The organism is Nocardioides sp. Iso805N (assembly GCF_000364605.1).
GTDB lineage: Bacteria > Actinomycetota > Actinomycetes > Propionibacteriales > Nocardioidaceae > Nocardioides.
In genome coordinates, this window is sequence record NZ_KB822576.1 from 226,463 (window position 1) to 281,685 (window position 55,223).

Consider the following 55,223-nt stretch of genomic DNA (forward strand, 5'->3'; position numbering starts at 1 on the left):
GCCCCCGGGGCCAGGAAGAGCCAGGTCAGTCGGGTGCACAGCGAGACGATCTGACGGTTCTCGTGCCACTCCAGCGGATCGCCGGCGACGCTGCCGACCATGAAACCGATCGCGGGCCATCGCACCAGGCAGCTCAGCACCAGGCCCACGGTGTAGACACCGGTGATCACGACCCCCGGAACGAAGAACGCGAGTGCCTGATCCTCCTGGCTGCCACCCATCCCCCGGGCGATGTGGACCACCAGCCAGCCGATCGCGATCCCGACGATGGCGTTCGCGACGTACTGGATCGTGGAGCGCTGCACCAGCCGCAGCACCAGCGCGATGCCCGCGAGGGCGGCGCCGGCGATCAGCGCGACCCGGATGTCCTTGACGATCAGCCAGGCGGCGGTGAACGCGAGCCCGGGCAGGCCGGCCTCCAGCATGCCGCGACGGCCGCCGAGCGATGCCGACATCTGGCGGCGCACCACCGCCTCGACGGTCTCGACGTCGACGTGGTGGTCGGGGTGATCGGCGTCGGCGCCCGGCTGCGGGGCGGGATCGGTCATCGCGTCAGTCCCAGGATCGGCCGCGGCGTCACTCACGGGATGAGCTCGTAGCGGGGGTTGTAGATCGTGCGCATGCCGTCGTGCCGACCGATCCGGCCCTGCACCTGCAGCGAGCGCCCCGGCGTGATCCCGGCGATGCGACGCCGGCCCAGCCAGACCACCGTCACCACGTCAGTGCCGTCGAACAGCTCGGCCTCCAGTGCAGGTACGCCGCCGCGAGGCCGCAGGGTGACGGTCCGCAGCGTGCCGCGCAGGCGCAGCAGCTCCCGGTCGGGCGCCTCGGCGATCGGCGTGACCCCGGCGTCGGCGTACTCCTCCTGGAGGTCGCGCGCATGCTGGTCCTCGTTGTTCGCCCAGTTGCTCAGCGTCTGCCGCAGCCGCCCCTTGCTCATGCCAGCTCCTCGCTGGAAGCGGAGTGCAGCGAGCAGCTGAAGGGGGTGTTCACGCCTCCACCACCTGCTGCGCCTCGGGCGGGATGACGATCGGCAGGGCCTCGCCCTTGGGCATGGCGATCTTGCCGCGGCTGACGACGACGTGGTGCAGCACCTGCTCCCAGGCCTCGCCGACCTCCGGCTCGACCGCCGGGCGACCGAGGAACGTCACCCGCAGCAGCCAGCGCGGGCCGTTGATGCCGAGGATCCGGGAGGGCTGCACACCCTCCTGGCCATCGGGCATGGTCACGCTGAGCTGGCAGACCAGCTCGGGACCGAAGTTGCCGTCGCGCTGGACGACCTGGCCGCCGCGCTGCTGCACGTCGGCGACAAGTTGCGGCAGCACCTCGCCCCACAGGTCGCCGTTGCGAGGCGCGGCGAACGCACGCAGCTCGATGGCCCCCTCCTCACCGGTGAGCAGGACGGCCGCGATCTGGCCCGTGCTCTCGTCGACCTGGAGGCGCAGCTCGAGACCCTCGACCGCCGGGATGTGAAGGGAGCCGAGGTCGACCCGGTTCATCGCAGTGGCATCGGCGGGGATCTCGTCGACGTCGTAGGGACCGCGCGGGCCGCTCGACGCCTGGACGCTCTCGATGGTCGCCGCGTTGTCGCCCGCGGCCTCCCCGGCGGTCTCGGCAGTGGTCTCGGCGACCTCGGTCTGACCCTCGGTCCTGGACTTGCGGCGGAACTTCAACGGACTGCTCTCTCTGACGACTTCTCCCGCAGGCTCAGCCCTGCGAGAACCCTCCGGTAGAACCGTAGCCTCCCGCGCCCCGGACCGAGTCAGGAAGGACCTCGACCTCCACGAAGCGGGCGGTCTCCACGCGCTGGATGACCAGCTGGGCGACCCTGTCGCCGCGGCGGAGCGCGATGGTCTCCTGCGGGTCGAGGTTGATCAGCAGGACCTTGATCTCGCCACGGTAGCCCGCGTCCACCGTGCCCGGGGTGTTGACGATCGAGAGGCCGTGTCGAGCGGCCAGGCCGGAGCGCGGGTGGACGAGCGCGACGAAGCCGTGCGGCAGCGCGATCGCGATCCCGGTGGGCACCAGTGCTCGCTCCCCCGGGGCCAGCGTGATGTCGACCGTGGTGACCAGGTCTGCACCCGCATCCCCGGGGTGCGCATAGGCTGGCACCGCCAGATCGGCATCAAGGCGGAGGAGAGCTATGTCCACGGTCGGACCAGGGCTAGCGTCAGGCACGGGGCGGACCCTATCTCGCACCGGCGAGGGCGGGATGAAAAACTCTCCCCTCGTGAGCATCCCTGGATACGACGAGCGCCTGAGCGTGCCGCTGCGCTGGTGGGTCCAGGGCATCATGTTCGAGGCCACGCTAGCGCTGGCCATGATCGTCTCGATGCCGTTCGCGCTCGCGTGCGGCCTGACCGCGGCGATCCTCGTGCTACTGGTGCTGGCCTTCTACGCCTACGGGGCGAGCCGGATCGTGGTCTCGGACGGGACGCTTCGTGCCGGTCGGGCCCGGATCGAGGCGCGCTACCTCGGCGCCGTCGAGCCACTCGACCCGGAGGCTGCCCGCCGGATCGCCGGCGTGGAGGCCGACGCGCGCGCCTACCTGCTGCTGCGGCCCTACCTGAGCCGAGCCGTCAAGGTGGAGATCGACGACCCGGCCGACCCGGCGCCGTACTGGCTGATCTGCACCCGCCACCCCAACCGGTTGGCTGCGGCGATCGAGGCGCTCTCCGCCGGCTCGCGCTGACCGGTCGCTGAGCCCTCAGGCCGCGCCGGTCTCCTCGTCACCGACGTCAGGTACGCCGGAGGTGTCGCGGTCCTCGCGCCATTCCGAGCGTGCGCTCCAGCGGCCGCGCTCCCGCTCGACTCGGATCGGGTGCTCGAATGCCTGACTGATCGTGCGGGTGTTGACCGCCCCGGATACTGGGCCGGAAGCGACCGTGCGGCCGTGCGAGATCACCAGGGCGTGACTCGTGCTGACCGGCAGCTCCTCGAGGTGGTGGGTGACCAGCACCGAGGCGAGGCCCGGCTCGGAGCGGGCGAGCGCCCCGATGGTCTCCAGCAGCTGCTCACGGGCGGCGACGTCCAGGCCTGTGGTCGGCTCGTCCAGGAGCAGCAGTCGCGGCCGGGAGACGAGGGCGCGCGCGATCAGGGTCCGGCCGCGCTCGCCCTGCGACATGGTCATCCAGGAGGCGTTCACGCGCCCGGCGAGTCCGACATCTGCGAGCAGCGAGCGAGCCAGCTCCTGCTGCTCCGCGCTCGGCGCCCAGCGCAGCGGCTGCTCGACCGTGCCGGTGAGGCCGGTGAGGACCACCTCGACGGCGGTGAGCGGTGAGCGCAGCGCGTGCCGCGGGTTCACGTGCCCGATCACCCGGCGCAGCTCCTGCAGGTCCACCCGGCCGAGCCGGCGCCCGAGCACGTCGACGGTGCCCGAGGTGGGATGGGACTGCGCGCCACAGAAGCCGAGGATCGTGCTCTTCCCGGCGCCATTGGGTCCGAGCAGCGCCCAGTGCTCGCCGGCCCGCACCGTCAGATCGATGCCGTGCAGGATCTGGTTGCCCTGGCGGCGGAAGGTGACCTTGCGCAGCTCGAGGACGGGGTGACTCATCGAAGACTCTCCTTCATGGACAGCAGGTGGGCGCGGCTCAGCTCGGCGGCGGCGTCGGCGTCGCGGGCCGCGATCGCCTCGAACAACAGGACGTGGGCGGTGTGGTCGGCCGGGTCGAGGTGGTCGTCGCGGTCGCGTGCCGGATTCGGCCGCAACCGCAGCATCTCCACCATCGCCTGGCGCAGCCGCGGCACGAAGCCGTCGAAGAGCTCGATCAGAATCGCGTTGTGCGCCGCACTGACGATGCTGCGGTGGAAGGCGGTATCGGAGTCGACGTGATGCTCGAGAGACGGACTGGGCGCTCCGCGGGTGTCCAGGGCGCGACGGATCGCGCGCAGCTCGGCCGGCGTACGCCGCCGTGCAGCCAGCGCCGCGGCCTCGGACTCGATCGCGACCCTGGCCTCGATCACCGAGACGATGTCGACCCGGCGCAGCACCGCGTCCCAGTCCTCCGGCACGTCCAGCGCTGTCACGAAGACCCCGGCGCCCTGACGTGAGGTCAGCACCCCTCGCCCGGCGAGCTGTCGGATCGCTTCGCGCACCGTCGAGCGACCCACCCCCAGCTGCACGGCCAGGGTGGTCTCACCTGGCAGGCGCTCGCCCAGCTGCCACTCCCCGGCCCGCACGCGACCGAGCAGAAGCTCTGCGGCCTGCTCGGCCAGCGGCTCGCGCCGTACGATCACCATCGAGCGCTCCCCTCCGCAACTTGTCTGAGGACCGAGCCTAACCAATCGTCCGGGAAAGCTGACAGCGGACAGCGGTCGGTATCGGGCCACCGTGGATGCCCTAGGGTGAGGCCATGGGGAAGAAGAAGTCGGCCGTCGCGCCCAACTCCAAGGCCTGGTCCGCCATGGCCCTGCTCTCCGGCCTGGTCGCCGCCCGGGGCGCCAGCGTGCTGCTCAACAAGTTCTGGAAGTCGAGCACCAAGCGCAACCCGCCGATCAACCCCGCCGATCCCGATGTCGAGCTCTGGGAGGCCGTCGCCTGGTCGGCCCTGACCGGTGCGACGGTGGCGATGATCAAGATGTTCGCGCAGCGCCGGGCCGCCCACTACTACGTGAAGTCCACCGGGCACCTGCCGCCGCAGCTCGCCGAGGACGGCCGATAAGGTCGAGCTCGCCGCGCGCTCACGGCGTTCTCGTGACAGCGAAATGACGTAGGGCCCCACCTCGGTGGGGCCCAGTGTCGTTGGTGGCGCTATGCCTCAGGCACAGTCCTTGCAGATCATCCGCTTCGCGTCTGCCAGCTGGCTGCGGTGGTGCACCAGGAAGCAGCTCATGCAGGTGAACTCGTCCTCCTGCTTCGGCTTCACCTCGACGGCAAGCTCCTCGTGCGACAGATCGGCGCCCGGGAGCTCGAAGGACTCAGCGGCCTCCGCCTCGTCCTCGTCGACCTTGCCGGAGTTCTTGTCGTGACGGCGCGCCTTGAGCTCTTCGATGCTCTCCTCGGACTGCTCTTCCTCGTTCTTCCGCGGTGCGTCGTAGTCAGTCGCCATGCGTCACTCCCCTTCGTGGTCCTACCCAGCATCGTCTGCCCGGCCAGCTGTCCCCATCGGCCCCAGTGAGGCCGTGATTGTGCCCTATGGGTGCCGGTTCATGCACGCTGGTACCGGGATCGACGCGTGAACATCTGGTGACGCACCGCTATTCCCCTCTCAGGGGGAAGGACTCGGGTTCCGCACACGCTGTCGTCGGACCCGTCCGAGCGGCCGACGGTACGCCGAGAACGCCGCCGGGGCCATCACTCCTCAGCGAAGTAGCCCGACCCCAGAGCGGCGGCCCGCAGCTCGTCGAACCCGTGCTCCGGCGCGACCAAGAGCAGTCGTCCTCCGCCCAGGCCGGTGGCAACCTCGAGCCGGGCGCCGGCGCCCTCGGCGATCAGACCGGCGGCGGCGTGGTCCCACAGGTGCACGCCCTCTTCCAGGTAGCCGTCGAAGATGCCCTGAGCGACATCGCAGACGTCCAAGGCGCATGATCCGGCCCGGCGGATGTCCCGCACCTGCGGCAGCAGCCGCACCAGGCACTGTGCCTGGAGCCGGCGCAGGGCGGCGGCGTACCCGAAGCCGGTGGCGATCAGGCGCTTGCCGAGGGGAGCCGGCTCAGCCACGCCGATCGGCTTGCCGTCACGGCGGGAGACGATCGCCCCGTCCGCGTCGCGGTAGCCGGTGAACTCGATCCGGCGCGGTACGTCGATGACCACGCCGGCGACGACGCTGCGCTCACCGTCGGGACCCTCCCGCTCGGCCGCGATCGAGACGGCGTAGCGCGGGACGCCGTAGAGGAAGTTGACGGTGCCGTCGATCGGGTCGACGATCCAGCGCACCCCGGAGCTGCCCTCGACGTCGTCGCCCTCCTCGCCGAGGAACGCGTCGTCGGGCCGCTTGGCCGCCACGATGCGGCGGATCAGGTCCTCGCTGGCCCGGTCGGCCTCGGTGACCACGTCGGTGTCGGTGGACTTGGTCGCCGCCACCTCGACGGTGCGGGCGGCGCGCTCACGGACCAGGTCGGCGGCAGCACGGGCGGCCTCCTGGGCCAGCGCGAGCAGCTCGGTGCCGGACGGGTTGCTGGATGCGGCGCTCATGCGGGGTCTCCGATCCCGGTCAGGGTCGGCTTCTCCGCGCGCTGGTTGGCGCAGCAACCCACCGGGCAGCGGTCCCACAGCGCACCGATGTCGCCGAGCGCGGTGCGGGCAACGGCCTCGCCGCGTTCGACTGCGGCCCGCTCCAGCAGCAAGTCGCGCACCGCCGCCACGAACCGCGGGTCGTTCCCCGCCGTGGCGCTGCGCGCCGCCGGCAGACCGAGTCGTTCGCAGGTGGCCAGAGCCTCGGTGTCCAGGTCGTAGACGACCTCCATGTGGTCGGAGACGAAGCCGACCGGACACAGCACCACCGCCGGGACGCCATCAGCAGCCAGCTCCTCGAGCCGGTCGTTGATGTCAGGCTCCAGCCACGGGATGTGGGGGGCACCGGAGCGCGAGCAGAAGGCCAGCTCGTGCTGATGGGCGGTCCCCGTCTCCGCCGCGACCCGATCGATGACCACGCGTGCCACGTCGAGGTGCTGGGCGACGTACGCGCCTCCACCCTGGTCCGGCGGTCCGGACGCGACGTTCATCGCGGTCGGGATGGAGTGGGTGACGAAGACGACTCGCGCCCGGTCGCGCACCTGCTCGGGCAGCGTCTGCAGCGCCTCGAGGACGCCGTCGACGACGGGCTCGGTGAAGCCCGGGTGGTTGAAGTAGTGCCGCAGCTTGTCCAGCACGATCCCGCCGCCGATGGCCTCGCGGGCCTCGAACAGGTTCTCCCGGTACTGGCGGCAGGAGGAGTAGGACGCGTACGCGCTGGTGGTGAAGACCGCCGCCCGGCGTACGCCATCCCTCTTCATCAGCGCCATCGCGTCGGTCAGGTAGGGATCCCAGTTGCGGTTGCCCCAGTAGACCGGGATGTCGATGCCGTGCTCGGCCAGGTCGGCGCGCAGAGCCTCGAGGAAGCCTCGGTTCTGGTCGTTGATCGGCGAGCGACCGCCGCGATCGAAGTAGTGCTTCCCGACCTCCTCGAGCCGTTCGCGCGGGATACCGCGGCCGCGGGTGACGTTCTCCAGGAACGGCACCACGTCCTCCGGCTTCTCGGGGCCGCCGAAGGAAACGAAGAGCACAGCGTCATACGGGCTGGGGTCGCACGGCGAGACGTCCATGCCGCTCATCGTATTTGGCTACCGCTAACCTGCGGCACATGGGCTGGAGCAACTGGTCAGGACTTGAGCACGCCACACCGTCACGGGTGGTCACACCGACGTCGGTCGATGAGGTGGTGGCGGAGGTCGTCGCGGCTCGCACGGGCGGCACGACGCTGAAGGCCGCGGGCACCGGTCACAGCTTCACCGCGATCGCCTCGCCGGGCCATGGCGTGCACCTGCTCCCCGGCGGCATGACCGGGATCCTCGCCGTGGATCGCGAGGCGCTGACCGTCACGGCACGCGCCGGGATGCAGCTCAAGGCGTTCAACGCCGCGCTGGAGCACCTCGGCCTCTCGCTGCACAACATGGGCGACATCGCCGAGCAGACCCTGTCGGGCGCTGTCTCCACCGGCACCCACGGCACGGGCGGCGTCGCCTCGGGGCTGGCCGCCCAGCTGGCCGGATTCACCCTGGTCACGGGGACCGGCGAGGTGCTCCCCTGCAGCGCCACCGAGAATCCGGAGGTCTTCGAGCTGGGCCGCGTCGGCCTGGGCGCCCTCGGCGTGCTGGTGGACGTGACGTTCCGGGTGGAGCCGCTGTTCGCGCTGGAGGCGACCGAGCAGCCGATGTCGTGGACGGAGTTCCACGGCTCGTTCGACGCGATGGCCCAGCAGGCCAACCACGTCGACGCCTACTGGTTCCCGCACACCGATCGGCTGCTGACCAAGCAGAACAGTCGACTCGCCTCGCTCGATGAGATCGAGCCGCTCCCCCGCGCCAGGGCGTGGTTCGACGACGACTTCCTGCAGAACACCGCCTTCGGCGCCCTCACCGCCGCAGCCAACCTCGCCCCCGGCGTGATCCCGCGGATGAACCGGATGAACGCCTCGCTCCTCTCGGCACGCACCTACTCCGACATCTCCCACCGCGTCTTCACCACCGAGCGTCGGGTCGTCTTCCGCGAGATGGAGTACGCCGTCCCGCGCGCCGACGGGCTGGAGGTGCTGCGCGAGTGCCGGCGCGTCATCGACGCCTCCGACCTGCGGATCTCGTTCCCGGTCGAGCTGCGGGTCGCGCCCGCCGACGACGTACCGCTGTCGACCGCGTCCGAGCGCGACTCGTTCTACCTGGCGTTCCACACCCACAAGGCGGCCGAGCACCGCGCCTACTTCGGGCTGGTGGAGCCGATCCTCAAGGCGGCCGACGGCCGGCCGCACTGGGGCAAGGTGCACACCCGGAGCGCCGCGGATCTGGCGCCGGCCTACCCGCGCTTCGGGGAGTTCGTGGCGCTGCGCGACCGGCTGGACCCGGACCGCGTCTTCGCCAACGACTACCTGCGGCGCGTGCTGGGGGCCTGAGCCACTCGCCGGTCGCCGAGCCACCGTCCGCCGAGCTTGTCGAGGCGCCTCGCCGAGCTCGGCGGGCGAACTCTGCGGGCGTGCTCGGCCAACGGTCAGACCGACGCCGGACCCTGCGGCATCGGCGCCTGCCAGTTGCGCCAGATCGCCAGCAGCCGCCAGATCGCCACGACGAGCGCACCGACCGCCGTGGGTGCGGCGTCGTGCAACCCCATCTTGAGACCGAGCACCGCGACCGCGGATCCGGCCAGCGCGGGGATCGCGTAGAGGACCCCGGGCTTGAGCACCAGCGGCACCCGCCCGGCCAGGATGTCGCGCAGCATGCCGCCGCCGATGCCGGTGACCATGCCGAGCAGGGTCGCCGGCAGGAAACCGAGGCCGAAGTCGACCGCCTTGAGCGCTCCGGCAGGCGCGAACAGCGCCAGGCCGAGTGCATCGACCACCAGCATCGAGCGCTCCATCTTGCCCAGCGTGGGGTGGAACCAGAACGTCAGCAGACCGGCCACGACCGGCGCCATCAGGTAGCGCCAGTCGTTCAGCGCGGCGGGCGGGGTCGCACCGATCAGGACGTCGCGCATGAATCCGCCACCCAGGCCGGTGCAGGAGGCCAGCACCACGACGCCGAAGACGTCCAACTCCTTGCGCACCGCCACCAGCGCCCCTGAGATGCCGAAGATGAAGATGCCCAACAGGTCGAGGACCACGAGGGTGGTGGAGTGCTCAGGTGCCACGGCGTCATGGTTCCAGCACGGGCGTCGTAGAAAGGCGCAGGCACGCCGGTGTGCCACGTCGGATCGCCGTACCCGGTGCCGTAGGCTGACTCGCATCATGCCGGCTGAAGAACTGCCCCTGACGCCTCCGGCCTCCCAGCCGGAGCTGGACGCGGATACGCGTCCGGTCGCTGTCACGCTCGCTTCAGTCACCCGCGACGGGCGGCGCGCCATCCTGGTCGATGAGCAGGGTCGCGAGTTCACCCTCGAGCTCGACCCGAGCCTGCGTCCCGCCGCACCCCAGGAGCAGTCCCGCCGAACGGAGGTCCCGATGGAAAGCGCCCTGCGCCCCCGCGACATCCAGGCTCGGATCCGCGCGGGAGAGAGCCCCGAGCAGGTCGCCGAGGCGGCCCGCAGCACGGTCGAGAAGATCATGCCCTTCGCCGCACCGGTCCTCGCCGAGCGCGAGCACACCGCACAGCGCGCGCAGAAGGCATCCGTACGCCGCCGACCCGGCGAAGCGTCAGCTGTCCGCACACTCGGCGATGCCGTCGCCGCACACCTGCGCGGCTTCGAGCTGGAGCCCGACGCGATCGCCGGTGCGGTCACATGGGACTCCTACCGCCGCCACGACGGTCGCTGGAAGCTGATCGGCGCCTACGAGTTGCCGGCTCGTGCCGGCACCGCCGAGCTGACCTTCGACATCCCGGGGAACTACGTCTCGCTGGACAACGACGACGCCCGCTGGCTTGTCGGCGAGCAGATCGCCGAGGCGCCGGCGCCGGCAGTGCGCGACGACCTCGAGGCGGCGCGTCTGCGTCGGCTGCAGCCGGTCGAGGCGTTCGAGCCCGCGCCGATCGAGCCGATGCATGAGATCGAGCCGGCCGCCCCGGCAGAGCCCGCTGCACACGTCGAGGAGGTCAGTGCGACCGAGCCGACGGTGGAAACGCCGCTGATCGACATGCCGGTCGAGGCCTACCTGTTCGACACCCCGTCGAGCAAGCCCAGTGCGCCCGCACCGAAGTCCGACGAGCCGACCGAGCCGCAGCCCGCGGCCGAGCCAGTCGCGGAGACCCTCTCGGAGCAGCCCGAAGCCGAGTCGGCTCCCACGGAGACGACCGAGGCGCCGGTGCGGCGTACGAAGCGCAAGGGTCGGGCGTCTGTCCCCAGCTGGGACGAGATCATGTTCGGCGGCGGCCCCACCAAGTAGGGCGGTGCTCGGCGCCGACGGCGCTGCGTGAGCGTCAGCTCAAGCCGCCGACGAACTTGCCCGGGGTGACACCGGCGAGCGCAGGCTTGGCGCGTGCTTCCGCAATGTTCTGTCGCACCTGAGCCCTCAGTTCCTCGAGGGTGAAGGACGGCGGCGCCGACTTATCGACGTCGGGATCCAACTCCTCGACGGTGGCCACCTCGAGGCCATCCACGTCGAAGCGCTCGATCGGGAGGAACATGCTGCCCGGACGGAACACGATCTCCCGCTCGGCGGGATGGCGGCTCAGGCTCGTCAGCTCGCGGCCGCGGTTCCCGATGATCGCGTAGACGCCCGGCGTGGTGAAGCCGCCGGTCGCGACGCGCGGGTCCTTGGACGTCGCCACCAGGACGGTGCTGACGCTGGCCCGCTGGGGACGAGACGGCAGCTGTTCGACGAATCCGCGGTAGCTCAGTCCCCGGTAGGGCGGAAGCTTGTCGAGGGCCGCGAGCAGCGTCTCCGCCTGCTCCTCCATCTGACTCATCGAGGCTCCTAGAGGTAGATGTCCCAGCACCCTTCGGGTTTCACACCCTGCTCACCACAGTTGCCGTTCCCGCGCAATCCCTGGCGACGTGCGCAGTCGCGGCTTCAGTCGACGACCTCGACCAGATGTCCCTGGTCGATGTACCAACGAATCGGTCGACCCAACACGACCATCGCGCCGCTTCCTGGCTGGGCGAACCATGGGGCGGCGAGGCCCTCCTGGGCCTCGGGAAGCGGGGAGAGCACCAGATAGCGGTGGTAGGGAGCATCCACGTCGGTCGGCGGCTGCGAACGCTCGGCGAAGGGCGTGCCCAGGGCGTAGAGATGGTGCGTCGTCTCGGCGCCGAAGGTGTCAAGCGCCTCACCGGCGGCGACAGCCGCAGGACCAGCTGCTCCTTCACGAGCACTCGTGCGCTGCCTGATGCCTTCGGCGGTGACCTCGCCGCGACGCTCCAGCGCGTCGACCTGCGCCGTCGGCAGGGTCCGCGGCCGCGTCAGGACGAGCCGCGAGACGATCACCGCGGCGCCGTCGAGGTCCGCTGCGGTCCCGTAGGTCGCGAACCGTCCGCGAGCCACCGCGCCGACCACGAAGCCATCGCCGTACGGGACGACGGCCCAGACGCCCTCGGGCGGTGGCGGCGTGCCAGGGGTGGGAGGGTCGGTCAGGATCGCAGAGGTGAGGGGAACGCCGCTCGCTCGAAGCCGGTCTCCGAACGCCTCTTGCCGGCCTGCGGTCACTGCGCCCCGCCGTGTCGAGCGCGCAACCGTGCCAGGACGTCCTGCGCTCGGTGTTGCATCCGCTGGGCATCCCGAGCGTCCTCGTCGGCCCCGCGCGCGGGCGGCACCGGCTGCAGGAGCACGCGTGCCAGCTCCTGGACCGCCGCCATCTCGCTGGGAAATGCCTCGATGTGGTCATCATTCTCGCCACGGCCGAACGTCACGATCTCCGCGCGTCCGTCCGGGAGCGTCCGGATGGCACTGGATCCCTCGGCGCGGGAAAGGCCTCGGTCACCGACGCGCCCGACGTTCTCGGGATGGCGACGAGCCCGGGCGAGCGCATCCTTGAGGTCCTCGACCGTTCGGATCGCTGATAGCTCACTCATCTGACCACCTTCAGGTATCCGTGGTCGACGTACCACTGGATCGGCTTGTCGAACTTGTACTGGACCCCACCGCCGGGCTGCTCGAACCACGGCGCGATCTCGCCTTGGGTGACGTCCGAGGGCAACGGTTTCTCCACACGGTACTGGTGGTAGGGCTGGCTCGCGCTGTCCGGCGGGATCGCGCGCTGGTCGTACGGCGTCGCGTCGGGTGAAGCGTATCTTCCGCGCGGCTCGCCGAACCTGTCGATCGTGTCACCGGGGCTCAGCGCGTTGGGCTCCAGCATCGGTTCACCATCCGAACCGACCTTGAAGCCCTCCTCCGGCGGGTAGTCCCAGCCACCCGTCCCGTCCCGGGCCGCCGGATCCCAGTACTTCTCGTAGAACTCCTTCTCCGTCAGTCCACCGAAGGGCTCGAAGTCGCCGAAGAGCTTCGACGCCGGCCCGAAGCGCGGTACGGCGACACCGTCGATCGTCTTCGGCAGCGCCTCCCCCGCTGATTCCAGTGCCTTGACCAGCTTCGCGTTGACGAACTTCCCGAGTTTGAGCACGAGCTCACCAAGCGACTTGATCGCCGTCTCGACGGCGACCTTGACCGTGCGGGCCAGCTCGATGAGCTCGTTGAGGATCCGGATCACCTTCGAGGCGGCATTGGCGATCTCCGCGCCCTCGGCGGCCTGCGCGGCGGCCTCGCTGATGCCGACGGTGACGACGCTGAGGATGCCCCCTGCAGCCTCGATGGCGACGGTCCACTCCAGGAAGCTGACCAGCTCGTCCTGGATCTCCTGATGCTTGTCATCCACGTGCTGGGCATAGTCGTTGCAGGCATTGCCCACCGCGACGTACATCGCGCCCAAGTCGCTGAGATGCGTGGCCAGGTCCGCGCAGGCGCCGTGCACGTCCTCCATCTCCGGGGATGTGATCGCGTAGAGGGCCGAGTCGGCCGCGTACACGTCGTACTGCGTGTTCGCGATCGCCGTGCCCGCCGCGTTCCAGGCGGCACCCGCCTTGCGGAGCCGTCCGGTGTCGGCATCGGGCCACAGCAGCCCGCCGACGTGGCTCGCGATCCAGTGCCACCAGTCCGGCTGGTCGCCGGTGCCGCCGGCCGCCGACGGCGGTGCGGGCGGGCTCAGGCTCATCGTCCCGTGATCGGGGTCCGTGTCGCCGCTGGCGGCGGCCGGCATGCCCGGATACATCATCGCGCCGTGCTCGGCACCGTCGTGGTTGGCCAGCGAGCCGTTGAGCAGATTGGCCACGTTGGCCAGGGCGTCGCCCATCGTGCAGCCCGCCTGCACGAGCTGCGCCGCCGCCGGGTCGTACTGCTGGGCCCACTCCGTCCCACCGGTGTCGCTGCCAGCCATGGCGCCGCAGCCGTAGAGCACGTCGGTGAGCTGGTCGACGGCATTCACCACCGCGCGGTTGGCACCGGCGAGCTCACCGACGGCGTCGACATAGGAGGTGCTGTCGACGTCGATCACCGCGTAGTTCATCAGCGCACCTGTCGCCAGATCGCAACGTTGGCCGCGGCCGCTCCACTGTAGGAGCTGTGCGCCTTGCGGGCGGCCGCGTGCAACTCGACGACGGCGGCGTGCATCTCCTTGGCCCCCGCCGCGATCCGCCGGTGGACCTCGGACTGCGCATCGGCGGCGTCGCCCAGCCAGTCCTTTTGCAGTGCCGAGATCGCCGTTTCGAGATCGCCGAGCTGGGTGGCGAAGGTGGCGCCGAAGGCATCCAGACTCCTCACCACGCTGTCGAGCTCGGCAAGGTCGACCTTGAATCTCGTCATCGTCGGCCCCTAGCCAAGCCGGTCCGAGAGCCGCTGGTGCAACGTCCGGGCCGCGTCGGCGCGGTCCTGGTCGGTGCCGCTCAGCTCGGACCGGGTCAGCGCGATCGCAGCACTCTCCAGTCCCAGCCCGGACAGGACGTCGGACATGCCCTGGCACCACTGCGCCCACGCCGTGCGGAACTGGTCGGCGGCCTCCCCCGACCAGCGGGCGTCGAGCAGATCCTCGACCTGCGTCGTGAGCTTCGCGTGCTCGTCGAGGAGTCCATCGCGGATCTGACCGACCTGTTGACTGGCCTGGTCGAGAGCGGCCAACTCGGCCTGGAGGGTCATGGGGGCGGTCCTTCCCGAGGGATCGCCTGTCTTCTACCGCGCTCGATGCCCCGCGAAACCTCTCAGTCGAACGGCAGCGGCTCGGCACCCAGCGAGACGGCTCGCGCCCGGCCCGCCGTCATCCGGCGCCGGTGGTGCTGGCGGCAGAGCACCTCGTAGGAGACGATGCCGGGCTCGTCGAGTGCGAGCGGCGCCTCGTCGGTGTCGCCCACGACGATCACCTCGCCCTCGGTGACCATGATCCCGTCCTCGACGCGCGCGTTGTGGGTGGCCCGCTTCCCGCACCAGCACAGCGCCTCCACCTGGAGCACCTGGGTGGAGTCGGCCAGCTCGACCAGTCGCGCCGAGCCCGGGAACAGCCGGGTGCGGAAGTCGGTGAGGATGCCGAAGCAGAAGACGTCGATCTGCAGCTCGTCCACGATCTTGGCGAGCGCGTCGATCTGCTCGGGGCTGTAGAACTGCGCCTCGTCGCAGATGAAGTAGTCGATCCGCCGACCGTGCGTGAGCTCGTCCACGGTGTATCGCCAGAAGTCGAACTCCGGGCCCACCTCGATGGCGTCATGGGTCAGGCCCAGCCGCGAGGAGACCATCGCCGAGCCCGCCCGGTCGTGTGCGGTGAAGATCAGCCCGGCCAAGCCGCGGGCGGCCCGGTTGTGGTTCGTCTGCAGGGCGAGGGTGCTCTTTCCCGAGTCCATCGGGCCGGTGAAGAAGGTCAGCGAGGCCACGACGGAGGATCCTCCCACGAACCGTCAGCTGATCAGGATCGGGATCAACATCTCGTCGGCGGTCAGCGAGCCGTGCAGCCCCACCAGCGTCGTCTCGTAGGGGAAGTCGACGCTGGAGACCACCGCGTGATCGCCTCGGGAGGCCACGATGACGTCCCCGAGTCGCGGCAGTACGCCGGCGACGACCGGTCCGAACCAGCCCTTCGCGATGGCATCCTCGCGGGTCAGCACCTCGGCGCGCTCGCCGAGCACCTCGCGCCAGGTGGCCTCCACGTCGAGGACAGCGCCGCGGGCGCAGTAAAGATGACGGAACCGCGCCTCGCCGCCCAGCAGCGCCACCCCGTCGCGCAGCTCGAGGTGTTCATCGACGTCGATGCGCCGCTCGGGTGCGGAGTCGATCATGCCGTGGTCGGCCACCACCAGCAGCCGGGTGCTGTGGGGCAGTGCCTCGCGCAGCTGCTCCGCCTCCGCGTCGATCATGGAGAGCTGCTGCAGCCAGGCTGCGGAGGCGACGCCGTACCGATGTCCCGTCCAGTCGAGATCGCCGTCGTAGAGGTAGGTCAGCGAGCACCGGTGACGCGATGCCTCGACCACCGCAGCGATCCGCTCCCCGACCTTGTCGGCACCGACGAAGTCAGCGCCTCGATGTGCTGCCACGGTGAGACCCGATCCCTCGAACTCGCGCTTGTTCACCACCGTCACGCTCGCCCCACCCTCGACGAGCCGTTGGAAGGCGGTCTTGTTCGGTTGCCACTCGACCGGGTCGATCTCCTTGCGCCACTGCAGGGCGTTGAGCAGGTGGTCGGTCCCCGGAATGCGCGAGGTGTAGCCGACCAGCCCGTGCGAACCCGGGGTCAGGCCGGTCCCGAAGGACGTCAGGCTGGTGACGGTCGTCGACGGCACCCCGGCGGTCCCGGGCTCGGAGTGCGCGAGCAGCGAGGACAGGAACGGCGCCGCGTGCGCATAGCGCTCCAGCAGCCGCGCCCCCAGCCCGTCGATGAGCATCACTACGTACGCCGCGGCGTTCGGCAGGGCCAGCCCCGCGGGAGCACCCTCACAGCCCAGCGCGGCGGCGATCGCCGGGACGACGTCGCCCAGCGAGCGATCGGCGTACGCCGGGGCGACGAAGGTCGGATCGGGCTCGGTCCGCACGCGGCGACGCTCGCTCACGCGCGCCCGGTGCGCGCCGAGAGCGCCTCGGCGAAGTCCAGCATCTTGGAGACGGCGGAGACGCCATCGGCCGCGGCCGAGACCCGCAGCGAGAAGTCGTCGGAGGTCAGCGAGCCGGTGTAGCCGTGGTCGGCCTCGCAGTTGGGATCGGCACAGGCCGCCGGCTCCAGGTCGAGCCGGCCGACGGCGCCCCACCCGATGGTGAGCACCGCCTCCGCCGCGCGACCGGCACCCTTGGCCGGGTTGGTCACCATCCGGGTCACCACCACCGACTTCACCGCCGATAGCGCCACCGCCTCGGTCGAGGTGGAGGTGTAGGGCTCGGGCAGCAGGTCGTCGCCGGCGTGCTCGTCGGTATGCGCCAGGATCAGCCGGCTCGGCGTGAGCACCAGCACGCTGAGGTGCCGGCGTACCTCGTCGTGCTCGAAGGTCGGCTCGTGGTGCACGAAGTAGGCGGTGACCTGCTCGCCCGCGACGGCGGTGCGCACGCCGTCGAAGACGACGTCGGGGTAGTAGCCGGTGCGCTCGATCTCCGCGCGCAGCTCACGGCTCTGGTCAACCTCGGTGAAGCTCATGCCGTCAGTCTCTCACCTGTCAGAACCAGGCTCTAGGAAGGCAGCGTGTCAGCGGCCGGTGCGGTCAGACGACGGACGAACCAGTCCGAGCGCGGGTCGTCGACGGGGTCGATCCGCGCCGACGCGGTGAGGACGGCGGCGCCCTCCAGACCGACCAGCACGAGACCGAGCTCGAGCACGCTGACCTGCGGGAGATCGTTCTGCAGCTGCGCCACCTGTCGGATGAGCCGCTCGACCTCCTCGACGTCGACCACGTCGGCGCCGCGGTAGCCGAACAACAGCGGTGCCGCCTTGACCTCACGCACCATCGCAGCCGCATCGCGGTTGGTCAGCGGTGGGATCCGGTAGGACCGGTCCCCCACCAGCTCGGAGAGAGGGCCCGCCATGCCGAAGGAGACCACCGGCCCGAACAGCGAGTCCTCGCTGGTGCGGATCGTCACCGGCACGCCCGGTCGCGCGTTGGGCTGGACCACGAACCCTGTTCCGCGGGTCAGGTCGGGCTCGCCCACGGCCTCGACCAGGAACCGCCAGGCCTCGCTCATCTCGCCGGGGCCGAGGATGTGCTGCACCACGTGCGCCTGGTCGGGGCGTTCGCGCAGGTGGTCGGCCGTGGCCTTGAGCACGACGTCCCAACCGAACGCTTCAGCCGCAGCGACCGCCTCCTCGGGTGTCGCGACCGGACGGACCGGCCAGAGCTCCACGCCGTACGCCGCCAGCAGTCCGGCGATCTCATCACGGTCGAGCTCTCCCCCGGCGGGTCGCCGGCGCAGGATGTCCTGCACGAGCCGTCGCGCGGCCACCACATCGGCTGCGTCGGACGTGATGAGCTCGGCGGGGCCGTCGTTGCGCAGCCAGACGGCGTACTCGACGACCTTGGCCAACGCCCGGACCGCGCTCTCCACACTGGAGTAGGACGGCACCGAACCGCGGCCGGCCGTCGAGCCGGCGACGTCGGGAACGCGCAGCAGCTCGGGCACGCCCTCGGCCCCGAGGAAGGAGGTGACCAGCGGCTTGTCGGACTGTTCCCCGACGGCGGCGAGCACGTTGGCGATCTCGTCGCCGGAGACGTTGAGCGGCGGGATGTAGACCGCCACCACGGCGTCCACGTCCGGGTCGTCGATGGCGGCGTCCAGCGCGTCCTCGAAGTCCTCCGGCGAGGGCTCGGCGGGCAGCGCCACCTGCTTGTTGACCGCCAGGCCGACCCCGGCCGCGGCGTCGGCGGCAAGCAGCCCCAGTGCGTCGGAGTTCCCGACGATGGCGACCCGCCGACCGCGCGGCAGTGGCTGGTGGGCCAGCAGCTGGGCCACGTCGAACATGTCCTCCAGCGTGTCGACCTGGATGACGCCGGCCTGCTTGAACATCGCGTCCACGGCCTGCGGCGGAGCCGCGATCCGACGGACCATCTGACCCATCGGCACACCCTGGGTCGTGCGGCCGGAGCGCACAGCGACGACCGGCTTGCGCAGCGAGACCCGGCGAGCGATGCGGGAGAACTTGCGCGGGTTGCCGATCGACTCGAGGTACATCATCACGACCTCGGTCGACTCGTCCTCCTCCCAGTACTGGAGCAGGTCGTTGCCGGAGACGTCGGCGCGGTTGCCTGCCGAGACGAAGGTGGTCAGGCCGAGGCCACGGTTGTTGACCTTCTCCAGGATCGCGCTGCCCAGCGCGCCGGACTGGCAGAAGAACCCGGCGCGGCCGCGCGGCGGCATGATCGGAGCCAGGGAAGCGTTGATCGAGACCTGCGGGTCGGTGTTGATGATGCCGAGCGCGTTGGGGCCGATCAGGCGCAGGCCGTAGGAGCGGGAGAGCCCGACCAGCCGACGCTGCCGGCGACGGCCGTCCTCGCCGGTCTCGGCGAAGCCGCTGGAGATGACGACCAGGCCGTGCACGCCCTTGGCCGCGCAGTCCAGCACCACCTCCTGCACCGCCTCGGCGGGCACCGCGACGATGGCGACGTCGACGTCGCCGGGGATCTCGGCCACGGACTTGTAGGCCGGCATGCCGCTGACCGCCGAGGTGTTCGGATTGACGACGTAGACCCGTCCGGTGAAGTCGCCGGTGACCAGGTTGCGCACGATCAGCTGTCCGACAGTCTCCTGACGGCGGGAGGCACCGATGATGGCCACGCTGCGGGGGTTGAAGAACCGGTGGATCGAGGCGGACTCGGCCTCGTGCTCACGCGCCGCGAGTACGCCGATGGCCGTGTCGGTGACCTCGATCGGGAACTCCAGCGAGATCACGCCGTCCTCGTAGCCGCTGGCCACCTTGTAGCCAGCGTCACGGAACGTCTGGATCATCCGGTGGTTGTCGGGCAGCACCTCGGCCACGAACTTCTGCACACCGCGCTCCCGGGCCGCCTGGGCGAGGTGCTCGAGGAGCAGCTGGCCGATGCCGCGTCCCTGGTAGGCGTCCTCCACCAGGAAGGCCACCTCGGCCTCGCCCGGCTTGACCACGTCGTAGCGTCCGATGGCGATCATCCGGCCGCGCAAGGTCAGCACGAAGGCGACCCGGTTCACGTAGTCCACCTCGGTGAAGCGGTCCACGTCCTTGTCCGAGAGGACCGGCATCGGGGAGAAGAACCGGTAGTACTTCGACTCGTCGGAGACCCGTGCGTAGAACTCGACCAGCAGTTCCTTGTCGTCCGGCGTCACGGGACGGATGTGGGCGGTGCGGCCGTCGCGCAGCAGCACGTCGGCGGTCCAGTGCACCGGAAAGGTCGGAGCGTGCTGCGAGGTCACAGCGCAAATCTAGCGGGGCGTGGGCGCGGTACGGCGTGGCCTGCTGACGAACTGTCGGTGTCACCGGGGAGAATGCGCCCCATGGCACGCAGCAAGACCCAGCAGGAACTCCCCGACGATGACTTCGAGGAGCACATCCTCGACACCGACATCAAGGACGAGATGCAGTCCTCCTTCCTGGAGTACGCCTACTCGGTCATCTACTCGCGCGCCCTGCCCGACGCCCGCGACGGGCTGAAGCCTGTCCAGCGCCGGATCCTCTACACGATGAACGACATGCGGCTGCTGCCCGACCGCGGCCACGTGAAGTCGGCCCGTGTGGTCGGCGAGGTGATGGGTCGCCTGCACCCGCACGGCGACAGCGCCATCTATGACGCGCTGGTGCGGCTGGTCCAGGCCTGGATGATGCGCCTGCCGATGGTCGACGGGCACGGCAACTTCGGCTCCCCTGACGGCGTCTCGGGTGCCGCGGCGATGCGCTACACCGAGTGTCGGATGGCTGCTCCGGCCGTCGCCATGACCGCCAGCATCGACGAGAACACCGTCGACTTCCGGCCCAACTACGACTCCCGCGAGCTGGAGCCGACCGTGCTCCCGGCCGCGATCCCCAACCTCCTGGTCAACGGCGCCTCCGGCATCGCGGTCGGCATGGCGACCAACATGGCCCCGCACAACCTGATCGAGGTGGTCGCGGCCTGCCGCCACCTGATCACCCGTCCGCAGGCCGACCTCGACGAGCTGATGCGGTTCATCCCCGGCCCCGACCTGCCGACCGGTGGGACCATCGTCGGTCTGGACGGCATCCGGGACGCCTACGAGTCCGGGCGAGGCACCTTCAAGATCCGCGCCACCGCCCGGGTCGAGACGATCGGCCGCCGCAAGGGCATCGTGGTGACCGAGCTGCCCTACGGCGTCGGTACCGAGAAGGTGATGGAGCGGATCAAGCAGCTGGTCCAGGCCAAGAAGCTGCAGGGCGTCAGCGACCTCATCGACCTGACCGACAAGTCCAACGGCACCCGGCTGGTCATCGAGGTGAAGAACGGCTTCGTCCCCGAGGCGCTGCTCGAGCAGCTCTACAAGCAGACGCCGCTGGAGGACTCCTTCGGCATCAACAACGTGGCCTTGGTCGACGGCCAGCCCCGCACGCTGGGCCTCAAGCCGCTGCTCGAGGTCTTCCTCGCCCACCGCTACGACGTGGTGCGCAGGCGCTCGCAGTTCCGCCGCGACAAGGCCGCAGCCCGGCTGCACCTGGTCGAGGGCCTGCTCCTGGCGATCCTCGACATCGACGAGGTCATCCAGCTGATCCGCTCCAGCGACAACGCGCCGGCCGCCAAGGAGCGGCTGATGAGCGTCTTCGAGCTCTCCGAGCTCCAGGCCGAGTACATCTTGGACATGGCGCTGCGCCGGCTGACCAAGTTCTCCCGGATCGAGCTGGAGAAGGAGCAGACCGAGCTCCAGACCACCATCGAGGAGCTCGACGCGATCCTCAACGACGACACCCTGCTGCGCAAGGTTGTCTCCGATGAGCTCGCCGATGTCGCCAAGACCTACGGCACGCCCCGTCGCACCGTGCTGCTCTCCTCCGCCGGTACGGCGGCGGCCGCCGCCGCGTCGACTCCGCTCGAGGTCCCCGACGACCCCTGCTACGCGCTGCTCAGCTCGACCGGGCTGCTCGCTCGCACCCGGAGCACCGAGCCCATCGGCACCGGCGGCGCCCGGACCAACCACGACGTGATCGTCTCCCTGGTCGCTACGACGGCCCGCGCCGACATCGGCGTGCTGACCTCGCAGGGCCGGCTGCTCCGCCTCGGCGTGCTGGACCTGCCGGTGATCCCACCGACGGCCGGTGACCCCAACCTCCAGGGCGGCCTGCCGCTGAGCGCGCTGCTCTCGCTGGACCCGGGCGAGCGAGCACTGGGCCTGTGCACGCTGGCCGCCGACGGACCGGGGCTCGCGCTCGGCACCCGACTCGGCACGGTCAAGCGGGTCAACCCCGAGGTGCTCAACAAGGACGAGTGGGAGGTGATCCGGCTGGCCGACGGCGACGAGGTCGTGGGCGCGGTCCAGCTGACCACCGGTGAGGAGACGCTCTGCTTCGTCACCTCGGATGCCCAGCTGCTGCACTTCGGTGCCGACCAGGTCCGGCCGCAGGGCCGCTCCGGCGGCGGCATCTCCGGCGTGCGGGTGGCCCACGGATCGCGGGTGGTCTTCTTCGGTGCCTTCGATCCCAACGGCCCCGAAGGCGCCACCGTCGTCACCGTGGCGGGCACCTCGACCGCATTGCCCGGCACCGAGACCGGCTCGGTCAAGGTGACACCCTTCAGCGAGTATCCGGGCAAGGGCCGCGCCACCGGCGGAGTGCGTTGCCAGCGCTACCTCAAGGGCGAGGACGGCCTGGTCTTCGCCTGGGTGGGCCCCGCCCCCGCGCGCGCCGCGGCGAGCAGCGGCGCCCCGATCGAGCTCCCGGCGGCCGACGGTCGACGCGACGGTTCGGGTGTGCCGCTGGCGCAGCCGATCGACGCCTGCAGCGGCCCCGTAGGCTCGCCGCAGTCGGCCGCGCACGCGGACTGAGTGTGGAAGGCTGACGCGCGTGCGCATGCTCCGACGTACTGCCCTGCCCGTGGTGGTGACCGTGGTCGCTGCCCTGACCCTCGCTGGGTGCGGCGGCGGGAGCAGCACGGCCACGCTCTCGCCTGACAAGGAGATGGCGCTGGCCAAGACCGCCTTCGACCAGACCTCGGGGGTGCACGTGCAGCTCGCCGGCAAGGACCTGCCCAGCGGCAACGTCCTGGTCGGCGCAGACGGCACCCTGACCCGCGCGCCGGCCTTCGATGGCACGATCGCGGTCAAGATTCTCGGTGCCACCGCCCAGGTGCCGGTGGTCTCGGTCGACGACAAGGTCTACGCCAAGCTGCCGTTGACCGTGACCTGGCAGACGATCGACCCGGCCCAGTACGGCGTGCCCGACCCTGCGACCCTGATCGCGCCCGACACCGGCATCTCCCACCTTCTCACCGCGACCACCGGCCTGAAGTCAGCCGGCACCGTGCGCGGCGGCAAGGACAACAAGGAGATCCTGACCACCTACACCGGCACCCTGCCCGGGTCCGCGGTCGCCGCCATCATTTCCGGCGCGTCGGGCACCTTCGGCGTCTCCTACACGATCGGTGACAAGCACCAGCTGCAGCAGGCCGTGATCACCGGCCGGTTCTACGGCGCCGACGAGCAGAAGTCGACCTACACCGTCACGCTCGACGACTACGGCGTGACCAAGACGATCACCAAGCCGTGAGGCCGGGCGTGGGCTCGCCGTCGACCGGAGTACCTACCGGTGCCGGAGCCACGCCCCAACAGCGCCGGCTGCTCGCGCTGGCGGCGATAGCGGTCGCGTTCGCCGCAGCCGACACGTACGTCGTGGTGCTCGCGCTGCCCGAGATGATGGCCGGCGTCGGCCTGTCGGTGGAGCAGCTGCAGGAGGCGGCCCCGATCGTGTCGGCCTTCCTGCTCGGGTACGTCGCCATGCTTCCCCTGATCGGTTCCGTCGCCGACCAGCGGGGCCGTCGCCCGGTGCTGGTCGCGGGCTTGGTCGTCTTCGCCTTCGGCTCGCTGCTGACCGCCTTGGCCTACGGCCTCGGGCCGATGATCGTCGGGCGCTTCCTGCAGGGCCTCGGCGGCGGCGCGCTGGTGCCCGCGACGCTGGCCCTGGTCGCCGACCTCTATCCGGCCGAACGCCGGGGCGTGCCGCTCGGCATCGTCTCCGCCATCCAGGAGGCAGGCTCGCTGCTGGGCCCGCTGGCCGGTGCCGTGGTGCTGGCCGTCTCGGACTGGCGGGCCATCTTCGTGGTCAACCTGCTGGTCGGTGTCGTGCTCGCCGTGGCGGTGGGAGCGCACGCCAACGCTGCCCCGGACACCGAGGACGCCGATCCCATCCCGCCCGCGGAGCTTGTCGAGGCCGTCCCGCCCGCCGAGCTTGTCGAGGCGCCTCGACAAGCTCCGCGGACGTCGGCTCGGCGGATGTGGCCCGACCCGGTCGGGCTGCTACTCCTGCTCGTGGTGGCTGCTGCCGGCGGGCTCGTCTTCATCGAGCCGACCGCGATGATGCGCGACCTCACCTGGGGCCAGCTCTACATCCCGGTCACCGGCGACAGCCGCTGGGCGACCCCGCTCGGTCTGGTCTGCATCGGCGCGGCGGTGCTGTTCGCACTGCGCTGCACCCTCGCTCGCCGGCCCGCCTGGCCGCTGGTCGACGTGCGCGGCTGGGCAGCCAGCCTCGGCGAGGTCGACCTGCCCGGCGCGCTGCTCCTGGCGCTCGCGCTGGCGGGCGTCATCCTCACCTTCGCCACCGCCGACCCCGCCGTGCAGGCGGTCGCTCCGCGAGGCTGGTGGTACCTGCTGGGAGCCGTCCTCGCCCTGGCCGCGTTCGTGGTCCGGCAGCGCACCGCCGAGGCCCCGCTGCTCCCCCGCGCCGCGCTGCGCGCCCGGCCCGCCTGGGGTGCCGTGCTGGTCAGCCTGCTCGTCGGTGCGGCGCTGGTGGCGGCTCTCGTCGACGTACCGCTCTTCGCCCGCACCACGGTCTATCCCGACAGTCAGCTGAAGGCGGCGCTGGTGCTGGTGCGCTTCCTGGTGGCGCTGCCGATCGGGGCGATCGTCGGCGGCTGGCTCATCCGCCGACTACCCGCGGAGTGGATCGCAGCCGCCGGACTGGTGCTGGCCGCTGCAGGGCTGGCTTGGATGGCGCGCTGGGACGTGGACGCCCTGCGGCACGTCATGGCGACGGCGCCGCTGCTGCTCTGCGGGCTGGGCTTCGGACTGGTGCTGGCACCGGTCAACGCGACCGTCCTCGCCACCACCTACGCCACGATCCACGGCCTGGCCAGCTCGCTGGTCGTGGTGGCCCGGATGGTCGGCATGCTGATCGGCATCTCCACGCTCACCACGCTCGGGCTGCGGCACTACTACGCGGCCCAGGACGACCTGCCGCCCATGAGCACGGTCTGCGGCACGCACGGCTTGTGCGACACGTACAAGACGATGCTGCAACAGGCCGGGGTCGCCCAGGAGCACACCGTCTTCGGCTGGGCGGCCGTGCTGGCGCTGGCCGGCGCCGTACTCGCCCTGGTGCTGCTGCGTGGCGCGGCGACTCGTGGGGTGGACACCCGTGAGGCGCTGAGCGGCCTCGGCTAACCTGCGGGTCATGGCTGACTCCACTGACTTCGCCGATCTCCTCGCCGCCAACGCCGAGTTCGCCGCCGACTTCCAGTACGGCGGCTTCGACGGCATCGCCCGCGCGGGCGTCGCGCTCGTGACGTGCATGGACTCCCGGATCGACCCGCTCCGCATGATCGGCCTCAAGCCCGGCGACGCGAAGATCTTCCGCAACCCGGGCGGCCGGGTCACGCCGCAGGCGATGGAGGCACTGGTCCTCGGCGTCCACCTGCTCAACGTCTCGCGCATCCTCATCGTCCCGCACACCCGCTGTGCGATGGCGTCGGGCACCGAGGCCGAGATCCAGGCCCGGATCGCCGCCTCGGCCGGCGTGGACGCCTCGTGGCAGCCGATCGGCGTCATCACCGACCAGGCCCGCGCGCTCGCCGAGGACGTGCACAAGGTCAAGGCACACCCGCTCATCCCCGACAGCGTCAAGATCGGCGGATTCATCTACGACGTGGACAGCGGGCTGCTCAAGCAGGAGGCCTGAGATGGCGCTCTCCCTCCAGGAGACGCTGTACCCGGAGCTGAACTGCTTCGGCTGCGGGCAGGCCAACGCCAAAGGATTGCGGCTGCGCAGCTTCGCCGAGGGAGAGCGGTACGTCGCGGAGTTCCTGCCCTGGCCCGAGCACGACAACGGCACCGGGTTCCTCAACGGCGGGATCATCGGCACCCTGCTCGACTGCCACAGCGCGGCGGCGGTCGTCGACACCGCCTACCAGCACGGATGGCGCCCGCTCGGCGACGCGCTGCTGCCCTACTTGACGGCCGGCCTCGACGTCCGCTACCGCCGCCCCGCACCGCTGCACGAGCCGGTCACGCTCGGGGCCGAGGTGACGGCGGTCGCGGAGGGTGAGATCACCGCGCACGTCTGGCTGGAGCACGACGGCAAGGTCCGTGCCGAGGCCGACGCACTGTGGAAGCGCTGGCGCCCGCGGCCGTGATGGCGTCGTGACGCCTCAGTCGACCAGGTCCTCGCCTGCGTAGACGTTGAGGTGTCCGCCGCGCACCATGCCGGCCAGCAGCAGCCCGTGCTCCCGAGCCAGGTCGACCGCGAGCGAGGATGGCGCGGAGACCGCGACGATGCCGGCGACGCTGGCGGCGACGGCCTTCTGCACGATCTCGAACGAGACCCGGCCACTGACCACCAGCAGCTCGCCGGTGGCCGGCAGCAGACCGTCGAGCAGCGCCCGTCCGATGACCTTGTCGACGGCGTTGTGCCGGCCGACGTCCTCGAAGGCGTGCCGCAGCGTTCCGTCGGCCGCGGCCAACGCAGCGGCGTGCACTCCCCCCGTCTTGTCGAACGCCCGCTGCCGGGTCCGCAAGGCGTCGGGCAGTGCCACCAGCACCTGGCCGTCGACGCGCCACCCCTCCTCGTGCGGTACGGCGCGGCGCAGCGGGGCGAGATCGAGCACGTCGGCACTGCACACCCCGCACGCCGCCGAGGTGACGAACGCCCGCGGACGCGGCGGCCGCACACCGGCCGCGAGGGTGATGTGGACCCGGTCGGTGTCGTCCTCGCGGCAGGAGCGCAGCTGCACGATGTCGGTCGGGCGCTCGACGCCGGACTCGACGGTGAGCCAGCCTGCAGCTAGCTCGAGATCGTGGCCAGGCGTCCGCATCAGCGTCGCGATCGCCTCGCCGGGTTGTCCTGAGCCCGTCGAGGAGTCGAGGCCCAGGACGAGCGGGGACTCGACCGCGAGATCGTCGGGGGCGCGCACGCCGCGGCGTACGATCGCGCGCCTGGTCGTCATCACTGCCACGGTGCCAGCGTAGGCGACCCACGATGCCGCCGGCCTCCTGCACGCGAAACGAGTGGAGGCCGTTGCGGACGTTGGTGGCTGGGCCACCGGGAATGGGATACCGGCTTCGGTATGACGGATCAGCGCAGCGATTCCGATCCGGAGGTCGGGGAGCCCGAGCACGCGGCTGTGGGCCTGCCCGCGATCTACTGGTCGATGAAGTACGCGATGAACGAGATGGGCCCCAAGCGCTCGCTCCAGACGCTGTCGAAGATGAACCACATCGACGGCTTCGACTGTCCCTCCTGCGCCTGGCCCGATCCGGACCGACGCAAGGCGGCGGAGTTCTGCGAGAACGGCGCCAAGGCGGTGGCCTGGGAAGCGACCCGCAAGCGGGTGGATGCGGCGTTCTTCGCAGAGCACTCGATCGCCGACCTGCTCTCCCACGACGATCACTGGCTCGAGCACCAGGGCAGGCTGACCGAGCCGATGCACCTGCCTGCGGGCGGCACGCACTACCAGCCGATCAGCTGGGATGCCGCCTTCCGCCTCGTCGCCGACCGGATGCGTGGGATGGCCTCGCCGGACCGCGCGATCTTCTACACGTCGGGACGCGCCTCCAACGAGGCGGCTTTCCTCTATCAGCTGCTGGCCCGCCGACTCGGCACCAACAACCTGCCCGACTGCTCCAACATGTGCCACGAGTCCAGCGGCACCGCTCTGACCCAGACGCTCGGTGTCGGCAAGGGCACCGTGACCTACGACGACATCGCGTTCGAGTCGAAGCTGATCCTGATCGCCGGCCAGAATCCGGGGACCAACCACCCGCGGATGCTGACCGCCCTGGAGGAGGCGAAGCAGCGCGGCGCGAGGATCGTCGCCATCAACCCGCTGCCCGAAGCGGGGCTGGTGAGGTTCCGCAACCCGCAGACGCCGCGCGGCATCTCGGGCGTCGGCACGAAGATCGCCGACGAGCACCTCTCGGTCCGCCTGGGTGGTGACCAGGCCCTCTTTGCCGGCCTCAACAAGGTGCTGGTCGAGCGTGGCGCGATCGACACGGACTTCATCGAGCGCTACACCGACGGGATCGCCGTCGCCGCCGAGGCCTGGGCTGCACTGGACTGGGCCCGGATCGAGTCGATCAGTGGCATCACCCGTGCACAGATCGAGGCGCTCGCCGACGACGTGATCGCCAACGATCGGGTGATCGTCTGCTGGGCGATGGGCCTGACCCAGCACAAGAACTCCGTGCCCACGATCCGTGAGATCGCCAGCTTCCTGCTGCTGCGCGGCAACATCGGTCGACCCGGCGCAGGAGCGGCGCCGATCCGTGGCCACAGCAACGTCCAGGGCGACCGCACCATGGGCATCTGGGAGAAGATGCCCGACGCCTTCCTGGACGCGCTCCGCGACGAGTTCGGCTTCGAGCCGCCGCGCGAGCACGGACACGACGCGGTGGCCTCGGTGCGGGCGATGCGCGACGGTGAGGCCGACGTGTTCGTCGCCCTCGGCGGCAACTTCCCGGTGGCCATCTCCGACACCGAGGTGGCCACCGAGGCGATGACCCGGGTCGGGCTGACGGTCGGCATCCAGACCAAGCTCAACCGCTCGCACCTGCACACCGGCCGCGAGGCGCTGATCCTGCCGTGCCTGGGCCGCACGGAGCGCGACGTCACCTCGGCCGGCGCCCAGTTCGTCACTGTCGAGGACTCGATGAGCATGGTGCACTCCTCCCGCGGGCGGCTGCTGCCCGGCTCACCGCACCTACGCAGCGAGGTCCAGATCATCTGCGGCATCGCAGACGCGCTCTTCGGGTCCGACGATGCGCTCGACTGGCGCGCGATGGCCGAGGACTACGGGCTGATCCGGCGCCACATCGCGCACGTGGTGCCGGGCTTCCACGCCTTCGACGAGCGCGTGCTGCACCCTGGCGGCTTCCAGCTGCCCAACGGCGCCCGCGACTCGCTGAAGTTCGACACCGAGACCGGCAAGGGCCGGATCACCACCAGCCCGTTGGAGACGCTCGAGGTGCCGCCGGGGCACCTGCTGCTGCAGACGCTGCGCTCGCACGACCAGTTCAACACCACCATCTACGGGTACGATGACCGCTACCGCGGCATCAAGAAGGGCCGCAACGTCGTCTTCGTGAACCCCGCCGACATCACCGCGCTGGGGCTGAACGACGGGCAGCAGGTGGACCTGGTCTCGATCGCCGACGACGGTCGCGAGCGGCGGCTGCCCGGGCTGCGGGTCGTGTCCTACTCGACCACCGCGGGGTGCGCCGCGACGTACTATCCCGAGGCCAATGTGCTGGTCCCGCTCGATTCGGTCGCGGCCGAGTCGAACACCCCGACCTCCAAGTCGATCGTGGTCCGGCTGGAGCCCGCGTGATGCCCTCGACGGACTGGGGTGGGGGCCAATTCTGGTGAATTTCGCGCGGTTGTCTGTTGCGCACCCGGCAGGCGGGCCTAGGTTCCGGACATGCCGCTCTACATGGATGTCCACCACGTCGGCGAGGTCAGCCTCGATGACGTCGCAAAGGCGCACGCCGCCGATCTGGCGACCCAGGACGAGTACAACGTCAACTACATGAGCTACTGGGTGGACGAGGCGAACGGGACGATCTTCTGCCTCGTCAACGCCCCGGACGCCGACGCGGCCACCGAGGTGCACCGCAAGGCGCACGGCCTGGTCGCCGACGAGATCCACGAGGTCCGCGCCGGCAGCTGATCGGAGAAGACCGACCGCCGCTCGCTCAGCCTTCCTCAAGCACCGCGCGCAGGCTCTGATCGACCAGCGCGCCGGTGAGCGCGCCCTGCTGGATGAAGGCGCGCAGCGCTGTCACGTCGGTGACCGGTGAGAGCAGCGCGAGCAGCTCGGCGGCTGCCTCGGTCACATCCTCCCCGACCCGTACGTCGGCCAGGAGCGGGCAGTCGATCGCGCCGCCCTCCGGCTCCGGGCTCACGGCCGGCAGCCACCCGCCCACCTCGAAGACCAGCGCGGCCGTCGGCGCGGGCGAGTCGGCACGCACGTCGACGTACCAGAACAGGTCACCGGTCTGCAGTCGCAGATGGCCCTTGCGCGGCTTGGCGCCGCCGGCCTTGAGGGCCTTGGTGATGGCCGCCCGCCGGGACTTCTGGTCAGCGGTCATCGTCACGTCCGTCTCGGGCTGGCATGGGCCAAGTCTCGCCCATCATGCTGATCGTGCGGACTGCGACCCCACCGTGTTCCGCGCAAGGGCAACTCGACGGAGCCGACGCAGATCGGACCCGAACGAACGATCGTTCGGCACGCCGACGTAAGCCGCTCGCACCGAACGGTTGTTCAGTGGGTATGCCGCCTCAGGCGTCGATCGCGTCCGCGTCGACCTCGTAGGCCCCCGCGATCACGAACTCCTTGCGCGGCGCCACGTCCGAGCCCATCAGCAGCTCGAAGACGTCCGAGGCGGCCTCGGCGTCGTCGACGGTCAGCCGTCGCAGCGTGCGATGACGCGGGTCCATGGTGGTCTCGGCCAGCTGGTCGGCATCCATCTCGCCCAGACCCTTGTAGCGCTGCACCGGGTCCTTCCAGTTGACGTTGCGCTTCTTGAGGTCGGCAAGCTTGCGCTGCAGCTCGTCGTCGGAATAGGTGTAGACGTACTTGTCCATCCCCTTCTTGGGGTTGGACAGCTCGATGCGGTGCAGCGGCGGTACGGCGGAGTAGACCCGGCCGTCGTTGATGAGATCCGGCATGTACTTCATGAACAGCGTCGCCAGCAGCGTGCGGATGTGAGCGCCGTCGGCGTCAGCGTCGGCCATGAAGATGATCCGGCCGTAACGCCGCGCCTCCAGGTCGAAGGTGCGGCCCGAGCCCGCGCCGACCACCTGGATGATCGAGGCGCACTCGGTGTTCTTGAGCATGTCGCCGACCGAGGCCTTCTGCACGTTCAGGATCTTGCCGCGGATCGGCAGCAGCGCCTGGAACTCGGAGTTGCGAGCCATCTTCGCCGTCCCGAGTGCCGAGTCGCCCTCGACGATGAACAGCTCGGTGCGGTCGTTGTCGTTGGATCGGCAGTCGGCGAGCTTGGCCGGCAGCGAGGACGACTCGAGAGCGTTCTTGCGGCGCTGGGTCTCCTTCTGCTGGCGCAAGGTCAGACGCGTCCTGGCGGCGCCGTAGACCTTCTCCATGACGCGCTTGGCGACGGCCTTGTCGGCGGCCTTGGTCGAGGTCAGGAACTTCTTCAGCTCCGCAGCGACCACCTTGCGCACGACCGTGCGCGCCGCGGGCGTGCCGAGGATCTCCTTGGTCTGGCCCTCGAACTGCGGCTCGGCCAGACGCACGGTCACGACAGCTGTCAGACCCTCGAGGACGTCGTCCTTGATGACGTCGTCGTCGTTTGCCTTGAGCACCCTGGCCGCCTTCATCGACTCGTTGAAGGTGCGGGTCAGCGCCTGCTCGAAGCCGCTGACGTGAGTGCCTCCCTTGGGCGTGGCGATCACGTTGACGAACGAGCGCACCTCCGGCTCGTAGCCCATCCCCCAGCGGCACGCGACGTCGACGGTGAGCTCACGCTCGACGTCCTGCGGAGTCATGTGTCCCTGCTCGTCGAGCATCGGCACGGTCTCGGTGAAGGTGTCGGCACCCTGCAGGCGCAGGATCGGCGTCACACCTTCGTCGTGCGCCAGGAAGTCGACGAACTCCGCGATGCCGCCGTCGTGGCGGAACTTCTCCTCGACCGGGACCTCTCCGCGCAGGTCGCGGATGACCAGCTCCAGACCGGGAACGATGAAGGAGGTCTGCCGTGCCCGCGTGACCAGGTCCTCGTAGAGGAAGTGGGCGTCCTTGGTGAAGATCTGCCGATCCGGCCAGAACCGCACCAGCGTGCCGGAGCGGTTCTTCGCGACCTTCCCGCCCTTACGGGTCAGCCCGCTCTGCGCGGTGAAGCCCGCCTTCTCCCCCGCAGTGTCGAAGATCCCGGGTACGCCGCGGCGGAAGCTCATCCCCTGCCGAGCCGGCGACCGGTCGACGTCGATGTCCATCCGGGACGAGAGCGCGTTGACGACCGAGAGGCCGACGCCGTGCAGACCGCCGGTGGCGGCGTAGGAGGAGCCGCCGAACTTGCCGCCCGCGTGCAGCTTGGTCGCGACCACCTCGACGCCGGGCAGCCCGGTCTTGGGCTCCTTGTCGGTGGGGATGCCGCGCCCGTCGTCGTACACCTCGACCGAGCCGTCGGCGTGCAGGGTCACCTCGACCCGGTTGGCGAAGCCAGCGAGGGCCTCGTCGACGCCGTTGTCGATGATCTCCCACACGCAGTGCATGAGACCCCGGGTGTCGGTGGAACCGATGTACATGCCCGGACGCTTGCGCACCGCCTCCAACCCCTCGAGGACGAGGAGGTGTGCGGCGTTGTACGTGTTGTTGCCAGCGTGCTCGGCGATGACGTGCTCCCGGTGGTGCGAGGGGTCCTACTGTGGGTCTTGAATCTACCCGCGACACGCCCGCGCGCACGCCTCGCCACGCTCACTTGGGTGCCAGGACTACGGTGAGCGCAGATCAAGATCGACTGATACCGCAACTCGGGTACAGGAAAGCCGATGTGGAGAACGACTCTTCATGGTGAGATGGAGTGGCCGGTGACACATGAGCTGGGGAATCTTCGTGACCCCGACTACGTTGCAACAGTTGCCGAACGATCGAGAAATGAGGCCGATGTGAACACTGCCGTTGCTCCCAGCTCTCCGCTGACCGCTGCGGACCGCTGCGACCGTTGCGGAGCGCAGGCCTACCTCCGCGTGGAACTCCAGACGGGCGGCGAGCTGCTCTTCTGCGCCCACCACGCCCGTGAGCATGGCGACAAGATCAAGCAGATCGCCGCCGCCGTGACCGACGATACGCACAAGCTCTCGGAACGCTGATGCGCTGACCCAGACGATCCAGCGGCCCCGGACGGATGTCCGGGGCCGCTGGCTTTTCCACTCCATCAACGCCCGGAACTGCCGGGTTGCCGGAGCTGGGCCCGGGCCGTCAGGCGGCTCCAGGCGACGTGAGAGGGTGACGCCGTGCTCGTCGTCCTCTGTGCCCTTCTGATCCTGCTCGGTCTGGCGGGGATCGTCTTGCCGGTGGTGCCGGGTGGCAGCATCCTCGTCGGAGCGGCGGTGTTGCTGTGGGCCTGGGCCGGCCCCAACAACCCGACCGCCTGGCTGGTCTTCGCGCTTGCGGCGCTGATCCTGCTGGCCGGCCTCGTCACCAAGTACGCCGTCCCCGGTCGCGGGCTGAAGGCTGCCGGTATCCCGCTGTCGACACAGGTGCTGGGCGCGATCCTCGGCATCATCGGGTTCTTCGTCGTACCCGTCGTGGGGCTGATCCTCGGATTCGTCCTCGGCGTCTACGTGGCGGAGCTGGGTCGCCTCGGCCCCTCGGCGGCGTGGCGCTCGACCAAGCTCTCCTTGCGGGCGGCCGCCACCTCGATCCTCATCGACCTGGCCGCGGCACTGCTGGCGACCGGGGTGTGGATCCTCGGCGTGGCGGCGGCGTGATGGCGGTCCTGCTCGCACTGGTCTCGGCGATGCTGTACGGCACCTCCGACTTCATCGGCGGGGTCCTCTCCACCCGCATCCGCCCTTGGACCGCCGCCTTCACCGGCCAGCTGTCCGGTGGCCTGATCCTCGTCGTGGCGAGCCTCGCCTCGGGCTCAGAGCTGTCCTGGTCTGCGGTGGGCTGGGGCGCGCTCTCGGGCCTCGGGGGCGGCATCGGCGTCATCTACCTCTACCGCGGCCTGGCGAACGGCCGCATGGGCGTCGTGGCGCCGCTCTCCGGTGTCGGTGCCGCACTGGTGCCTGCCGTCGTCGGCGTCGCACTCGGCGATCGACCCTCGCCACTGAGCTGGGTCGGGATCATCGCGGCGCTGCCTGCGACCTGGCTGGTGGCCGCCGGCGAGGACGGCCACGGCGCGGTCGATCCGAGCGCGGCGAAGAGGGGCGGGTCCGGAGTGTTGGACGGGCTGATCGCCGGCGCCGGCTTCGGGATCGGATTCGCCGCGTTGGCGCAGGCACCGACCGAGAGCGGTCAGTGGCCCATCACGTTCGACCTGCTCACCGCAGCGCTGGTGGCCATCATCGGCGCGACCATCGCCCGCCAGGCCTGGCTGCCGCGCGAGGCGAGCGCCGTGCCCGCGATCAGCACGGGCGTCCTCGCCGCGGCTGCGCTGGTGGCGTTCCTCGCTGCGACGCACCACGGGATGTTGGCGGTCACCGGCATCATCGCAGCGCTGTATCCGGCTGCGACGGTGCTCCTCGCCGTCGTGGTGCTGCGCGAGCACATCCACCGCGCGCAGGCACTCGGCCTGGGGCTGTGTGCTGTCGCGGTGGCGCTCGTCGCAGGCGGCTGAGCGGGGTCCGGCGCGTCACACCCGCTGGAACGACCCGCTCTCGTTGCTCCACACGTCGGTGCCATCCTGGCGGACCGTGTAGAGCGCAACGGAGTAGTCCATCGCCTCCTGCGCTGCTGCGAGCGCCCGTTCCTCGGTGTCGTACTCGCCCAACGTCTCGCTCGACGCATCACCCACGACCTGTACCAGCTCCCACATGCGGAGCCAGTACCCAAAGAGGCCGCCCCGTCACAGTGACGGAGCGGCCTCGTGATGGTCTGACGGCCTCAGTCGAGGTAGTCGCGCAGAACCTGCGAGCGCGACGGGTGCCGCAGCTTCGACATGGTCTTGGACTCGATCTGGCGGATGCGCTCGCGCGTCACGCCGTAGACCTTGCCGATCTCGTCGAGGGTCTTGGGCTGACCGTCGGTGAGGCCGAAGCGCATGCTCACCACGCCGGCCTCGCGCTCGGAGAGCGTGTCGAGGACCGCGTGCAGCTGCTCCTGAAGCAGCGTGAAGCTGACCGCGTCGGCGGGAACGATCGCCTCGGAGTCCTCGATCAGGTCGCCGAACTCGGAGTCGCCGTCCTCCCCCAGCGGGGTGTGCAGCGAGATCGGCTCGCGACCATACTTCTGGACCTCGATGACCTTCTCCGGGGTCATGTCGAGCTCCTTGGCCAGCTCCTCCGGGGTGGGCTCACGGCCCAGGTCCTGGAGCATCTGACGCTGGACGCGGGCCAGCTTGTTGATGACCTCGACCATGTGCACCGGGATGCGGATGGTGCGGGCCTGGTCGGCCATCGCGCGGGTGATGGCCTGACGGATCCACCACGTCGCGTAGGTCGAGAACTTGTAGCCCTTGGTGTAGTCGAACTTCTCCACCGCACGGATCAGACCGAGGTTGCCCTCCTGGATCAGGTCCAGGAAGAGCATGCCGCGGCCGGTGTAGCGCTTGGCGAGCGAGACGACCAGACGGAGGTTGGCCTCGAGGAGGTGGTTCTTGGCGCGCCGGCCGTCCTCAGCGATCCACTCCAGCTCCTCCTGGATCTGGGGCCTGATCTTGCCGCCCTTGGCGAGCTTCTCCTCGCCGAAGAGGCCGGCCTCGATCCGCTTGGCGAGCTCGACCTCCATCTCCGCGTTGAGCAGCGGGACCTTGCCGATCTGCTTCAGGTAGTCCTTGACCGGGTCGGCAGTCGCACCAGCGACCATGACCTGCTGCTCCGGCTCGTCGGTGTCGTCCGCGGCCGAGACGACGAAGGAGGCTTCCTTCTCGTCCTCGGCGATCGTCGGGTCGGTCGCGACGTCCTTCTCGAACTGGTCGTCGGGGATGTCGGGCAGGATCTTCTTGCCGTCGGCGCCGACCGCAGCCGGCTTCGCGGTGTCCGCGTCGTCGCCATCCTCGATCCCGATCTCCTCGAGCTCGACCTCGTCATCGTCGTCCGCCGCCTTCTTGGCGGGTGCGGCCTTCTTGGCCGCCGCCTTGACGGGCGTCGTCGCGTCGGCGCTGCTCTCGGCGGCCTTCTTCGCCGCCGCCTTCTTCGCGGTCGCCGTGGTCGTCGCCTTGCGGGTCGAGGAGGCAGCAGCCGCCCGGCCAGCCGCGGCACCGAGGTCGACAGAGATGCCCAAGGTGCTCAGGTGGCCGAGCAGGGCCTTGAGGTGGCGCGGCTCGACGGCAGCTTCTTCACTGGCGCGGCGCACCTCCTCGGGGGTCACGCTCCCGGTGGGCGCACCCGCCTCGATCAGCGCCACGACGGCGGGATGGGCGAGCACCTCAGCAGGGATCTTGCGTGCGATCGAGGACACTGACACCTCTCGTGGAACTGGCTTCGGGGCGCGGCAAGGCCCGGATACGTCAAGGCCGCACACCTATTCTGCCACGGACTTCGCGGCGTTCCAGCCACGGGGCGTCCGTCGAGGTCAGAGCGCGGCCTTCGCCGCCTTCTTGAAGTCCCGCACCTTCTGCAGGGAGACGCCGTCCACCACGTCCGCGACGGAGCGGTAGCCGTCCTCGGCGTAGGCGCCCACGGCCCTCTCCCAGCCCTCGGGGCGGACACCGACCTGCTTGGCCAGGAGCGCCACGAAGATCTGCGCCTTCTGCTTGCCGAAACCGGGCAGCGACTGAATCCGCTTGAGCAGCTCCGAGCCGGTGCCGACGCCCTCCCACAGCCGGGACGCGTCGCCGTCATAGTCATCGACGACGATCCGGGCCAGCTCCTGCAACCGAGCCGCCATCGAGCCGGGGAACCGGTGGATCGCCGGCGGCACGGAGCACAGCGCGGCGAACTCCTCGGGGTCGGCTGCGGCGATGGCCGCCGGCTCGATGCTGCCGAACCGGTCCAGCACCTTCGCCGGGCCGCGGAAGGCATGCTCCATCGGATACTGCTGATCGAGCATCATCCCGGCGAGAAGGGCGAACGACGACTCCTCGAGCACCTTGTCAGCAGCGGGGTCCTGAGCGATCTGGAAGGCCATGAGGCAATCCTGCCGCACGCCTGCCCGACGCGTCAGCGCGCCGGGAGGTTCATTCCGGCTTGACGGCGAGCACCGGGCAGGGCGCGTCGAGCAGGATCCGCTGGGCCTGGCTGCCGAGGATCAGCTTGCCGGTCGCCGTACGGCGCCTGATGCCGATGACGATGAGTGCCGCCTGCTCGTCACGGGCGACCTGGACGAGGTCGTCGGCGGCGTCGAGCTCCTCATCGGTCTCGCTCTCGCGGACGGTGTAGTCGATCCCGGCGGCATCAAGACGCTCGCGTGCGGAAGCCAGCTCCGCCTGGGTCTTGGCCAGCCACTCCGGATCGGCCTCACCGTGTCGGTGGGTGTTGGCGACCACGAGCCGGCCGCCACGATGCTGGACCTCAGCGATCGCAGCGAGCAACGCCGCCTCGCCCTCCGGCTTGGGGACGAACCCGACCACCACCGTCGCCATCGCTTCCTCCCGTTGCCCGCGGCTCTGCGGGAACCGTACCCCGCACACCGAGCAGCGCCGAACCTCGCCCACGCGACGCGGCCTGTGGATGAGCTGCGACACGCTGGCCCGAAAAGGGGCAGGCTGGGTCCGTGCCACGCAAGCGCAGCCCTGAACGCATCCTCGCCGTGCTCCTGCGGCGCGCCGTGCTCGAGCACGCAACCGCCGAGCGGCGCCGTCACCACGTGCCGATCCTCCACGTCGGGGTCCCGGGCCAGCCACACGAGGTCTTCGCGCTGGTGCCGGACGAGCCGACCGACCATGCGCTGCGCGCCGACATCGTGGCCGCCATGCGCCGGAGCGAGGAACGCAGGACGGGCCCGACCACCGCAACAGCAGCCGGCGCCTTCGCCCTTGTCTGGCTCACCCGCAGCGGCGATCTCGAGCTCCAGGACGTGGATGCGGACTGGCACGCGGCGGCACGCCAGGCATACGCCGAGGCAGGCGCCGAGCTGCTGTTCGCGGTCGTCAACCGTCGCGGCTGGCACGACCCCTGCTCGGGCATCCGGCGAGAATGGTCCCGCCCGCGGACCCTCGCCTGACGGCTCAGCCCGCCAGCCACGTCGCATCGCCATCCGGCGGCAACGCCCGCAGTGCTGACCGCCCACGCGGCGCGCGGCCCAGATCTGGCGGATCGGGCAGACCGGGCTCGGTGGGATCCCCCAGCGTCGACTGCATCGCCTCCCACGCTGTCGGCGGGAGCGCGCCCGAGAGCATGTGCGCGACCAGTGTGCCGAGGCTGTGCCCCGGCTCGGCACTGAAGCACTTGTCGAGCGCACACCATGCCAGCGCCCCGTCGCCCTGGAGCCATGCCCCGAAGGCGAGCACGGCCGCGGCCGACGGCATCAGAGCCTCCGGTGAGCGGCGGACCAGGTCGCGCCACAGCGCCACATGGCCGGCTGCAGTGTCGCGGGTGAGCGGCACCCACGCGGCGTCGCGCCTGGCACCGAGCCGCACCGTGAGCAGGGCACTCGCGGCCTCGACATCGGTCGGCACGGTGCCGGCATCGACGTGCTGGGCGCACAAGGTGGCCAGCTCCTCGGCGCTCAGCAGCCGGGCCTCCCCGAGCACAGCCTCGACCGCCATCGTGCCCTCCTCGTCCGCCGTCAGGGTGGCGGCGAGCTCCTCACGCGATCCCAGGGTCACGTGGCCCGCCATCACTGCCTCCGCACGGAACGGATGCCGGTCGCTGTCGTAGGGCACGCCCCGGGCGGGGACGCCCGAGCGCCGGCCGTCCGCGGAATACCACCGGCCCGCGTCAGCACGCAGGCATTCCAAGACGTCGATCCCCTCTCCCTCGAACTCCCGGCGCAGCGCCCGCGCGACCTGCCGGCAATGCACCGCGCCGGCGCCGTACAGGACGAAGACCACCCGGGGCGTGGCGTGTAGCAGGCAGGGGTCGAGCAGGGCCCCGACGACCGCATGGAGTGCGTCCGGGTCGCCACGCGGCGGCAGGTCGATGCGCGCGTGCAGCGGCGTCGCCCCACCGAAGGTGAGCATGACGATGGACTCCTGCGGCTCGAAGCCGAGGGTGACGGGGATGGCGGCGAGGAGATCCTCGGGGTTCTTGGCGCGCAAGGTGATGGTCATGCCTCCACGCTCCCGCGCCGGACGACTGCCCGCGACCGCCCCCATGGCCGATGGTGGATACCGCTGCTGGAGAGGACGGTGTGGACCGAAACAGACCGATCGGCGACGAGGGCGAGCCGAGCAATCAGGCGCGAAACGCGTAGGTTGCCGTCATGCGGTCCCAGGCCTCGGTGCTCCACCTCGACCTGGATGCGTTCTATGCCTCGGTCGAGCAGCGGGACAAGCCGTCACTGCGGGGCAAGCCGGTCGTCGTCGGCGGCGTCGGCGGTCGTGGCGTGGTGGCGACCGCCAGCTACGAAGCCCGCCGCTACGGCGTCCACTCCGCCATGTCGACGCGCGAGGCCCGCTCCCGCTGCCCGCACGCGGCCTTCCTCTACCCGCGCTTCCACGCCTACCGCGATGTGAGCGAGAAGGTGATGGCGCTGTTGCGCTCGACCTCGCCGCTGGTCGAGCCGCTCTCGCTCGACGAGGCGTTCGTCGATCTGGCCGCATCCGACCATCCCGAGCTGCCCGACCTCGAGCTCGAGACGGTCACCGCCTTCGCGGACCGACTCCGCGCGCAGGTCCACGAGCTCACCGGCGGGCTCACCGCGAGCGTAGGGCTGGGCACCAGCAAGTTCATCGCGAAGGTCGCCAGCGACCTGGAGAAGCCCGACGGCCTCGTGGTCGTCGCGCCGGGCACCGAGATCGCCCTGCTCCGGCCGATGAGCGTCCAGATCATCCCCGGCGTCGGCCCGGCGACCGCCGAGCGCCTCCGTCGCGCGGGCATCCACACCGTCGCCGAGCTCGAGGCGGTCAGCCTCGAGGAGCTGATCCGGCTGGTCGGCAAGGCCCACGGCACCGGTCTCCACGCGCTCGCACGCGCCGCCGACGACCGGCCGGTCGTGCCCGAGCGGGAGACCAAGTCGGTCAGCGTCGAGGGGACCTACGACACCGACCTGACCGACAGGACGCTGATGGAGCACCTGCTCACCCGTCAGGCGGGCGAGGTCGCCACCCGGCTGCGCAAGAGCGGCCTGTCGGGACGCACCATCACCATCAAGGTCCGGCTCGGCGACTTCACCACGCTGAACCGCTCCAGCACGCTCGCCGGGCCCACCGACCAGGCCGCTACGATCGCCCGGCTGGCGCGTGCCCTCCTCACCGACCTCGACACCTCCTACGGCGTACGACTGCTCGGTGTCGGGGTCTCCGGACTGGCCGACTGGATCCAGGAGGACCTGTTCGGCGAGGAGCCCGAGCCCGACGAGCTCGTCGCCGTACCCCTGCCGGTGCAGCCGGCGCGCAACAGGCACTCCTGGAACCCGGGCATGGACGTCGTCCACGCGGAGCTCGGCCGGGGCTGGGTCTGGGGTGCCGGCCGAGGCGTGGTGACCGTGCGGTTCGAGACGGCGGAGCAGCCGACCGGTCCGGTGCGCTCGTTCGCCGTCGACGATCCCGACCTCAGCCGCTGGCCGGAGGAAGCGCCCGAAGAGTGACCCTCTCACCGGGGCGCGCCTGGGCCAGCTGCCACAGGTCGTCGGCATGCACGACGCCGGCCACCGGATAGCCGCCGGTCGAACCGTGGTCCGCGAGCAGGACGACCGGCCGGCCGTCCGGCGGCACCTGGACCGCACCGAGCACCGTCCCCTCGCTCGGCAGCTCGCCCGCGATGCGAGCGAGCGTCCCGCCCTCGAGACGGAGCCCGACCCGGTTCGACGCGGCTGCCACTCGCCACCCCGCCCCCGCCAGCCGGTCCAGGACATCGGCACCGAACCACTCCCGGTGCGGCCCCGGCAGCACCCGGATCGCGCCGCGCAACGGCGGACGGGGCGTGTCCAGCGCAGCGGGTACGCCGGAGTCCGCCCCCACCGGCAACCGGTCCCCCACGGCAACCGGTGCGGGACCGATTCCGGCGAGCGTGTCGGTCGACCGCGAGCCGAGCACCGGTGCGATGTCGATGCCACCGCCCACGGCCAGGTAGGACCTCGTGCCCGCGACGGGACGCCCGAGCGCCAGGACGGCCCCGGCACGCAGCCGCACCGCCTCCCCGTGCGCCGCGGCCACGCCGTCGACCGTGACCGGCGACGCGGCTCCTGTCACGCTCACCCAGCACGCTCGCTCCGCCCGGACGCTGAGACCACCCAGCAGGATCTCCAGCACCGCCGCGTCCGGGTCGTTGCCGACCAGTCGGTTGCCCAGGTCCGCGGCAGGGGCGTCGAGCGCCCCGGCCCGCGGGACCCCCAGGTGGGCGTAGCCGATCCGACCGCGGTCCTGGACCAGCACCTGCGGTCCTACGGCGAGCACGGTCAGCATGGGCGCAGCACCACTCTCGTGCCTGGTGCCAGCAGCGCCGGCGGTTCGCGATCCACATCCCAGAGCACCATCTCGGTATGGCCGACGATCCGCCAGCCGCCGGGCGACGCACTCGGGTAGATGCCGCACCAGGAACCGGCCAGCCCGACCGACCCCGGCTCGACCCACTCACGGGGTGAGGACAACCTGGGCACCGCCAGCTCCTCGGGCAGGCCGGCCAGATAGGCGAAGCCGGGTGCGAACCCGCAGAACGCCGACATCAGCTCGTAGGAGGTGAGCCGGCCGACGACCTCGTCCTCGCTCACCCGCCAGCGCCGGGCGACGTCGGCCAGATCCGGCCCGTCGAAGCGCACCGGCACCTCGACGAACGCGCCCGCCACCGTGGCCGACCGCGGCCGCCATCCCCCCAGCAGGGCACGGAGGCGGCCGACGTCCACGCCGTCGAAGAGCACCGTCGCGGCCGCCGGCACGATCTCGTCCACGTGCAGACGCCCCGAGCGAGCTGCCACCCGCGCCCACTCGGCCAGCTCCGCGGCCTGCACCGCTGAGTCGACCTCGGCCAGCGCCGCTCGCTCGCCGTACCGTCGCAACGGGAGGCTCACAGGCCCAGCTCGTCACTCCAGCGCGCCAGCAGGCCCGCGAGCTGGTCTCGTTCGGCGGCAACGAAGAGCGCGAGCAGCCGGGCCTCATTGGCGAGGTGGTCGGTGAACGCCGCGTCGATCAGCGACCGCCCGTCGTCGGTCAGCGCGATCACCCGACCCCGCGCGTCCGTGTCGCTGGGCGCCCGGGTCACCCAGCCGCGCACGATGCAGCGATCCACCCGCTTGGTGATGGCACCGGAGGTCACCATCGTCTGCTCCGCCAGCTCGCCCGCCGTGAGCGCGTACGGCGCACCCTGCCTGCGTAACGTCGCGAGGATGTCGAACTCGGCCTCCGCCAGCCCATGGGTCGCGTAGACGGCGACGAGCTCCTCGGTGAGCCGGTTGGCGACGCGGTGCAGCCGTGCGATGACGCCTAGCGGAGTCGGGTCCAGGTCGGGGCGCTCGTGTCGCCACTGCTCCATCGCCCGAGCGACGTGATCGGTCATGGGGTGGAATATATCTTCCAAGGAAGCAATAATGTCTTCCATGGAAACCAAATGGCTGGCCGGGGCGGCGCTGGCGCCGATCGCGTGGGGCTCCGGCTACTACGTCACCGCCACCTACCTGCCGCCAGACCGGCCGCTCTTCGGTGCGGCCGTGCGCGCACTCCCCTTCGGCCTGCTGCTGCTCGCGCTCCATCCGGCGCGGCTGCGCGGCTCCTGGTGGTGGCGTACGGCCCTGCTCGGCGCGCTCAACTTCGCCGCGTTCTTCGCCCTGATCTTCGTGGCCGCCGACCGCCTGCCGGGTGGCCTGGCCGCGACCCTGACGGCCACCTCTCCGCTGATGATCATGCTGTTCGCCTGGGCGCTGGCCGGCGAGCGGCCGCCGCATGCCTCTCTGGCGGGCGCTGTGGTCGGCATCGTCGGCGTGGCACTGCTCGTGCTGCGCGGCACGACCCACGTCGACGCGATCGGTGTGCTGGCCTCCCTGGTCGCCGTCGTCGTCTCCTCCTTGGGCTTCATCCTGGTCAAGACCTGGCGGCCGCCGGTCGACCTGCTGCCGTTCACCGCCTGGCAGCTGATCTTCGGCGGACTGCTCCTGGTCCCGGTGGCCCTGTTCGTCGAGGGCGCACCGCCGCACCTCGACGGCCGGGCGCTGGCCGGCTTCGCCTGGATCGGGCTGGCCGGGACGGTGCTCGCCTACGTGGTGTGGTTCCAGGGAATGCGCCGGCTGCCCGCCGCGGCGGTCTCGCTGGTCGGGCTGCTCAACCCGGTCTCGGGCACCGTCATCGGCGTGGCCCTGGCCGGTGAGGCGTTCACGCCGAGCCGAGCGATCGGGATGGCACTGGTGCTCGGCGGCATCGTGCTCGGCCAGCCGGCGGTGCTCGACGTGCTGCGCGGTCGCCTTCGCGGGCACCAGCGGGCCAGTGCACCCGCGCCGGCAACCGGCACCGGCCCCGGCCCCGGCTCAGCCGACGGGACGCAGGTCCCAGCCTGCCGCCTCCAGGGCTGCCCGGACGAGCCTTGCATGCTCGACGGCGCCCGGTGAGTCGCCGTGCAGGCACAGCGAGTCGACCCGCGCGGCGAGCCCGAGCGCGTTGTCCACGATCGCACCCGCGTCGACCACCAGCGCGCCCGGCTGGTCGCGGGGCACCAGCCGCCCGGCTGCGTCGTACCCGCGGTCGGGGAAGCCCTCCTGCCACACGTCCCGACCGGCCTCCTCGGCCAGCGAGAGCAACACTCCGGGCATGCCGAGCACCGGCAGCGTGCCCGAGGCGTCCAGCACCGCACGCGCCTGCTCCCGATCATCCATGGTGCGGTGGTAGAGCGCACCGTGCGGCTTCACGTAGCTCACGGCCACACCCTCGGCGACGGCGACGGCGTTCAGCGTCGCGACCTGCTCCTCGACCTGCGCACGCAGCACCTCGTAGGAAACCTCGAGCGCGACGCGGCCGAAGTTCTCCCGATCCGCGTAGGACACCTGCGCGCCGACCGCGACGCCCAGCCGGGCCGCCTCCGCGCAGACGGCGCGCATGATCGCCGCGTTGCCGGCATGGAAGCCGCAGGCGACGTTCGCCGAGGTGACCAGCGCGAGCAGGCCCGCATCGTCGGTGATCTCCTCGCCGAGGTCAGCATTGAGGTCCACGCGCATCGGACGTCCCATGGCACCCGAGGATAGGGTCACGGACATGCCCGGCCAGCCGCCTGTCGCCAAGAAGTCACCGATCACCACCACGCACCACGGTCGCACCCGCACCGACGACTACGAGTGGCTGCGCGCCAAGGACGACCCGGAGGTGATCGCCTACCTCGAGGACGAGAACGCCTGGACCGCCGAGCGCACCGCCCATCTCGCGGACCTGCGCCAGCGGCTCTTCGACGAGGTCAAGGCCCGCACCCTTGAGACCGACCTCTCCGTGCCCACCCGGAACCGCGGCTACTGGTATTACGGCCGCTCCTTCGAGGGCAAGGAGTACGGCGCCTCGTGCCGCGTTCCGATCGCCGACGAGGCGGACTGGACCCCGCCGACCCCCGCACAGGTCGCCATCGACCAGCCTGCGCTGCCGGGCGAGGAGGTCCTGCTGGACCACAACGAGCTCGCAGCCGGGCACGACTTCTTCTCCCTCGGCGGCTCCGCGGTCAGCCCGAGCACCGCGCTGCTGGCCTACTCGACCGACACCAAGGGCGACGAGCGCTACACCGTCCGGGTCAAGGACCTGTCCACCGGCGACCTGCTCGCCGACGTGCTCGAGGGCGTGATGGGCGGCGTCACCTGGGACCGAGCGGGCGAGAGCTTCTACTACTCCACCGTCGACGAGTCCTGGCGCCCCGACAAGATCTGGCGCCACCGGCTCGGCACCGGCCAGGCTGATGACGAGCTGGTCTACCACGAGAGCGACGAGCGGTTCTGGTGCGGCGTCGGCCGGACCCGCACCGACCGGTTCCTGGTGATCGAGTCCGGCGCCAAGACCACCACCGAGTACCGCTTCCTCGACCAGGACCGGCCAGAGGCCGGCTGGCAGGTCTTCGCTGCCCGCGAGGAGGGCGTCGAGTACAACCTCGAGCACGCCCGGATCGCGGGCGAGGATCTCTTCCTGGTGCTGCACAACGCCACCGGCGTCGACTTCGAGCTGGCGACGGCACCGATCGCGCCGACGCCGCGGTCGGAGTGGAAGACGCTGATCCCCCACGACCCCGCCGTACGGCTGGAGGACGTGGACGCCTTCGCCGGCCACCTGGTGGTCCACCAGCGCAGCGAGGGACTGACCCAGCTGCGCATCCTCGAACTCGGTCCCGACGGCGTCGGGGACGACTACCTCGTGCGCTTCGACGACGAGATCTACACCATCGGATCCGGCGGCAATCCGGCCTTCGACCAGCCGACGGTGCGGCTGGGCTACACCAGCCTGCGCACGCCGAGCTCGGTCTATGACTACGACGTGCGCGACCGCAGCCTGGAGCTGCGCAAGCAGCAGCCGGTGCTACCGCTCGACGGCCGGCCCTTCGATCGCGACGACTACGAGGAGCACCGCCTCTGGGCGACGGCCGAGGACGGTGTTCGGGTGCCGATCTCCCTGGTCGTACGGCGCGATGCCCGCGAAGCCGCCCTCGCCGACGGAGCGCCGCTGCCGCTGCACCTCTACGGCTACGGCTCCTACGAGGCCTCGATGGATCCGGGCTTCTCGCTGTTCCGGCTCTCCACGCTGGACCGCGGGGCCGCCTTCGCGATCGCCCACATCCGCGGCGGGGGCGAGATGGGCCGCGGCTGGTACGACGACGGCAAGCTGCTGCGCAAGCGCAACACGTTCACCGACTTCATCGCGTGCGCCCGACACCTGGTCGAGACCGGCTGGACCTCGCCGGAGCTCACCGTGGCCGAGGGCGGCAGCGCCGGTGGGCTGCTGATGGGCGCGATCGCCAACCTCGCTCCGGAGCAGTGGGGCGGGATCGTGGCTGCGGTGCCCTTCGTGGACAACCTCACCACCATGCTCGACGCGAGCCTGCCCCTGACCGTGGTCGAGTACGACGAGTGGGGCAACCCCGAGGCCGATCCCGAGGTCTACGACTACATCGCCTCCTACGCGCCGTACGACAACGTCGCCGACCTGCCCTACCCGCCGATCCTGGCCGAGACCTCGCTCAACGACACCCGAGTGCTCTATGTGGAGCCGGCCAAGTGGGTCGCTCGGTTGCGCGAGGTGGCCGGCGCTGACGTCCTGCTCAAGACGGAGATGAACGCCGGCCACGGTGGCGTCTCCGGTCGCTACAAGGCCTGGCACGACCGTGCCTTCAGTCTCAGCTGGATCCTGGACCGACTCGGCCTTGCCTGATCCGGTCGTCCTGCGAGCAGGCTTCTCGCCCATCAAGGGCACGCGTCACCTCAGCCTCGAGCAGGTGACGCTGGACCAGTACGGCGCGGCCGGCGACCGCCGGCTGTGCCTGGTCGACGTGACCGCCCGCCGGGTGCTGCGCACCGTGCAGCACCCGGCGCTGACGGCCGTCGACGCTCGCGAGCACGACGGCGTACTCAGCGTCACCCTGCCCGATGGTCGCGGCACCGTCGGGGCGCCCGCGCCGACCGCCGAGCGGCTGGTCTGTGACTACTGGGGCCGCCCTGCCGAGCTCACCCTGCTCGGCGGACCGCACGGCGCCCTGCTCTCCGACTACCTGGGCAAGCCGGTCACGCTGGCCTCGGCGCCGCCGCGGGCGGTGGTCTACGGCGCCGGCGTGAGCCTCGTGACACGGTCGTCGCTCGACGACCTGGCCGCACGGGCCGGGACCGCGACCGCTGTCGACCCGGCGCGGTTCCGGGCGACCTTCGTCATCGACACGGGCGATGGCCCGGGCACGGAGGACGAGTGGGCCGGACGCGAGCTTCGGCTCGGCACCGCCCTGGTCCGGGTGGGCGGCGGCATCGGGCGTTGTGCCGTGATCGACATCGATCCCAGTACCGGCGAGCGAGGCAGCCGGCTGCTACGCACGCTGGCGGCGTACCGACCGCGCAACCCGGCCGGTGAGCCCTGCTTCGGGGTCTATGCCGACGTGATCGGGCCGGGAGTCGTCATCGCGCCCTCAGGGCATCCCCTGAGAAGTCCCTGAGATCTGCCTGCCGCGGCAACTTCTCGCTCGTCCCGCACGTAAGACCAGACAAGAGCACGATGCAGCACCGGGTCCCACCCAAGGCATACCGAGGGAATCTCCGGGGCACTTGCTGCGTTGTCATCAACGTCGGGCTAATGCCCGCTGCGTGAGGAGGGCCCCATGGCGACGAAGACCGCGACACGAGAGATCGAGGGACGCGACAGCGTCGGTCTCTACCTGGACGAGATCGCGCGCAACGACCTCCTGGACGCGGCCAAGGAGGTAGAGCTCTCCAAGGCCATCGAGGCCGGGTTGATGGCCGAGCACCTGCTGGCGGCGAGGCGAACGGGGCGCAAGGCCCCGGGCGGCGCCACCCGCGAGGAGCTCGAGTGGCTGGCCGAAGAGGGCCAGAAGGCTGTCGACCAGTTCATCACCGCGAACCTGCGGCTGGTGGTCTCGATCGCCCGGAAGTATGGCCGCGCCCAGATGCCGATGCTCGACCTGATCCAAGAAGGAAACACCGGCCTGATCCGGGCCGTTGAGAAGTTCGACTACACCAAGGGCTACAAGTTCTCCACCTACGCCACCTGGTGGGTGCGGCAGGCCATCACCCGCGGCATCGCCCAGCAGGCCCGCGTCGTACGCCTGCCGGTGCACGTGGTGGAGGAGCTCAACCAGGTCGGCGGCGCACGCCGCACCCTGGAGCGTCAGCTCGGCCGCGACCCGGAGCCGGCGGAGATCGCCAAGGAGCTCGGTATGGAGGTCGACCGCGTGCTCGACCTGATGGCCTGGGGACGTGAGCACGTCAGCCTCGACTCCCCCGTCGATGAGGATGGGGACACGTCGCTCGGCGACCTGATGGCCCAGGAGACCTCGCCGGGTCCGGACTCGACGGTCCTGGACACCGAGTCGCGCGAGCGGCTCTCCAGCCTGGTCGGACAGCTCGACGACCGTGCCGCCGACATCATCCGTGCCCGCTACGGCCTCGTGGACGGCCGCCAGCACAAGCTCGCTGACATCGGCCAGAAGCACGGCATCTCGGCCGAGCGGGTGCGCCAGCTTGAGCGGGAGGCGCTCCAGAAGCTCCGCCGGTTCGCCGACCCGGACCTCGCGGCCTGACCTGCACCGTGACGTACGAAGGCCTCCGTCAGACTCTGACGGAGGCCTTCGTGCATTCTGTCCAAGATCGCTGCTGACGCGACTCAGCGGCGGTGTCGGACGACCTTCACCTTCACCCGTGCGGTAGCGAACCCGCCGTGGCCGTCACTGATCGTGTACGTGAAGACGTCTCGCCCCAGATAGCCGCGCCTGGGCTTGTAGACGAGTTTGCCGCGGACGATGCGCGCCTTGCCGTGCTTGGGGCGCTTCACGCTCACGATGGTGAGCCGGTCCCGGTCGGGATCGGTGTCGTTCTTCAGTACGGCGATGGTGGTGGCCTTGTTGCGGACAGCCTTCGCGGTGTCCGGGGCCGCGTGCGGGTTCCGGTTGTGCGTGGGTGCCGGTGCCGATGTCGGCGCCGCCGGGGCCGTGGCGATGTCGTAGGTCCCGGCGTCGACTCGCAGATCGACGTAGGCACCGTCGAGGGTGGCCGCCCGTACGCCCTGTGCGCCGGCGACCGCGGCTCCCTGCCTCCAGACGACGTGTCCGTTGACGGTGATGTCGACGGCCGCGCCGAAGGTCGGCACCGCGATCGTGCCGGTGGTGCCACTCGGCGCCTGGACATGCATGGCGAAGGTCCGGGCCGTCGTGTCGTGGCTCCACTTCGTGACCAGCGCGCCATGCGGTGTCGGCGCCTGCCCGGTGGTCCAGGCGAGATCGCCGGGGTGCGGCTCGACCAGCCACGTCTTGTAGCCGGCGTCCACCGGCTGGATCCCGAGCACGTAATTCGACAGGGCCGACGTCGGCATGGTCGACCAGCCGTGCGCCATCGAGGTGTTGGCCGAGCCCTGGGTGCCATCCTTGGTGATGTTCTCCCAGAAGGTGCCGGTGTTGAGGTCACCCGGAGCGATCATCGGCCCCCACTCGTTCGAGAGCAGCGTCAGCGCGTCCGCGGTGTTGTCCGAGGCCAGCCGTGCATTGAGCTCGAAGCCGGAGATGAACGGGCTGATGATGTCGGAGTAGGCACTGCTCGAGTACGGCTTCGTCCCGTGCGCGGTCCAGAGGGTGTCCTTGATCTTGGCGAGGATGCTCGGGACCTTGTTCGCAGGCGCGATGCCGAAGACGATCGCGAACACGTTCGCATCCTGCGCAACGATGCCGCGGACGTTGTTGCTCAGGTCGTAGACGCCGGTCGCGGGGTTGAACAGGGCCGCGTTGATGGCGTTCTTCAGCGCTGCGGCCTGGGTGGTGTAGCCGGCCGACAGCTCCGGGTGGCCGGCCGCTGCAGCGAGCTTCGCGCCGTCGAGCAGGGTCTGGTAGTAGAGCGCGTTGTAGGCCGTGACCTCGCCGGTCTTCGCTCCGTCGTAGTAGTCCCAGTCGGCACCGGCGTCGTTCGTGGTCGCCATCAGACCGTTGGCGTCGACCTGGGAGGCGTTCCAGGCCAGCTCCTTGGCCACGATCGGCCACTCCTGGCGCACGAAGTCAGTGTCGCCGGTGTAGAGGTAGTACTCGGCGAGGTTGCGGACGAAGTACGCCGAGTAGTCGGCCGAGTAGGCACCCTTGGGGAATATGACGGTGGTCACATAAGCGTCGCGATTCTAGTTGGATCGTTTCAAGAGCGTCAACGGCCTTCCTGCGACCGAACAAGACGACCCCATCGCATGATTTTCGGCCCTTGGCGTGGTGCGGCCCCTGTCGCTAACGTGCGATGATGAAACGATTCACCGCTGGGCGAGGGCAGACACCCCAGCCGACGCCCACCCCGGCCTAGCGACGGTCCGTGCGACCACCGGACGCAACCAGGCTGTCGAAGACCTCGGCGACCTTGTCCCGAAGGTCCTCGCGCGTCCCGATGTTCTCGATCACGTACGTCGCCACCGCGCGCCGATCCTCCCGAGAGGCCTGGGCGCCGATCCGCGCGAGCGCGTCCTCGCGCGGCATGGCCCGATCCCGCAGGAGCCGCTCGAGCTGGGTCGCCTGCGGCACGTCGACCACGATCACCGCATCGAACCGATCCGCCTGACCGGTTTCGGCCAACAGCGGGATGTCATGCACGACCACCGAGCCGGCGGGCGCCGAGGCCTCCAGCTCGGAGCCGCGCTCACGCACCAGCGGGTGGATGATCCCCTCCAGCGTGCGCAGGAGCTCGGGATCAGCGAAGACCAGGGCGCCCACCTTGGGCCGGTCCATCTCGCCGGCGGGCGTGAGCACCTCGGGACCGAAGGCGGCCACGATCCGCTCCAGCCCCGGAGTGCCGGGTGCCACCACCTCACGGGCCAGCCGGTCGGCGTCGATCACGACCGCTCCCAGCTCGGCGAGGAGGGCAGAGACGGTGCTCTTGCCCGAGGCGATGCCACCGGTGAGTCCCACGCGCATGGCAGGTGAGACTACTCGTCGATGATCAGTCGCAGGATCCGGTCCAGCTCCGCACGGTCGGGCGGTGCGAGCCGGGCCAGCAGCTGCTCGGCCTGCGCCGTACGGGCCGTGTCGAGCAGGGCCGACACCCGCCGACCCTCACTGGTAGGCACCACCGAGGTGGCGCGCCTGTCAGCGGGGTCGGGCTCGCGGGTGACCAGACCCCGGCCCTGGAGCGCGTCGACGACCTCGGTGGCCGAGCGAGGAGCGATCCGCAGCTCGTCGGCGAGCGCGGAGAGCCGCAGCGAACCGGCCGCGCACAGCACCCGGAGCGCCCGGGCCTGTCCTGGGGTGATCTCCCACCGGGCCATCGCTGTGCCGATCCCGCGGCGCAGCTCTCGTGCCACCATCATCAGCAGGTCACCGGTCTCCACGGGAATGGATCCTACCGATCATGCGTTAGCCTCATTGTGAGGTAACCTCAGCGAAAGAGGTGAGTGCATGAGTGACTTCATCACAGCAGTGCGATCGGGGTCCCCCGGTCGTAGCGCCCAGATCGGCGCATCCGGCGGCCGCGACGGCCGCGATCCGAAGAACAAGGCGTCCGATCGGCGCCAGCTCCAGGAGCACCCTGTCGAGCTGCACCGCATCGGTCGACTCTTCACCCCACATCGAGCGACCCTTGGCGTCGTCGTCCTGCTCATCGTGGCCAGCTCTGTCATCGGGCTGGCTCAGCCGTTCCTGGTCCGCGACATCATCGACCAGGCACTCCCCCGTCACGACCACACCCTCCTGATCGGCTGTGTGGCGGCGATGGTGGGCGTGGCGATTCTCAACGCCGCGCTCGGCGTCGGCCAGACCCTGCTCTCCACCCGCGTCGGCCAACAGGTGATGCACCGGCTGCGCAGCGAGCTCTTCGCTCACCTGCAGCGTCAGTCGGTCGGCTTCTTCACCCGCACCCGCGGAGGCGAGATCCAGTCGCGGATCATCAACGACATCGGCTCGATGCAGGCGGTCGTCACCAGCACCGCGACCTCGATCGCCGCCAACGTCACCGTCGTGATCGGCACCATCGTGGCGATGCTGGCGATGGACTGGCGGCTAGCCCTGATCAGTCTGGTGGTGCTGCCGCCGGCGGTGCTGACCACCCGCACGGTCGCGCGGATGCGATACGCCGTCACCAGCGAGCGCCAGGCCACCATGGCCGACCTCCACGTCCAGATCGAAGAAGGCCTGTCGGTCAGCGGCATCCTGCTCACCAAGACACTGGGCGCCGCGCCCGCGCTCGCACAGCGGTTCGAGGAGACCAGCCGCGACCTTGTCGACCTGGAGGTCCGCTCCAGCCTCGCCGGCCGCTGGCGGATGGCATGGATGCAGATCGTGTTCGCCGCCGTACCCGCTGCGCTCTATCTGGCCGCCGGCTTCCCGGCCACCAGCGGCGGGATGACGATCGGCACCCTGGTCGCCTTCGTGTCCCTGCAGGGCTCGCTCTTCCGCCCGCTGATGGGCCTGCTCAACGTCGGCGTCGATGTGACCTCGAGCCTGGCCCTCTTCAGCCGGATCTTCACCTACCTCGACCTCCCGATCGAGATCGATGACCCGGCCGCTCCCGTAGCGCTCGCCAAGGTTCGAGGCGAGATCACCTTCGACCAGGTCCAGTTCGGGTACGACGAGACACCGGTGCTGCACGACATCACCCTGGCCGTACCCGCAGGAGGAAGCCTCGCCCTGGTCGGTGCCACCGGCAGCGGCAAGTCCACCCTGGCCGGGCTGGTGGCACGACTGCACGATCCCACCGCCGGCCGCGTGCTGCTCGATGGCGTCGACCTGCGCGATCTCACCCTCGCCGATGTCGCGGACGCCGTCGGGGTGGTGACCCAGGAGACCTATCTGCTGCACGCCACCGTGCGGGAGAACCTGCGCCACGCCCGTCCCGCGGCGACCGACGCCGAGATCGAGGCCGCCGCGCGAGCCGCCCGGATCCACGAGCTGATCGCCGACCTGCCCGATGGCTACGACACCATGGTCGGCTCCCGCGGTCACCGGTTCTCCGGCGGCGAGAAGCAGCGCCTGGCCATCGCCCGCACCCTGCTGCGAGACCCGCGCGTGCTGGTGCTCGACGAGGCCACCAGCGCGCTGGACAACACCACCGAGCGGGAGGTGCAGGCCGCCCTCGACCAGCTTGCCGCGGGCCGGACCACCATCACGATCGCTCACCGACTCAGCACGGTGCGCAACGCCGACATGATCGCGGTGCTGGACCACGGCCGGATCGTGGAGCTGGGCACCCATGAGGAACTGCTGCTGGCCGGCGGCGAGTATGCCGAGCTGGTCCGGGGCGGGCTGCAGCAGGCTGCTTGAGTGCTCCGGCCCCCGTCCGCGCGTCCCGTACGAAACGGTGGCTGATCCGGCGAGTCGCCCACCGCTTCCTACGGGGCACGTCGACCGCTCAGCAGGCGAACGAGCGCCGGTAGGCCTGCGGGCTGATCCCGCGGGCCTTCAGGAAGTGGTGCCGCAGCGTGGCGGCGTTCCCGAACCCGACCTCCCGGGCGATCCACTCCACCGAGCGGTCGGACTGCTCGAGCAGCTCCTCGGCGCGCAGCAGCCGCTGCCGGGTCACCCAGGCATGCGGCGTCGCCCCGGTCTCGGCTCGGAAGCGTCGGGCGAAGGTGCGCGGCGACATCAGCGAGCGGCGTGCCAGGGTCTCGACATCGAGCTCCTCGCCCAGGTTCGCGGCGATCCAGCCGAGCAGCGGCCCGAGGGTCTCCGCGTCACACTCCGGCACGGCACGGGCGATGAACTGGGCCTGGCCACCATCGCGCTGCGGCGGCACCACCATCCGCCGGGCGATCGTGCTGGCGACTGCCGCGCCGTACTCCTGGCGCCAGATGTGCAGCGACGCGTCCAGGCCCGCGGCGGTGCCGGCGCTGGTGACGACCTGACCTGAGTCGACATAGAGCACCTCAGGCACCACCTTGGCCTCCGGATAGCGCTCGGAGAGCTCGTCGGTGTGCATCCAGTGGGTGGTGCACTCGCGCCCATCGAGGAGACCGGCCTCGCCCAGCGTGAACGCCGCCGAGCAGTAGCTCAGCAACCGCGCCCCCCGCTCGTACGCCGCCTGCAGCGCCGCGACGACCTCGCGCGGCACCTCGGGCCCGCGGCCCGTGGCCGGCACAGCAACGAGGTCTGCCTCGGCGACGCGGCCCAGGTCGTGGTCGGCGGTGATGCCGAAACCCAGCCTGGTCCGCACCGATCCGACCCGCGGAGCACAGACCGCGAAGTCCAGCAACGGCACCCCGTGATCCCTGCGGTCCAGACCGAAGGCCTCGCAGGCCGAGCCGAACTCGAACGGGTTCAGGCCGTCGAAGATGATGACTGCGACGTTGCTCAGCACCCGTCGAGCGTGCCACATGGCAGTAAATCGCGCAAGGGTGTCATATCTGCCACTCGTGACCGGATCTGGATGGGCGCACGATTTATGCCATGACCATCATCGCCTTGCTACTCCTGCTGATCGCCCTGGCGTGGTTGAGCGCCTGGGCCACCCACGACCGGTTCTCGACCCGGCGCCGGCCGGCCTGGTTCGACTGACCTGTCCCTGCGGAGAACGCACGAAGGCCCGGCCCCCATCGGGGGCCGGGCCTTCGATCACTTACCCAGCTGTTGCCGAGTACGTGGTCGGATCAGTTGTTGCCGGTGAGCTTCTCGCGCAGAGCCTGCAGCGCCTCGTCCGAGGCGAGCGAGCCGCCGGTCTCCTCGACCGGAGCAGCCGACGAGTACGAGGTGGCCTCGCCAGCCTCGGCCTCGGCCTGCTTGGCCTCGGCCTGCTGCTTGACGTGAGCCTCCCAGCGGGCGTGAGCCTTGGCGTACTGCTCCTCCCAGGTGGCGCGCTGGTCGTCGAAGCCCTCGAGCCACTCGCCGGTCTCCGGGTCGAAGCCCTCCGGGTAGATGTAGTTGCCCTGCTCGTCGTAGGTCGCGGCCATGCCGTAGAGGGTCGGGTCGAACTCCTCCACATCGGCGGCAGCCGTGGTCTCGTTGGCCTGCTTGAGGGACAGCGAGATCCGGCGACGCTCGAGGTCGATGTCGATGATCTTGACCATGACGTCGTCGTTGACCTGGACGACCTGCTCCGGGATCTCGACGTGGCGCTCGGCCAGCTCCGAGATGTGGACCAGGCCCTCGATGCCCTCCTCGACGCGGACGAACGAGCCGAACGGCACCAGCTTGGTGACCTTGCCCGGGACGATCTGACCGATCTGGTGGGTGCGGGCGAAGTGCTGCCACGGGTCCTCCTGGGTCGCCTTCAGCGACAGGGAGACACGCTCGCGGTCCATGTCCACGTCGAGAACCTCGACGGTGACCTCGTCGCCCACGGTGACGACCTCGGACGGGTGGTCGATGTGCTTCCAGGACAGCTCGGAGACGTGGACCAGACCGTCGACGCCGCCGAGGTCGACGAACGCACCGAAGTTGACGATCGAGGAGACGACACCCTTGCGGATCTGACCCTTCTGGAGCTGGGTCAGGAAGCCGTGGCGAACCTCGGACTGGGTCTGCTCGAGCCAGGCACGGCGCGACAGGACCACGTTGTTGCGGTTCTTGTCGAGCTCGATGATCTTGGCCTCGAGGGTCTGGCCGACGTAGGGCTGCAGGTCGCGCACGCGACGCATCTCCACGAGCGAGGCCGGGAGGAAGCCGCGCAGACCGATGTCCAGGATGAGGCCGCCCTTGACGACCTCGATGACGGTGCCCTCGACGACGCCGTCCTCGTCCTTGATCTGCTCGATGGTGCCCCAGGCACGCTCGTACTGAGCGCGCTTCTTGGACAGGATCAGACGACCCTCCTTGTCCTCCTTCTGGAGGACGAGAGCCTCGACCTTGTCGCCGACCGCGACAACCTCGGAGGGGTCGACGTCGTGCTTGATCGACAGCTCACGCGAGGGGATGACGCCCTCGGTCTTGTAGCCGATGTCGAGCAGAACCTCGTCGCGGTCCACCTTGACGATGGTGCCGTCGACGATGTCGCCGTCGTTGAAGTACTTGATGGTCTCGTCGATGGCGGCGAGGAAGGCCTCTTCGGACCCGATGTCGTTGATCGCGACCTGCGGAGCGTCGTAGTCCGGAAGGGAGATGGTCGTCATATTGAAGGATTGTCCTTGGGTGGGCAGATAGTCGTGCGGGCGCGCAGGAGACCTTGTTTCACTACCGACTTGTTGGTGCACCGCCGGTCAGTCAGCGACCGCGGCATCAATAGCGAGCCTGGATCCGCTAGGTCTGGGACCTGGGCAGACTCCACACGCTTTATCAGGGTACGACGCGGGCAGGGATGACGTCCAACTGCAGCCGCTCGACGCCGTCGCGCCCACTTCGCCACCCGAGCGCCGGTAGAGTCAGGCTGCGTGGAGCAACCCATCGTCTGGCCCGCGCCCACGCCCGTGCGAGCCGAGCGCCGCCCTGTCAACGAGGACGAGTCCCGCCGCGCCAACGGCCCCGACTGGGACCGCTACGCCGAC

At 70.3% G+C, this 55,223-nt stretch carries 59 protein-coding genes (2 of these 59 running past the window's edge); 22 read left to right on the forward strand and 37 right to left on the reverse strand.

Annotated elements, in window-relative coordinates; genetic code table 11:
• The 4 genes in view from H036_RS0105360 to dut are tightly spaced (at most 49 nt apart) and all read right to left on the reverse strand, a layout consistent with a single transcriptional unit that may run on beyond the window.
• A protein-coding gene (locus H036_RS0105360) for a DUF3159 domain-containing protein (protein ID WP_017933750.1) crosses the window boundary here: on the reverse strand, nt 1-584 show its 5' portion. It extends 181 nt beyond the left edge of the window; the window shows 584 of its 765 coding nt (coding positions 1-584); its start codon is at nt 582-584; the stop codon falls past the left edge of the window.
• Entirely contained in the window at nt 581-940 is a 360-nt protein-coding gene (locus H036_RS0105365; protein ID WP_017933751.1) for an OB-fold nucleic acid binding domain-containing protein, read from the reverse strand. Before H036_RS0105365 ends, H036_RS0105360 begins: the two co-directional genes overlap by 4 nt.
• Before the next feature lie 49 nt (nt 941-989).
• The gene (locus tag H036_RS0105370) at nt 990-1,673 is read right to left on the reverse strand and encodes a DUF3710 domain-containing protein (RefSeq protein WP_017933752.1); all 684 of its coding nucleotides are present in this window, start codon (nt 1,671-1,673) and stop codon (nt 990-992) included.
• 34 nt (nt 1,674-1,707) lie between these two features.
• A complete protein-coding gene (gene dut / locus H036_RS0105375) occupies nt 1,708-2,151 on the reverse strand; it encodes a dUTP diphosphatase (RefSeq protein ID WP_051068610.1) in 444 nt (147 codons plus the stop codon).
• A gap of 79 nt (nt 2,152-2,230) precedes the next feature.
• On the opposite strand from dut, the gene H036_RS0105380 reads away from it, so the two are divergent.
• The gene (locus H036_RS0105380; protein ID WP_017933754.1) at nt 2,231-2,692 is read left to right on the forward strand and encodes a DUF3093 domain-containing protein; all 462 of its coding nucleotides are present in this window, start codon (nt 2,231-2,233) and stop codon (nt 2,690-2,692) included.
• Nucleotides 2,693-2,707: 15 nt separating this feature from the next.
• Here H036_RS0105380 and H036_RS0105385 read toward each other — a convergent pair whose 3' ends face one another.
• Both H036_RS0105385 and H036_RS0105390 read right to left on the reverse strand, forming a co-directional pair.
• Complete coding sequence (locus H036_RS0105385) at nt 2,708-3,553, reverse strand: ABC transporter ATP-binding protein (protein WP_017933755.1); 846 nt, start codon at nt 3,551-3,553, stop codon at nt 2,708-2,710.
• Nucleotides 3,550-4,239 (reverse strand): FadR/GntR family transcriptional regulator, encoded by a 690-nt coding sequence (locus H036_RS0105390; RefSeq protein WP_017933756.1) that lies wholly within the window; start codon nt 4,237-4,239, stop codon nt 3,550-3,552. Before H036_RS0105390 ends, H036_RS0105385 begins: the two co-directional genes overlap by 4 nt.
• A gap of 113 nt (nt 4,240-4,352) precedes the next feature.
• Between H036_RS0105390 and H036_RS0105395 the strand changes: the two genes are divergently transcribed.
• The gene (locus H036_RS0105395) at nt 4,353-4,661 is read left to right on the forward strand and encodes a DUF4235 domain-containing protein (protein WP_017933757.1); all 309 of its coding nucleotides are present in this window, start codon (nt 4,353-4,355) and stop codon (nt 4,659-4,661) included.
• Between the two features lie 96 nt (nt 4,662-4,757).
• On the opposite strand, the gene H036_RS0105400 is transcribed toward H036_RS0105395, so the two are convergent.
• The 3 genes from H036_RS0105400 to H036_RS0105410 form a co-directional block, all read right to left on the reverse strand.
• The gene (locus H036_RS0105400; protein WP_017933758.1) at nt 4,758-5,048 is read right to left on the reverse strand and encodes a DUF4193 domain-containing protein; all 291 of its coding nucleotides are present in this window, start codon (nt 5,046-5,048) and stop codon (nt 4,758-4,760) included.
• A 245-nt stretch (nt 5,049-5,293) separates the two neighbouring features.
• Nucleotides 5,294-6,133 carry an inositol monophosphatase family protein gene (locus tag H036_RS0105405; RefSeq protein ID WP_017933759.1) on the reverse strand — a complete coding sequence of 280 codons (840 nt, stop codon included), beginning with the start codon at nt 6,131-6,133 and terminating at the stop codon, nt 5,294-5,296.
• Nucleotides 6,130-7,242: a ferrochelatase gene (locus H036_RS0105410; RefSeq protein WP_017933760.1), complete on the reverse strand. Its 1,113-nt coding sequence runs from the start codon at nt 7,240-7,242 to the stop codon at nt 6,130-6,132. Before H036_RS0105410 ends, H036_RS0105405 begins: the two co-directional genes overlap by 4 nt.
• 38 nt (nt 7,243-7,280) lie before the next feature.
• On the opposite strand from H036_RS0105410, the gene H036_RS0105415 reads away from it, so the two are divergent.
• A complete protein-coding gene (locus H036_RS0105415) occupies nt 7,281-8,582 on the forward strand; it encodes a D-arabinono-1,4-lactone oxidase (RefSeq protein WP_036487500.1) in 1,302 nt (433 codons plus the stop codon).
• A 95-nt stretch (nt 8,583-8,677) separates the two neighbouring features.
• Here H036_RS0105415 and H036_RS0105420 read toward each other — a convergent pair whose 3' ends face one another.
• Nucleotides 8,678-9,313 (reverse strand): trimeric intracellular cation channel family protein, encoded by a 636-nt coding sequence (locus H036_RS0105420; protein ID WP_017933762.1) that lies wholly within the window; start codon nt 9,311-9,313, stop codon nt 8,678-8,680.
• Between the two features lie 97 nt (nt 9,314-9,410).
• Between H036_RS0105420 and sepH the strand changes: the two genes are divergently transcribed.
• Entirely contained in the window at nt 9,411-10,502 is a 1,092-nt protein-coding gene (gene sepH / locus H036_RS0105425; RefSeq protein ID WP_017933763.1) for a septation protein SepH, read from the forward strand.
• A 34-nt stretch (nt 10,503-10,536) separates the two neighbouring features.
• On the opposite strand, the gene H036_RS0105430 is transcribed toward sepH, so the two are convergent.
• The 10 genes from H036_RS0105430 to H036_RS0105475 all read right to left on the reverse strand — a co-directional run bounded on the left by H036_RS0105430 (nt 10,537) and on the right by H036_RS0105475 (nt 19,451).
• Nucleotides 10,537-11,025 (reverse strand): hypothetical protein, encoded by a 489-nt coding sequence (locus H036_RS0105430; protein WP_017933764.1) that lies wholly within the window; start codon nt 11,023-11,025, stop codon nt 10,537-10,539.
• A 104-nt stretch (nt 11,026-11,129) separates the two neighbouring features.
• On the reverse strand, nt 11,130-11,762 hold the full coding sequence (locus H036_RS21930) for a TNT domain-containing protein (RefSeq protein WP_017933765.1): 633 nt from the start codon (nt 11,760-11,762) through the stop codon (nt 11,130-11,132).
• Nucleotides 11,759-12,127, reverse strand: coding sequence for a hypothetical protein (locus tag H036_RS25265; protein ID WP_017933766.1), 369 nt, complete (start codon nt 12,125-12,127; stop codon nt 11,759-11,761). The genes H036_RS21930 and H036_RS25265 overlap by 4 nt, the downstream gene beginning before the upstream one ends.
• A complete protein-coding gene (locus H036_RS24230) occupies nt 12,124-13,614 on the reverse strand; it encodes a TNT domain-containing protein (RefSeq protein ID WP_017933767.1) in 1,491 nt (496 codons plus the stop codon). The genes H036_RS25265 and H036_RS24230 overlap by 4 nt, the downstream gene beginning before the upstream one ends.
• Nucleotides 13,614-13,910: a WXG100 family type VII secretion target gene (locus H036_RS0105450; protein WP_017933768.1), complete on the reverse strand. Its 297-nt coding sequence runs from the start codon at nt 13,908-13,910 to the stop codon at nt 13,614-13,616. Before H036_RS0105450 ends, H036_RS24230 begins: the two co-directional genes overlap by 1 nt.
• Before the next feature lie 9 nt (nt 13,911-13,919).
• On the reverse strand, nt 13,920-14,240 hold the full coding sequence (locus tag H036_RS24235) for a WXG100 family type VII secretion target (protein ID WP_017933769.1): 321 nt from the start codon (nt 14,238-14,240) through the stop codon (nt 13,920-13,922).
• 62 nt (nt 14,241-14,302) lie between these two features.
• On the reverse strand, nt 14,303-14,965 hold the full coding sequence (locus tag H036_RS0105460) for a thymidine kinase (protein ID WP_017933770.1): 663 nt from the start codon (nt 14,963-14,965) through the stop codon (nt 14,303-14,305).
• Between the two features lie 24 nt (nt 14,966-14,989).
• Nucleotides 14,990-16,117 (reverse strand): alkaline phosphatase family protein, encoded by a 1,128-nt coding sequence (locus H036_RS0105465; RefSeq protein WP_026145809.1) that lies wholly within the window; start codon nt 16,115-16,117, stop codon nt 14,990-14,992.
• A gap of 14 nt (nt 16,118-16,131) precedes the next feature.
• The gene (locus H036_RS0105470) at nt 16,132-16,710 is read right to left on the reverse strand and encodes a DUF5998 family protein (protein ID WP_017933772.1); all 579 of its coding nucleotides are present in this window, start codon (nt 16,708-16,710) and stop codon (nt 16,132-16,134) included.
• Nucleotides 16,711-16,742: 32 nt separating this feature from the next.
• Complete coding sequence (locus tag H036_RS0105475) at nt 16,743-19,451, reverse strand: bifunctional acetate--CoA ligase family protein/GNAT family N-acetyltransferase (protein ID WP_017933773.1); 2,709 nt, start codon at nt 19,449-19,451, stop codon at nt 16,743-16,745.
• A gap of 81 nt (nt 19,452-19,532) precedes the next feature.
• Here H036_RS0105475 and H036_RS21945 point away from each other — a divergent pair, with 81 nt between their 5' ends.
• From H036_RS21945 to H036_RS0105500, 5 genes are read left to right on the forward strand one after another with little or no spacing between them, the layout of a single operon-like run.
• Nucleotides 19,533-22,022 (forward strand): DNA gyrase/topoisomerase IV subunit A, encoded by a 2,490-nt coding sequence (locus tag H036_RS21945; protein ID WP_017933774.1) that lies wholly within the window; start codon nt 19,533-19,535, stop codon nt 22,020-22,022.
• Between the two features lie 25 nt (nt 22,023-22,047).
• The gene (locus tag H036_RS0105485) at nt 22,048-22,743 is read left to right on the forward strand and encodes an LppX_LprAFG lipoprotein (protein ID WP_026145810.1); all 696 of its coding nucleotides are present in this window, start codon (nt 22,048-22,050) and stop codon (nt 22,741-22,743) included.
• Entirely contained in the window at nt 22,740-24,635 is a 1,896-nt protein-coding gene (locus tag H036_RS0105490) for an MFS transporter (protein WP_232421809.1), read from the forward strand. Before H036_RS0105485 ends, H036_RS0105490 begins: the two co-directional genes overlap by 4 nt.
• A gap of 10 nt (nt 24,636-24,645) precedes the next feature.
• Nucleotides 24,646-25,149 carry a beta-class carbonic anhydrase gene (locus H036_RS0105495; protein WP_017933777.1) on the forward strand — a complete coding sequence of 168 codons (504 nt, stop codon included), beginning with the start codon at nt 24,646-24,648 and terminating at the stop codon, nt 25,147-25,149.
• Nucleotide 25,150: 1 nt separating this feature from the next.
• On the forward strand, nt 25,151-25,603 hold the full coding sequence (locus H036_RS0105500) for a PaaI family thioesterase (protein ID WP_017933778.1): 453 nt from the start codon (nt 25,151-25,153) through the stop codon (nt 25,601-25,603).
• A 15-nt stretch (nt 25,604-25,618) separates the two neighbouring features.
• Here the strand turns inward: H036_RS0105500 and H036_RS0105505 are convergent, their stop codons facing one another.
• Nucleotides 25,619-26,413: a formate dehydrogenase accessory sulfurtransferase FdhD gene (locus H036_RS0105505; RefSeq protein WP_026145811.1), complete on the reverse strand. Its 795-nt coding sequence runs from the start codon at nt 26,411-26,413 to the stop codon at nt 25,619-25,621.
• A gap of 120 nt (nt 26,414-26,533) precedes the next feature.
• Between H036_RS0105505 and H036_RS0105510 the strand changes: the two genes are divergently transcribed.
• Both H036_RS0105510 and H036_RS0105515 read left to right on the forward strand, forming a co-directional pair.
• Complete coding sequence (locus tag H036_RS0105510) at nt 26,534-28,792, forward strand: FdhF/YdeP family oxidoreductase (RefSeq protein ID WP_017933780.1); 2,259 nt, start codon at nt 26,534-26,536, stop codon at nt 28,790-28,792.
• Between the two features lie 90 nt (nt 28,793-28,882).
• Nucleotides 28,883-29,131: a DUF4242 domain-containing protein gene (locus H036_RS0105515; protein WP_017933781.1), complete on the forward strand. Its 249-nt coding sequence runs from the start codon at nt 28,883-28,885 to the stop codon at nt 29,129-29,131.
• 25 nt (nt 29,132-29,156) lie between these two features.
• On the opposite strand, the gene H036_RS0105520 is transcribed toward H036_RS0105515, so the two are convergent.
• Together H036_RS0105520 and H036_RS0105525 are read right to left on the reverse strand one after the other, a co-directional pair.
• A complete protein-coding gene (locus tag H036_RS0105520; protein WP_017933782.1) occupies nt 29,157-29,552 on the reverse strand; it encodes a hypothetical protein in 396 nt (131 codons plus the stop codon).
• Between the two features lie 190 nt (nt 29,553-29,742).
• A complete protein-coding gene (locus H036_RS0105525; protein ID WP_442852436.1) occupies nt 29,743-31,758 on the reverse strand; it encodes a DNA gyrase/topoisomerase IV subunit B in 2,016 nt (671 codons plus the stop codon).
• Between the two features lie 333 nt (nt 31,759-32,091).
• On the opposite strand from H036_RS0105525, the gene H036_RS0105530 reads away from it, so the two are divergent.
• From H036_RS0105530 to H036_RS0105540, 3 genes are all read left to right on the forward strand, one after another.
• Nucleotides 32,092-32,295, forward strand: a complete 204-nt coding sequence (locus tag H036_RS0105530) for a DUF7455 domain-containing protein (protein WP_017933784.1) — start codon at nt 32,092-32,094, stop codon at nt 32,293-32,295.
• A gap of 144 nt (nt 32,296-32,439) precedes the next feature.
• Nucleotides 32,440-32,916 (forward strand): DUF456 domain-containing protein, encoded by a 477-nt coding sequence (locus H036_RS0105535; RefSeq protein WP_017933785.1) that lies wholly within the window; start codon nt 32,440-32,442, stop codon nt 32,914-32,916.
• The gene (locus tag H036_RS0105540; RefSeq protein ID WP_017933786.1) at nt 32,916-33,767 is read left to right on the forward strand and encodes an EamA family transporter; all 852 of its coding nucleotides are present in this window, start codon (nt 32,916-32,918) and stop codon (nt 33,765-33,767) included. Before H036_RS0105535 ends, H036_RS0105540 begins: the two co-directional genes overlap by 1 nt.
• A gap of 15 nt (nt 33,768-33,782) precedes the next feature.
• Here the strand turns inward: H036_RS0105540 and H036_RS0105545 are convergent, their stop codons facing one another.
• The 4 genes from H036_RS0105545 to H036_RS0105560 form a co-directional block, all read right to left on the reverse strand.
• Entirely contained in the window at nt 33,783-33,965 is a 183-nt protein-coding gene (locus H036_RS0105545) for a hypothetical protein (RefSeq protein WP_017933787.1), read from the reverse strand.
• Between the two features lie 68 nt (nt 33,966-34,033).
• Nucleotides 34,034-35,554, reverse strand: a complete 1,521-nt coding sequence (locus tag H036_RS0105550; protein WP_026145813.1) for an RNA polymerase sigma factor — start codon at nt 35,552-35,554, stop codon at nt 34,034-34,036.
• A 108-nt stretch (nt 35,555-35,662) separates the two neighbouring features.
• On the reverse strand, nt 35,663-36,217 hold the full coding sequence (locus H036_RS0105555) for an HhH-GPD-type base excision DNA repair protein (protein WP_017933789.1): 555 nt from the start codon (nt 36,215-36,217) through the stop codon (nt 35,663-35,665).
• Between the two features lie 49 nt (nt 36,218-36,266).
• Nucleotides 36,267-36,671, reverse strand: a complete 405-nt coding sequence (locus tag H036_RS0105560; protein WP_017933790.1) for a universal stress protein — start codon at nt 36,669-36,671, stop codon at nt 36,267-36,269.
• 131 nt (nt 36,672-36,802) lie between these two features.
• On the opposite strand from H036_RS0105560, the gene H036_RS0105565 reads away from it, so the two are divergent.
• A complete protein-coding gene (locus H036_RS0105565) occupies nt 36,803-37,252 on the forward strand; it encodes a hypothetical protein (protein WP_017933791.1) in 450 nt (149 codons plus the stop codon).
• Between the two features lie 4 nt (nt 37,253-37,256).
• On the opposite strand, the gene H036_RS0105570 is transcribed toward H036_RS0105565, so the two are convergent.
• Entirely contained in the window at nt 37,257-38,300 is a 1,044-nt protein-coding gene (locus H036_RS0105570) for a DUF4192 domain-containing protein (protein ID WP_017933792.1), read from the reverse strand.
• Between the two features lie 152 nt (nt 38,301-38,452).
• On the opposite strand from H036_RS0105570, the gene H036_RS0105575 reads away from it, so the two are divergent.
• Nucleotides 38,453-39,778, forward strand: coding sequence for a DNA polymerase IV (locus H036_RS0105575; RefSeq protein ID WP_017933793.1), 1,326 nt, complete (start codon nt 38,453-38,455; stop codon nt 39,776-39,778).
• On the opposite strand, the gene H036_RS0105580 is transcribed toward H036_RS0105575, so the two are convergent.
• Genes H036_RS0105580 through H036_RS0105590 form a run of 3 tightly spaced genes read right to left on the reverse strand, consistent with a single transcriptional unit; the run spans nt 39,744 to nt 41,682 of the window.
• Nucleotides 39,744-40,595: a biotin-dependent carboxyltransferase family protein gene (locus tag H036_RS0105580; protein WP_017933794.1), complete on the reverse strand. Its 852-nt coding sequence runs from the start codon at nt 40,593-40,595 to the stop codon at nt 39,744-39,746. The genes H036_RS0105575 and H036_RS0105580 overlap by 35 nt on opposite strands.
• Nucleotides 40,589-41,197, reverse strand: coding sequence for a 5-oxoprolinase subunit B family protein (locus H036_RS0105585; RefSeq protein WP_017933795.1), 609 nt, complete (start codon nt 41,195-41,197; stop codon nt 40,589-40,591). The genes H036_RS0105580 and H036_RS0105585 overlap by 7 nt, the downstream gene beginning before the upstream one ends.
• Nucleotides 41,194-41,682: a MarR family winged helix-turn-helix transcriptional regulator gene (locus H036_RS0105590; RefSeq protein WP_017933796.1), complete on the reverse strand. Its 489-nt coding sequence runs from the start codon at nt 41,680-41,682 to the stop codon at nt 41,194-41,196. The genes H036_RS0105585 and H036_RS0105590 overlap by 4 nt, the downstream gene beginning before the upstream one ends.
• Before the next feature lie 40 nt (nt 41,683-41,722).
• Here H036_RS0105590 and H036_RS21950 point away from each other — a divergent pair, with 40 nt between their 5' ends.
• On the forward strand, nt 41,723-42,724 hold the full coding sequence (locus H036_RS21950; RefSeq protein ID WP_017933797.1) for a DMT family transporter: 1,002 nt from the start codon (nt 41,723-41,725) through the stop codon (nt 42,722-42,724).
• Here the strand turns inward: H036_RS21950 and H036_RS0105600 are convergent.
• Nucleotides 42,644-43,339: a 5-oxoprolinase subunit PxpA gene (locus H036_RS0105600; protein WP_026145815.1), complete on the reverse strand. Its 696-nt coding sequence runs from the start codon at nt 43,337-43,339 to the stop codon at nt 42,644-42,646. The two genes, H036_RS21950 and H036_RS0105600, sit on opposite strands and share 81 nt — an antisense overlap.
• 25 nt (nt 43,340-43,364) lie before the next feature.
• Here H036_RS0105600 and H036_RS0105605 point away from each other — a divergent pair, with 25 nt between their 5' ends.
• From H036_RS0105605 to H036_RS0105615, 3 genes are all read left to right on the forward strand, one after another.
• Nucleotides 43,365-45,506, forward strand: a complete 2,142-nt coding sequence (locus H036_RS0105605) for a S9 family peptidase (RefSeq protein ID WP_017933799.1) — start codon at nt 43,365-43,367, stop codon at nt 45,504-45,506.
• Entirely contained in the window at nt 45,499-46,275 is a 777-nt protein-coding gene (locus H036_RS0105610) for an MOSC domain-containing protein (RefSeq protein ID WP_017933800.1), read from the forward strand. The genes H036_RS0105605 and H036_RS0105610 overlap by 8 nt, the downstream gene beginning before the upstream one ends.
• A gap of 162 nt (nt 46,276-46,437) precedes the next feature.
• Nucleotides 46,438-47,376 carry a sigma-70 family RNA polymerase sigma factor gene (locus H036_RS0105615; RefSeq protein ID WP_017933801.1) on the forward strand — a complete coding sequence of 313 codons (939 nt, stop codon included), beginning with the start codon at nt 46,438-46,440 and terminating at the stop codon, nt 47,374-47,376.
• An 83-nt stretch (nt 47,377-47,459) separates the two neighbouring features.
• Here H036_RS0105615 and H036_RS0105620 read toward each other — a convergent pair whose 3' ends face one another.
• The 3 genes from H036_RS0105620 to H036_RS0105630 all read right to left on the reverse strand — a co-directional run bounded on the left by H036_RS0105620 (nt 47,460) and on the right by H036_RS0105630 (nt 50,144).
• On the reverse strand, nt 47,460-48,938 hold the full coding sequence (locus H036_RS0105620) for an Ig-like domain-containing protein (protein ID WP_017933802.1): 1,479 nt from the start codon (nt 48,936-48,938) through the stop codon (nt 47,460-47,462).
• 184 nt (nt 48,939-49,122) lie between these two features.
• Entirely contained in the window at nt 49,123-49,731 is a 609-nt protein-coding gene (coaE, locus tag H036_RS0105625; RefSeq protein WP_017933803.1) for a dephospho-CoA kinase, read from the reverse strand.
• A gap of 11 nt (nt 49,732-49,742) precedes the next feature.
• On the reverse strand, nt 49,743-50,144 hold the full coding sequence (locus H036_RS0105630) for a MarR family winged helix-turn-helix transcriptional regulator (protein ID WP_017933804.1): 402 nt from the start codon (nt 50,142-50,144) through the stop codon (nt 49,743-49,745).
• A gap of 67 nt (nt 50,145-50,211) precedes the next feature.
• Between H036_RS0105630 and H036_RS0105635 the strand changes: the two genes are divergently transcribed.
• Nucleotides 50,212-52,071, forward strand: coding sequence for an ABC transporter ATP-binding protein (locus H036_RS0105635; RefSeq protein ID WP_017933805.1), 1,860 nt, complete (start codon nt 50,212-50,214; stop codon nt 52,069-52,071).
• An 88-nt stretch (nt 52,072-52,159) separates the two neighbouring features.
• Here the strand turns inward: H036_RS0105635 and H036_RS0105640 are convergent, their stop codons facing one another.
• Both H036_RS0105640 and rpsA read right to left on the reverse strand, forming a co-directional pair.
• Entirely contained in the window at nt 52,160-53,104 is a 945-nt protein-coding gene (locus H036_RS0105640) for a GlxA family transcriptional regulator (RefSeq protein ID WP_026145816.1), read from the reverse strand.
• A gap of 289 nt (nt 53,105-53,393) precedes the next feature.
• Nucleotides 53,394-54,851 (reverse strand): 30S ribosomal protein S1, encoded by a 1,458-nt coding sequence (rpsA, locus tag H036_RS0105650; RefSeq protein WP_017933808.1) that lies wholly within the window; start codon nt 54,849-54,851, stop codon nt 53,394-53,396.
• A 258-nt stretch (nt 54,852-55,109) separates the two neighbouring features.
• Between rpsA and H036_RS0105655 the strand changes: the two genes are divergently transcribed.
• On the forward strand, nt 55,110-55,223 hold the 5' end (the start) of the coding sequence (locus H036_RS0105655; protein WP_081615458.1) for a class I SAM-dependent methyltransferase. Its footprint extends 714 nt past the window's final position; 114 of the gene's 828 nt are visible here — the first part of the coding sequence; its start codon is at nt 55,110-55,112; its stop codon lies beyond the right edge, outside the window.

Bases quoted from the DNA above. Each gene is read 5' to 3' on its own strand.
- H036_RS0105365 (WP_017933751.1), bottom strand. From the start codon at position 940: ATGAGCAAGGGGCGGCTGCGGCAGACGCTGAGCAACTGGGCGAACAAC.
- H036_RS0105385 (WP_017933755.1), bottom strand. From the start codon at position 3,553: ATGAGTCACCCCGTCCTCGAGCTGCGCAAGGTCACCTTCCGCCGCCAG.
- H036_RS0105390 (WP_017933756.1), bottom strand. From the start codon at position 4,239: ATGGTGATCGTACGGCGCGAGCCGCTGGCCGAGCAGGCCGCAGAGCTT.
- H036_RS0105395 (WP_017933757.1), top strand. From the start codon at position 4,353: ATGGGGAAGAAGAAGTCGGCCGTCGCGCCCAACTCCAAGGCCTGGTCC.
- H036_RS0105400 (WP_017933758.1), bottom strand. From the start codon at position 5,048: ATGGCGACTGACTACGACGCACCGCGGAAGAACGAGGAAGAGCAGTCC.
- H036_RS0105405 (WP_017933759.1), bottom strand. From the start codon at position 6,133: ATGAGCGCCGCATCCAGCAACCCGTCCGGCACCGAGCTGCTCGCGCTG.
- H036_RS0105410 (WP_017933760.1), bottom strand. From the start codon at position 7,242: ATGGACGTCTCGCCGTGCGACCCCAGCCCGTATGACGCTGTGCTCTTC.
- H036_RS0105415 (WP_036487500.1), top strand. From the start codon at position 7,281: ATGGGCTGGAGCAACTGGTCAGGACTTGAGCACGCCACACCGTCACGG.
- sepH (WP_017933763.1), top strand. From the start codon at position 9,411: ATGCCGGCTGAAGAACTGCCCCTGACGCCTCCGGCCTCCCAGCCGGAG.
- H036_RS0105430 (WP_017933764.1), bottom strand. From the start codon at position 11,025: ATGAGTCAGATGGAGGAGCAGGCGGAGACGCTGCTCGCGGCCCTCGAC.
- H036_RS25265 (WP_017933766.1), bottom strand. From the start codon at position 12,127: ATGAGTGAGCTATCAGCGATCCGAACGGTCGAGGACCTCAAGGATGCG.
- H036_RS24230 (WP_017933767.1), bottom strand. From the start codon at position 13,614: ATGAACTACGCGGTGATCGACGTCGACAGCACCTCCTATGTCGACGCC.
- H036_RS0105450 (WP_017933768.1), bottom strand. From the start codon at position 13,910: ATGACGAGATTCAAGGTCGACCTTGCCGAGCTCGACAGCGTGGTGAGG.
- H036_RS24235 (WP_017933769.1), bottom strand. From the start codon at position 14,240: ATGACCCTCCAGGCCGAGTTGGCCGCTCTCGACCAGGCCAGTCAACAG.
- H036_RS0105470 (WP_017933772.1), bottom strand. From the start codon at position 16,710: ATGAGCTTCACCGAGGTTGACCAGAGCCGTGAGCTGCGCGCGGAGATC.
- H036_RS21945 (WP_017933774.1), top strand. From the start codon at position 19,533: ATGGCACGCAGCAAGACCCAGCAGGAACTCCCCGACGATGACTTCGAG.
- H036_RS0105485 (WP_026145810.1), top strand. From the start codon at position 22,048: ATGCTCCGACGTACTGCCCTGCCCGTGGTGGTGACCGTGGTCGCTGCC.
- H036_RS0105495 (WP_017933777.1), top strand. From the start codon at position 24,646: ATGGCTGACTCCACTGACTTCGCCGATCTCCTCGCCGCCAACGCCGAG.
- H036_RS0105500 (WP_017933778.1), top strand. From the start codon at position 25,151: ATGGCGCTCTCCCTCCAGGAGACGCTGTACCCGGAGCTGAACTGCTTC.
- H036_RS0105505 (WP_026145811.1), bottom strand. From the start codon at position 26,413: ATGACGACCAGGCGCGCGATCGTACGCCGCGGCGTGCGCGCCCCCGAC.
- H036_RS0105510 (WP_017933780.1), top strand. From the start codon at position 26,534: ATGACGGATCAGCGCAGCGATTCCGATCCGGAGGTCGGGGAGCCCGAG.
- H036_RS0105515 (WP_017933781.1), top strand. From the start codon at position 28,883: ATGCCGCTCTACATGGATGTCCACCACGTCGGCGAGGTCAGCCTCGAT.
- H036_RS0105520 (WP_017933782.1), bottom strand. From the start codon at position 29,552: ATGACCGCTGACCAGAAGTCCCGGCGGGCGGCCATCACCAAGGCCCTC.
- H036_RS0105540 (WP_017933786.1), top strand. From the start codon at position 32,916: ATGGCGGTCCTGCTCGCACTGGTCTCGGCGATGCTGTACGGCACCTCC.
- H036_RS0105545 (WP_017933787.1), bottom strand. From the start codon at position 33,965: ATGTGGGAGCTGGTACAGGTCGTGGGTGATGCGTCGAGCGAGACGTTG.
- H036_RS0105555 (WP_017933789.1), bottom strand. From the start codon at position 36,217: ATGGCCTTCCAGATCGCTCAGGACCCCGCTGCTGACAAGGTGCTCGAG.
- H036_RS0105560 (WP_017933790.1), bottom strand. From the start codon at position 36,671: ATGGCGACGGTGGTGGTCGGGTTCGTCCCCAAGCCGGAGGGCGAGGCG.
- H036_RS0105570 (WP_017933792.1), bottom strand. From the start codon at position 38,300: ATGACCATCACCTTGCGCGCCAAGAACCCCGAGGATCTCCTCGCCGCC.
- H036_RS0105575 (WP_017933793.1), top strand. From the start codon at position 38,453: ATGCGGTCCCAGGCCTCGGTGCTCCACCTCGACCTGGATGCGTTCTAT.
- H036_RS0105580 (WP_017933794.1), bottom strand. From the start codon at position 40,595: ATGCTGACCGTGCTCGCCGTAGGACCGCAGGTGCTGGTCCAGGACCGC.
- H036_RS0105590 (WP_017933796.1), bottom strand. From the start codon at position 41,682: ATGACCGATCACGTCGCTCGGGCGATGGAGCAGTGGCGACACGAGCGC.
- H036_RS21950 (WP_017933797.1), top strand. From the start codon at position 41,723: ATGGAAACCAAATGGCTGGCCGGGGCGGCGCTGGCGCCGATCGCGTGG.
- H036_RS0105600 (WP_026145815.1), bottom strand. From the start codon at position 43,339: ATGGGACGTCCGATGCGCGTGGACCTCAATGCTGACCTCGGCGAGGAG.
- H036_RS0105605 (WP_017933799.1), top strand. From the start codon at position 43,365: ATGCCCGGCCAGCCGCCTGTCGCCAAGAAGTCACCGATCACCACCACG.
- H036_RS0105615 (WP_017933801.1), top strand. From the start codon at position 46,438: ATGGCGACGAAGACCGCGACACGAGAGATCGAGGGACGCGACAGCGTC.
- coaE (WP_017933803.1), bottom strand. From the start codon at position 49,731: ATGCGCGTGGGACTCACCGGTGGCATCGCCTCGGGCAAGAGCACCGTC.
- H036_RS0105635 (WP_017933805.1), top strand. From the start codon at position 50,212: ATGAGTGACTTCATCACAGCAGTGCGATCGGGGTCCCCCGGTCGTAGC.
- rpsA (WP_017933808.1), bottom strand. From the start codon at position 54,851: ATGACGACCATCTCCCTTCCGGACTACGACGCTCCGCAGGTCGCGATC.